Origin of the sequence: Gudongella ferriphila (assembly GCF_046224405.1) — a bacterium.
Lineage (GTDB): Bacteria > Bacillota > Clostridia > Tissierellales > Tissierellaceae > Gudongella.
This window is the reverse complement of sequence record NZ_JBJXRK010000003.1, coordinates 115,343-173,013: the sequence shown is the minus strand read 5'-3', so window position 1 is coordinate 173,013 and position 57,671 is coordinate 115,343. Positions and strand designations below refer to the sequence as shown.

Annotated in this window: 59 protein-coding genes (2 of these 59 running past the window's edge); 41 read left to right on the top strand and 18 right to left on the bottom strand. The window is 40.4% G+C overall.

Features of this window, described 5'->3' with window-relative positions; translation table 11 throughout:
- From ACKVDP_RS04145 to ACKVDP_RS03950, 40 genes are all read left to right on the top strand, one after another.
- Positions 1-67 carry the 3' end of a PilW family protein gene (locus tag ACKVDP_RS04145; RefSeq protein ID WP_409227544.1) on the top strand. It extends 479 nt beyond the left edge of the window, so only the last 67 of its 546 coding nucleotides appear in the window; the start codon falls outside the window, past its left edge; the stop codon is at positions 65-67.
- Between the two features lie 13 nt (positions 68-80).
- Complete coding sequence (locus ACKVDP_RS04140) at positions 81-1,073, top strand: hypothetical protein (RefSeq protein ID WP_409227543.1); 993 nt, start codon at positions 81-83, stop codon at positions 1,071-1,073.
- Between the two features lie 131 nt (positions 1,074-1,204).
- Positions 1,205-1,762 (top strand): elongation factor P, encoded by a 558-nt coding sequence (gene efp / locus ACKVDP_RS04135; RefSeq protein WP_409227542.1) that lies wholly within the window; start codon positions 1,205-1,207, stop codon positions 1,760-1,762.
- Positions 1,763-1,775: 13 nt separating this feature from the next.
- On the top strand, positions 1,776-2,150 hold the full coding sequence (locus ACKVDP_RS04130) for a CD1247 N-terminal domain-containing protein (RefSeq protein ID WP_409227541.1): 375 nt from the start codon (positions 1,776-1,778) through the stop codon (positions 2,148-2,150).
- 112 nt (positions 2,151-2,262) lie between these two features.
- Positions 2,263-2,649, top strand: coding sequence for an Asp23/Gls24 family envelope stress response protein (locus tag ACKVDP_RS04125; RefSeq protein WP_409227540.1), 387 nt, complete (start codon positions 2,263-2,265; stop codon positions 2,647-2,649).
- A gap of 26 nt (positions 2,650-2,675) precedes the next feature.
- On the top strand, positions 2,676-3,086 hold the full coding sequence (nusB, locus tag ACKVDP_RS04120; protein ID WP_409227539.1) for a transcription antitermination factor NusB: 411 nt from the start codon (positions 2,676-2,678) through the stop codon (positions 3,084-3,086).
- Positions 3,079-4,020 carry a Kae1-like domain-containing protein gene (locus tag ACKVDP_RS04115; RefSeq protein ID WP_409227538.1) on the top strand — a complete coding sequence of 314 codons (942 nt, stop codon included), beginning with the start codon at positions 3,079-3,081 and terminating at the stop codon, positions 4,018-4,020. Before nusB ends, ACKVDP_RS04115 begins: the two co-directional genes overlap by 8 nt.
- Position 4,021: 1 nt before the next feature.
- Positions 4,022-5,236: an exodeoxyribonuclease VII large subunit gene (gene xseA / locus ACKVDP_RS04110; RefSeq protein ID WP_409227537.1), complete on the top strand. Its 1,215-nt coding sequence runs from the start codon at positions 4,022-4,024 to the stop codon at positions 5,234-5,236.
- Positions 5,223-5,477, top strand: a complete 255-nt coding sequence (gene xseB / locus ACKVDP_RS04105) for an exodeoxyribonuclease VII small subunit (protein ID WP_409227536.1) — start codon at positions 5,223-5,225, stop codon at positions 5,475-5,477. The genes xseA and xseB overlap by 14 nt, the downstream gene beginning before the upstream one ends.
- The gene (locus ACKVDP_RS04100; RefSeq protein ID WP_409227535.1) at positions 5,464-6,318 is read left to right on the top strand and encodes a polyprenyl synthetase family protein; all 855 of its coding nucleotides are present in this window, start codon (positions 5,464-5,466) and stop codon (positions 6,316-6,318) included. Before xseB ends, ACKVDP_RS04100 begins: the two co-directional genes overlap by 14 nt.
- Positions 6,319-7,087: 769 nt before the next feature.
- A complete protein-coding gene (locus ACKVDP_RS04095; RefSeq protein WP_409227534.1) occupies positions 7,088-7,702 on the top strand; it encodes a hypothetical protein in 615 nt (204 codons plus the stop codon).
- A 1-nt stretch (position 7,703) separates the two neighbouring features.
- Positions 7,704-8,501, top strand: coding sequence for a TlyA family RNA methyltransferase (locus tag ACKVDP_RS04090; protein ID WP_409227533.1), 798 nt, complete (start codon positions 7,704-7,706; stop codon positions 8,499-8,501).
- A 14-nt stretch (positions 8,502-8,515) separates the two neighbouring features.
- Positions 8,516-10,195, top strand: coding sequence for a DNA repair protein RecN (gene recN / locus ACKVDP_RS04085; protein WP_409227532.1), 1,680 nt, complete (start codon positions 8,516-8,518; stop codon positions 10,193-10,195).
- 60 nt (positions 10,196-10,255) lie between these two features.
- Complete coding sequence (locus tag ACKVDP_RS04080; protein WP_409227531.1) at positions 10,256-10,792, top strand: NUDIX hydrolase; 537 nt, start codon at positions 10,256-10,258, stop codon at positions 10,790-10,792.
- A gap of 29 nt (positions 10,793-10,821) precedes the next feature.
- Positions 10,822-11,703 carry a tyrosine-type recombinase/integrase gene (locus ACKVDP_RS04075; RefSeq protein WP_409227530.1) on the top strand — a complete coding sequence of 294 codons (882 nt, stop codon included), beginning with the start codon at positions 10,822-10,824 and terminating at the stop codon, positions 11,701-11,703.
- Positions 11,704-11,714: 11 nt separating this feature from the next.
- The gene (locus tag ACKVDP_RS04070; protein ID WP_409227529.1) at positions 11,715-13,016 is read left to right on the top strand and encodes a pyrimidine-nucleoside phosphorylase; all 1,302 of its coding nucleotides are present in this window, start codon (positions 11,715-11,717) and stop codon (positions 13,014-13,016) included.
- A gap of 111 nt (positions 13,017-13,127) precedes the next feature.
- Positions 13,128-13,715 (top strand): site-2 protease family protein, encoded by a 588-nt coding sequence (locus ACKVDP_RS04065; RefSeq protein ID WP_409227528.1) that lies wholly within the window; start codon positions 13,128-13,130, stop codon positions 13,713-13,715.
- Positions 13,716-13,724: 9 nt separating this feature from the next.
- Positions 13,725-14,456: a segregation and condensation protein A gene (locus ACKVDP_RS04060; protein WP_409227527.1), complete on the top strand. Its 732-nt coding sequence runs from the start codon at positions 13,725-13,727 to the stop codon at positions 14,454-14,456.
- A 3-nt stretch (positions 14,457-14,459) separates the two neighbouring features.
- Positions 14,460-14,990 (top strand): SMC-Scp complex subunit ScpB, encoded by a 531-nt coding sequence (gene scpB, locus ACKVDP_RS04055; protein WP_409227526.1) that lies wholly within the window; start codon positions 14,460-14,462, stop codon positions 14,988-14,990.
- A gap of 11 nt (positions 14,991-15,001) precedes the next feature.
- Positions 15,002-15,724 carry a pseudouridine synthase gene (locus ACKVDP_RS04050; RefSeq protein ID WP_409227525.1) on the top strand — a complete coding sequence of 241 codons (723 nt, stop codon included), beginning with the start codon at positions 15,002-15,004 and terminating at the stop codon, positions 15,722-15,724.
- 53 nt (positions 15,725-15,777) lie between these two features.
- Entirely contained in the window at positions 15,778-16,188 is a 411-nt protein-coding gene (locus ACKVDP_RS04045; protein WP_409227524.1) for a GNAT family N-acetyltransferase, read from the top strand.
- Positions 16,169-16,756, top strand: coding sequence for a tRNA (mnm(5)s(2)U34)-methyltransferase (locus ACKVDP_RS04040; RefSeq protein ID WP_409227523.1), 588 nt, complete (start codon positions 16,169-16,171; stop codon positions 16,754-16,756). Before ACKVDP_RS04045 ends, ACKVDP_RS04040 begins: the two co-directional genes overlap by 20 nt.
- Positions 16,744-18,141 (top strand): oxaloacetate decarboxylase subunit alpha, encoded by a 1,398-nt coding sequence (locus ACKVDP_RS04035; RefSeq protein ID WP_409227522.1) that lies wholly within the window; start codon positions 16,744-16,746, stop codon positions 18,139-18,141. Before ACKVDP_RS04040 ends, ACKVDP_RS04035 begins: the two co-directional genes overlap by 13 nt.
- A 265-nt stretch (positions 18,142-18,406) precedes the next feature.
- Positions 18,407-19,606, top strand: a complete 1,200-nt coding sequence (locus ACKVDP_RS04030; RefSeq protein WP_409227521.1) for a 2-oxoacid:acceptor oxidoreductase subunit alpha — start codon at positions 18,407-18,409, stop codon at positions 19,604-19,606.
- Positions 19,599-20,420: a 2-oxoacid:ferredoxin oxidoreductase subunit beta gene (locus ACKVDP_RS04025; protein ID WP_409227520.1), complete on the top strand. Its 822-nt coding sequence runs from the start codon at positions 19,599-19,601 to the stop codon at positions 20,418-20,420. The genes ACKVDP_RS04030 and ACKVDP_RS04025 overlap by 8 nt, the downstream gene beginning before the upstream one ends.
- 1 nt (position 20,421) lies before the next feature.
- Positions 20,422-20,949: a 2-oxoacid:acceptor oxidoreductase family protein gene (locus tag ACKVDP_RS04020; RefSeq protein ID WP_409227519.1), complete on the top strand. Its 528-nt coding sequence runs from the start codon at positions 20,422-20,424 to the stop codon at positions 20,947-20,949.
- A gap of 15 nt (positions 20,950-20,964) precedes the next feature.
- On the top strand, positions 20,965-21,831 hold the full coding sequence (locus ACKVDP_RS04015; RefSeq protein WP_409227518.1) for a MurR/RpiR family transcriptional regulator: 867 nt from the start codon (positions 20,965-20,967) through the stop codon (positions 21,829-21,831).
- A gap of 171 nt (positions 21,832-22,002) precedes the next feature.
- The gene (locus ACKVDP_RS04010) at positions 22,003-23,223 is read left to right on the top strand and encodes a BaiN/RdsA family NAD(P)/FAD-dependent oxidoreductase (protein ID WP_409227517.1); all 1,221 of its coding nucleotides are present in this window, start codon (positions 22,003-22,005) and stop codon (positions 23,221-23,223) included.
- A 308-nt stretch (positions 23,224-23,531) separates the two neighbouring features.
- Positions 23,532-24,194, top strand: a complete 663-nt coding sequence (gene cmk, locus ACKVDP_RS04005; protein WP_409227516.1) for a (d)CMP kinase — start codon at positions 23,532-23,534, stop codon at positions 24,192-24,194.
- A gap of 2 nt (positions 24,195-24,196) precedes the next feature.
- Complete coding sequence (locus ACKVDP_RS04000) at positions 24,197-24,775, top strand: lysophospholipid acyltransferase family protein (protein WP_409227515.1); 579 nt, start codon at positions 24,197-24,199, stop codon at positions 24,773-24,775.
- A 3-nt stretch (positions 24,776-24,778) separates the two neighbouring features.
- A complete protein-coding gene (locus ACKVDP_RS03995) occupies positions 24,779-26,770 on the top strand; it encodes a bifunctional 4-hydroxy-3-methylbut-2-enyl diphosphate reductase/30S ribosomal protein S1 (RefSeq protein ID WP_409227514.1) in 1,992 nt (663 codons plus the stop codon).
- Between the two features lie 79 nt (positions 26,771-26,849).
- Complete coding sequence (locus ACKVDP_RS03990; protein WP_409227513.1) at positions 26,850-27,902, top strand: M42 family metallopeptidase; 1,053 nt, start codon at positions 26,850-26,852, stop codon at positions 27,900-27,902.
- A complete protein-coding gene (locus ACKVDP_RS03985; RefSeq protein ID WP_409227512.1) occupies positions 27,893-28,915 on the top strand; it encodes a M42 family metallopeptidase in 1,023 nt (340 codons plus the stop codon). The genes ACKVDP_RS03990 and ACKVDP_RS03985 overlap by 10 nt, the downstream gene beginning before the upstream one ends.
- Positions 28,916-29,908 (top strand): M42 family metallopeptidase, encoded by a 993-nt coding sequence (locus ACKVDP_RS03980; protein WP_409227511.1) that lies wholly within the window; start codon positions 28,916-28,918, stop codon positions 29,906-29,908.
- A 127-nt stretch (positions 29,909-30,035) separates the two neighbouring features.
- Complete coding sequence (miaB, locus tag ACKVDP_RS03975) at positions 30,036-31,355, top strand: tRNA (N6-isopentenyl adenosine(37)-C2)-methylthiotransferase MiaB (RefSeq protein ID WP_409227510.1); 1,320 nt, start codon at positions 30,036-30,038, stop codon at positions 31,353-31,355.
- Positions 31,356-31,364: 9 nt separating this feature from the next.
- Complete coding sequence (gene mutS / locus ACKVDP_RS03970) at positions 31,365-33,977, top strand: DNA mismatch repair protein MutS (protein WP_409227509.1); 2,613 nt, start codon at positions 31,365-31,367, stop codon at positions 33,975-33,977.
- Positions 33,978-33,981: 4 nt separating this feature from the next.
- Positions 33,982-35,811, top strand: a complete 1,830-nt coding sequence (gene mutL / locus ACKVDP_RS03965; protein WP_409227508.1) for a DNA mismatch repair endonuclease MutL — start codon at positions 33,982-33,984, stop codon at positions 35,809-35,811.
- A gap of 9 nt (positions 35,812-35,820) precedes the next feature.
- Positions 35,821-36,759 (top strand): tRNA (adenosine(37)-N6)-dimethylallyltransferase MiaA, encoded by a 939-nt coding sequence (gene miaA, locus ACKVDP_RS03960; protein WP_409227507.1) that lies wholly within the window; start codon positions 35,821-35,823, stop codon positions 36,757-36,759.
- A gap of 14 nt (positions 36,760-36,773) precedes the next feature.
- Positions 36,774-36,995, top strand: a complete 222-nt coding sequence (hfq, locus tag ACKVDP_RS03955) for an RNA chaperone Hfq (RefSeq protein WP_409227506.1) — start codon at positions 36,774-36,776, stop codon at positions 36,993-36,995.
- Between the two features lie 94 nt (positions 36,996-37,089).
- Positions 37,090-38,382, top strand: a complete 1,293-nt coding sequence (locus tag ACKVDP_RS03950) for a methionine gamma-lyase family protein (protein ID WP_409227505.1) — start codon at positions 37,090-37,092, stop codon at positions 38,380-38,382.
- Positions 38,383-38,429: 47 nt separating this feature from the next.
- On the opposite strand, the gene lexA is transcribed toward ACKVDP_RS03950, so the two are convergent.
- Complete coding sequence (gene lexA / locus ACKVDP_RS03945; RefSeq protein ID WP_409227504.1) at positions 38,430-39,047, bottom strand: transcriptional repressor LexA; 618 nt, start codon at positions 39,045-39,047, stop codon at positions 38,430-38,432.
- A gap of 174 nt (positions 39,048-39,221) precedes the next feature.
- Here lexA and yneA point away from each other — a divergent pair, with 174 nt between their 5' ends.
- Entirely contained in the window at positions 39,222-39,539 is a 318-nt protein-coding gene (yneA, locus tag ACKVDP_RS03940; protein WP_409227503.1) for a cell division suppressor protein YneA, read from the top strand.
- Between the two features lie 20 nt (positions 39,540-39,559).
- Here the strand turns inward: yneA and ACKVDP_RS03935 are convergent, their stop codons facing one another.
- The 17 genes from ACKVDP_RS03935 to ACKVDP_RS03855 form a co-directional block, all read right to left on the bottom strand.
- Positions 39,560-40,525, bottom strand: coding sequence for a tyrosine recombinase XerC (locus ACKVDP_RS03935; RefSeq protein WP_409227502.1), 966 nt, complete (start codon positions 40,523-40,525; stop codon positions 39,560-39,562).
- A gap of 1,141 nt (positions 40,526-41,666) precedes the next feature.
- Positions 41,667-42,869, bottom strand: coding sequence for a pyridoxal phosphate-dependent aminotransferase (locus ACKVDP_RS03930; protein WP_409227501.1), 1,203 nt, complete (start codon positions 42,867-42,869; stop codon positions 41,667-41,669).
- A gap of 106 nt (positions 42,870-42,975) precedes the next feature.
- Positions 42,976-43,353: a PadR family transcriptional regulator gene (locus ACKVDP_RS03925; RefSeq protein WP_409227500.1), complete on the bottom strand. Its 378-nt coding sequence runs from the start codon at positions 43,351-43,353 to the stop codon at positions 42,976-42,978.
- Positions 43,353-44,159 (bottom strand): PHP domain-containing protein, encoded by an 807-nt coding sequence (locus ACKVDP_RS03920; RefSeq protein ID WP_409227499.1) that lies wholly within the window; start codon positions 44,157-44,159, stop codon positions 43,353-43,355. Before ACKVDP_RS03920 ends, ACKVDP_RS03925 begins: the two co-directional genes overlap by 1 nt.
- Before the next feature lie 83 nt (positions 44,160-44,242).
- Positions 44,243-45,790 (bottom strand): ribonuclease Y, encoded by a 1,548-nt coding sequence (gene rny / locus ACKVDP_RS03915; RefSeq protein ID WP_409227498.1) that lies wholly within the window; start codon positions 45,788-45,790, stop codon positions 44,243-44,245.
- A 230-nt stretch (positions 45,791-46,020) separates the two neighbouring features.
- The gene (locus ACKVDP_RS03910) at positions 46,021-46,677 is read right to left on the bottom strand and encodes a P-loop NTPase family protein (RefSeq protein WP_409227497.1); all 657 of its coding nucleotides are present in this window, start codon (positions 46,675-46,677) and stop codon (positions 46,021-46,023) included.
- A gap of 2 nt (positions 46,678-46,679) precedes the next feature.
- A complete protein-coding gene (locus ACKVDP_RS03905) occupies positions 46,680-46,931 on the bottom strand; it encodes a coiled-coil domain-containing protein (RefSeq protein WP_409227496.1) in 252 nt (83 codons plus the stop codon).
- A gap of 2 nt (positions 46,932-46,933) precedes the next feature.
- The gene (locus ACKVDP_RS03900; protein WP_409227495.1) at positions 46,934-48,382 is read right to left on the bottom strand and encodes an AAA family ATPase; all 1,449 of its coding nucleotides are present in this window, start codon (positions 48,380-48,382) and stop codon (positions 46,934-46,936) included.
- 7 nt (positions 48,383-48,389) lie between these two features.
- A complete protein-coding gene (locus ACKVDP_RS03895; RefSeq protein ID WP_409227494.1) occupies positions 48,390-49,358 on the bottom strand; it encodes a metallophosphoesterase family protein in 969 nt (322 codons plus the stop codon).
- A gap of 90 nt (positions 49,359-49,448) precedes the next feature.
- Positions 49,449-50,480 carry a recombinase RecA gene (recA, locus tag ACKVDP_RS03890; RefSeq protein ID WP_409227493.1) on the bottom strand — a complete coding sequence of 344 codons (1,032 nt, stop codon included), beginning with the start codon at positions 50,478-50,480 and terminating at the stop codon, positions 49,449-49,451.
- A 71-nt stretch (positions 50,481-50,551) separates the two neighbouring features.
- Positions 50,552-51,796 (bottom strand): competence/damage-inducible protein A, encoded by a 1,245-nt coding sequence (locus tag ACKVDP_RS03885; protein WP_409227492.1) that lies wholly within the window; start codon positions 51,794-51,796, stop codon positions 50,552-50,554.
- 14 nt (positions 51,797-51,810) lie between these two features.
- Positions 51,811-52,356 (bottom strand): CDP-diacylglycerol--glycerol-3-phosphate 3-phosphatidyltransferase, encoded by a 546-nt coding sequence (gene pgsA / locus ACKVDP_RS03880; protein WP_409227491.1) that lies wholly within the window; start codon positions 52,354-52,356, stop codon positions 51,811-51,813.
- Positions 52,340-53,677, bottom strand: coding sequence for a 30S ribosomal protein S12 methylthiotransferase RimO (gene rimO / locus ACKVDP_RS03875; RefSeq protein ID WP_409227490.1), 1,338 nt, complete (start codon positions 53,675-53,677; stop codon positions 52,340-52,342). The genes pgsA and rimO overlap by 17 nt, the downstream gene beginning before the upstream one ends.
- Positions 53,678-53,687: 10 nt before the next feature.
- Positions 53,688-55,913 carry a DNA translocase FtsK gene (locus ACKVDP_RS03870; protein ID WP_409227489.1) on the bottom strand — a complete coding sequence of 742 codons (2,226 nt, stop codon included), beginning with the start codon at positions 55,911-55,913 and terminating at the stop codon, positions 53,688-53,690.
- 14 nt (positions 55,914-55,927) lie between these two features.
- Positions 55,928-56,752, bottom strand: a complete 825-nt coding sequence (locus ACKVDP_RS03865; RefSeq protein ID WP_409227488.1) for an undecaprenyl-diphosphate phosphatase — start codon at positions 56,750-56,752, stop codon at positions 55,928-55,930.
- A gap of 139 nt (positions 56,753-56,891) precedes the next feature.
- Positions 56,892-57,323: a dUTP diphosphatase gene (gene dut / locus ACKVDP_RS03860; RefSeq protein WP_409227487.1), complete on the bottom strand. Its 432-nt coding sequence runs from the start codon at positions 57,321-57,323 to the stop codon at positions 56,892-56,894.
- Positions 57,324-57,339: 16 nt separating this feature from the next.
- Positions 57,340-57,671: the end of a M16 family metallopeptidase gene (locus tag ACKVDP_RS03855; protein WP_409227486.1), read on the bottom strand. Its footprint extends 943 nt past the window's final position; only the last 332 of its 1,275 coding nucleotides appear in the window; the start codon falls outside the window, past its right edge; it ends in the stop codon at positions 57,340-57,342.

Genomic DNA, 57,671 nt, shown 5'->3' with positions numbered 1-57,671 from the left:
AACTAAAGACCCTGCCTATGAAAAAGAGTACAGATCCACCGAGACAAAATATCTCGGAAGTCACTGACCGGAGCTGAGGAATGAAAAGAGATGGAAGTATAATTATGCTTGTTTTGATAGTAAGTGCAGTATGTATGACAGTTTCCTGGTTTGCTCTTGAAAGCGTGATCATGCAGAACAGGATAGTCATAAACAGGTATGACAATGTTCAGGCGCGGATGTCCTTGGAGAATAAGGTGGCTGAGCTTGTTGTGACCTCAGATGATGCTGATAATCTGGTTAAGGATATAATTTACAACAATAAACCAGAGGTGTACAAGCCCTCGACCTTCCCGATTCCAATAGAGGGAATGGAGGATGCCAAGGGTATGATCAAATTTTCCTACTGTGATGAGGGCCGGTTGAATTACAGGCTGAACATAGAGGGTACAAGAAACAGCGTAGTGGATAGCATTACCGTGAAGGGGCACATTTACAGTCCCCTTGTTGACCATTGCCAGGATGGCCTTGTGACACTCCAGAACAGGTCCCTTGAATATGGAGAAGAGCTTAATCAATTACTAGACAACATCAGAAGTTCATTTAACACTGATGCCATTGACAGTACATATTTTCTTGCAATCAACTACTTGGAGAATGAGGTGAAAATAAGGGCTAAATCTTCAGGATACAGATATATTGACTTTATTCGTGAAAACCATATATCAAAATACAGCTTTTGGAATGGAAGAATTGTACTTTTCAAGGAGTATGACGGGTTTAACAGAGATGTTGTAAGACTGGAGAAGGATACCAGCAGCTACTCGACGGGATATGTGATGGGGATCATATACCTGGAAAATGGTGACCTTATCCTATCAGGAGATGTTGATTTTTACGGGATAATCATCCTCCAAAATGGTGCTTTACTAAAGGAGGGGGAGGAGGAGTCACTCATAAAGGGCAAGGTAATTGTGAACGGCTTCAATCAACCTGATGAGGGAATTAAAATTCAGTACGATCCGGAATACACAAGGCTGATGGCAAGATTTCTTCCGGGATTTATCAGCCCGACAATTGATTCCATAAGATAGGGACCTGCAGGTCCATAAAGTATGCATATGGACTAATTTTAGCTTGTTACAGTGTCCTTATACTGGTATAATAATTACTATACGGGGGATTTTGATCTTTCAATTTGAAATATGGAACAGGAGGGAATAGATTGATACAAGCGGGAGATTTTAGAAATGGAATAACATTCGTAATGGATGGACAGGTTTTTCAGATAGTCGATTTCCAGCACGTAAAGCCGGGAAAGGGAGCAGCATTTGTAAGAACCAAGCTCAGGAACGTTATAAACGGTGGCTTCAAGGAGGTTACCTTCAGTCCATCAGAGAAATTTGAGAAGGCTGTAATAGAAACAAAGGAGATGCAGTACCTGTACTCAGATGGAGAGCTGTACTACTTTATGGACAATGAAACCTATGAGCAGATTCCTTTGGAAAGGGATTCAGTTGAGGATGCAATCATGTACCTAAGGGAGAATGACATTGCTACAATAAGATTCTACCAGGGCAAGGCATTTGATGTATCTCCGCCAAACTTCGTGGAGCTTGAGGTTACTGAAACTGAGCCTGGAGTCAAGGGAGACACTGCACAGGGAGCAACAAAGGCAGCTGTATGTGAAACTGGTGTTACCATCTATGTTCCTTTGTTCGTGAACACAGGTGATGTTATAAAAATTGACACAAGGACCGGAGAGTATCTGTCCAGAGTTTAAAGGAGGGGTTAAAATGGAATATTTATTTCAAAAGGTATCTTATCTAAAGGGTCTAGCAGACGGCCTGGGAATTGATGAGTCAACCAAGGAAGGCAAGCTTCTGATGGCAATCGTTGAAACGCTTGAGGAATTTGCTGAGGTTATGGAGGAGGTAGTTGAGGACCAGATCGATCTTGAAGAGTATGTTAACTTTATCGATGAGGACCTAGCAGACGTAGAGGATGACGTCTACGGCGATGAGGAAGACTTCTACTTTGACGAGGATTTTGATTTCGATGATTTCGATGATTGTTGTGACGATGAAGGCTGCAATTGCTACAAGGGTCATGACGAGGATGAGGAATTGTTCGAGGATGAAGACAGCGACGAGAACAGTGACGAGGAATAATCAGATGCCTAAAGCTCAGCTTTAGGCTTTTTCTCTGGAATAAGGCCATATTGTAATGGGCAACCTGCTTTGTTATAATATGGTATACGTATTATTGAATAGGGGTGTTTATATGTCTGAAAAGGACCACATGGAGTATATTGAAAATGGCAGCATACAGATATCAAATGAAGTTATTGCAACCATAGCAGGGACAGCTGCCATGGAAGTTGAAGGTGTTGTCGGTATGAGCAGCAATCTTGCAGGTGGCATTTCGGAGCTTCTTGGCAAGAAAAACCCTGGAAAGGGAGTAAAGGTTGAGATTCGCGACAAGGAAGTGACTGTAGAGATGCATTTGACCCTTGAATACGGTGCCAAGCTAAACGATGTTGGCTTGAAGGTTCAGGAGGAGACAAAAAGGGCAATTGAAACCATGACAGACCTGAAGGTAAAGGAAGTAAATGTCCATATTGAAGGAATAAATCGAACCAAGAACGAAGAGACGGATTCTAGGCTATAGTAGAAATACATTCTAAGGAGTAAACAATGGGAAGAAAACAAGCAAGAGAAGGTGCCATGCAGCTGCTTTTCCAGATGTCCAGCAATGAGGATTTCACAAAGGAAACCCTTCAGACATTTCTTGACAACTTTCCCTACGACAAAGGGGAAAGTGAGTATATAAGGGCTGTCGTTGAAGGTGTTATGGACAAGAGGGAAGAAATAGACCAGTCAATAAAGGATAACCTACAGGGATGGTCACTGGACAGAATTGCAAGGGTTGACCTTGCAACCTTGAGATTGGCAATATATGAAATTCAGTATATGGAGGACATACCTGTTGAGGTTTCCATAAATGAGGCAATAGAAATTGCCAAGAAATTCAGCACAGACGATTCATATAAATATGTCAACGGGGTGTTAGGTGGATTTGTAAGGTCCATGAGTAAGGATGAATGATCTTTTCCTGGGAATAGACACAAGCAATTACACCACATCCATTGCAATAGTCGACCAGTATGGTGAAATTATTGAGGACAGAAGAAAGCCTCTTGTTGTTGAGAGGGGAAAGAAGGGGCTCCGACAGCAGGAGGCCCTGTTTCAGCATATAAAGAACCTGCCGGCTCTGATTGAGGATCTTTCAACTGACCTGTCCCATATAAAGGCCATTGGGGTAAGCACCAGACCCAGAAATGTTGAAGGATCCTACATGCCAGTCTTTCTTGCTGGAGAAAATGCTGGAAGGATACTTTCCAGATCCCTTGGGATACCCATGAAGAGATTCTCTCATCAGGAAGGACATATTGGGACCTGTCTTCTGGGAAACAAGTCCCATGAGGATTTTCTATCCATACATTTGTCTGGTGGAACCACCGAGGTGGTCCGTGTAAGGGTTGCCAAGGATAACCTTAATACCGAATTGGTTGGTGGAAGTCTTGATATCAGCATGGGTCAGCTGATAGACAGGATTGGTGTACATATTGGCTTGGAATTTCCCTGTGGCATGGAGCTGGATGAAATGTCAATGGACGGTAGGCTCATAGACAGGAGGATTCAATCTAAATTGAAGGATGGGTGGATAAACCTGTCCGGGTATGAGAATCTTTTTAAGAGGCTATTGGATGAGGGAATATATGGCAGGGAGGACATCATCTACACATTATTCCACCACCTTGGGGAGATAATTGTGGAGTTGATAAAATCAGCCAAGGAAGACCACCACGTGAACAGGGTATATGTGGTTGGTGGAGTATCGGCAAACAGCATAATAAGAACTGGATTGGCCCAGGGGAAAATGGATGTGGAGATATGTTTTCCGCACAAGAGCCTGTCCACTGATAACGGAGTTGGAGTTGCATACCTTGCAGCCTGTAAGGAAGGATGGGAGGAATAGTATGAGACCATTGATGGTTAGTGAAGTGAATCAGTACATAAAAAAGCTAATAGGAAGCGATATGCTTCTTAATTCAATCCAGATTGAAGGCGAGATATCCAATTACACCCATCACTATAGCGGGCACATGTATTTCAGCCTAAAGGATGAAAAAAGCCGAATAAGATGTGTCATGTTCAAGGGTGATAATGCAAATGTTGATTTCAGGCCCAAGGATGGAGCCAAGGTCACAGTGACTGGAAGCATTTCCGTTTATGAAAAGGACGGAAGCTATCAGGTTTATGTTAGAAAGATGGAAAAACAGGGAATCGGGGACCTTTACAAGGCATTTAATATCCTTAAGGACAAGCTTCAGGAGGAGGGACTTTTCGATCCTCAGTACAAGATGGAGCTACCAGCCTTCCCAAAAAGAATCGGAGTGGTCACATCCTCCACAGGGGCTGCAATCAGGGATATTGTAAGCATTCTTAAAAGGAGGTATCCACCGGTTAAGATAGTGGTGTTTCCAGCCCTTGTACAGGGGGATGGAGCACCTTCGAGCATAATAAAAGGCCTACAGACACTGGATGGAATGGAAGATGTTGAGCTTATAATAACAGGCCGTGGTGGAGGATCCATGGAGGAGCTTTTTGCCTTCAATGATGAAAAGCTTGCCAGATGTATCTTCAATCTCAAAACTCCTGTAATTTCTGCAGTTGGACATGAATCGGACTTCACTATTGCCGACCTGGTGGCAGATGTTCGCGCTTCAACACCTTCAGCTGCAGCGGAGCTGGCTGTTCCAGACAGGGAGACCCTACTTGATGAGCTTAAGAATGTTGGCTGGACAATCGAAAGAATAGTTCTGCGTTCAATTAGTGACAAGAGGTCCAGTCTGGTTTCCCATGGCAGAACTTTGTCATATCTTAATCCTGAACAGAGGATCATGGACAAGAGGATGGAGCTTGACAACGCCTTACGGGTTTTGCAGCACTCCATGGAGAAAAGACTGATGATGGAGGAAAGGAAGCTTTCCAAGCTTGGAAACAGACTGCAGCTTTCAAATCCTGAAGGGATACTCCAAAAGGGCTATGGTATTGTAACTGACCACCAGGGTCATATCAGAAAAAGTGTCTCTGAATTTGCAAAGGATGAACGACTATATGTCAGAATGAAGGATGGAAGGGCTGATGTTATGGTTGTTGACAAGGAGGAGGATAAGAATGGATACCAATAAGATGTCATATGAAGAAGGTATGAAGCTTCTAACGGAGCTGCTTGAGGATCTTGAAAAGGAAGACCTGAAGCTTGATGAGACAATAAAAAAGTTCAAGGAAGCCATGAAGGTCTATGACCATTGTAACGAAATACTTACCAAGGCTGATGGAGAGGTTAGGATGATTCTTGAAAAGGGTGATTCCCTTGAAGAGGTTGAGTTTCCGGGATTGATCACGGAGGAGAAAGATGACGAATTCTAAGGACATAAGGGAGTACATTGAGCTCATCGACCATTGCCTGAAAGAGGCTGTCAAGGCGGGGAATCAATACGAAAAGGAGCTTCAGGAGACCATGGAGTACAGCCTTTTTACAGGTGGAAAGAGGCTGAGACCACTTATGACACTGAAGGCATATGAAATGTATGACAGCTACATACACAATGCCATGCCATATGCTCTGGCAATAGAGATGATACATACATATTCCCTGATCCACGATGATTTGCCGGCTATGGATGATGATGACTTCAGGCGGGGCAAACCAACAAGCCACAAAAAATTTGGCGAGGCAATGGCCATATTGACAGGAGATGCACTCTTGAACCTTGCCTTTCAGACTCTATTCAAGGCTGGTATTTCCTGCAATGACAAGAGTGCTGTCAGGGCAGGATATGAAATTGCAAAAGCATCCGGTCATTCCGGAATGATAGGTGGACAGGTACTTGATATTCTGGGAGAGAAAAGGAAAATAACGGAGGAGGAGCTGTTCCAAATGTATAGGGGAAAGACAGCAGCTCTTATTCAGGCAAGCATCCTTTCAGGGGCCATTGCTGGAGGAGCTTCGGAGGAGGATGTTGAAACCTTGCGATCCTTTGGTGAGAAGCTTGGGATAGCCTATCAGCTTCAGGACGACCTTCTAGACCTGGATGAAGACAGTGAAATAGAGAAAAGCACTTATCTAAGCTTCCATGGACAGGATGAAACCAGGGAGATGATTCAAGCATTGAGTGATGAAGCCATTTCATTGTTAAATGGCCTGGAGCATCTGGACACTAAATTCTTCCAGGATCTAACCGGTGAACTTATCCACAGGGAAGTCTAGAAACATTGATATTTTAAGAAAAACATGATATAATCAGCTTAGTTGATAGTGGTACAGTATTCTAGTCAGCACAACTATTCTTGAAGGCGGGGCTAAAAATCCGTCAAAGGGCATATCGATGAAGTTCTTTATGTTTGGCTTGCGACGCCCAGTCGTGGGTCTTCATAAGGAGTAAGAAGGATGGGGCGATCTGCAATGGCATGCAGGCGTGGACCCTACCTTCGTGGAGACATTGCAGGGTGATAAATAGTACCTTGTAGTGATAAACCTGCAAGACATAAATTTTTAATTAAAAGTGCAGAGTAGCCTGCCTTGAGTGGAGTAGCGCGGATGGTAAGTTCGACTTGGCCTAACCAGGGCCCGGTTTTGCCAGGTTTTGTTATCGAAACCTAATCTGCAAAAGAGGCTAGGGAATAGAATGGCTGTTGAGGAAAACTCCTAGACTGTTCATAATGAGGTAATCGGAGGATTACAGTGCGGACTAAGTGGTAATCCAGTTCTACTTTTGGCAACAGGGTAGTGGAGAGATTAAAGGGAAACCGCTGAGCTGGCGACAGGCAGTTCTTTCCAGGGAAATCCTGCTGGACCTAAAGCCGTAAGATTTACTCAGATTACTACCACATTATTGGGCTGATAGCTAAGCTATCAGCTTTTTTATTAGGCATGGTGGATTTCTACATTCTTATATTATGAAATTTTGTTAATGAGAGTAATAAGAAGCTGACATAAACAGATTTGCAGCTTTTCTTTTATACATAGGGGGATAGAGATGGCAAAGAAGGAAGATGAGAGTTTTTACATAAAATACAATATGCGATGGGTGCTGTTTATAACCTTCTGGACGTTTGTTCTTGCCATTGGAATTTCATTGATTGCTGAAAATCTGGTGCAGAATCTCGATGTCCTTTTTGCATTTATAATACTATTGATAATCATATTCATAGGCATACTATTTGATACCATAGGAATAGCAGTTACTGCAGCCAGTGAGAAGCCCTTTCACGCCATGGCGGCCAACAAGATTGACGAGGCTAGGACAGCCATCAAGCTTGTGAGAAACTCAAGCCAGGTAAGTAACTTCTGCAATGATGTTATTGGAGATATAAGTGGAATCATATCTGGTGCAGTTGCCACCAGCATAATCTTCAGGGTTGTTGTGATAGTGGGAATTGCAGACGGTACAATCCTTACGATTCTATTGACGGCATTTACTGCATCACTTACTGTGGGAGGAAAAGGTGTTGGAAAATCAGTTGCGGAATATCATCATGAACAGATAATATACCAGGTGGCAAGAGTGGTTAATTTTACGGAAAAGGTCTTCAATGTTGAGATGTTTGCATCCAAGAAGAAGTTCAAGGACAGGAAGGGCAAGGAGAAATAGTATGGAAAAGAAAAGAGCAGATGTGATTTTATTTGAAAAGGGTCTTGTGGAATCAAGGGAAAAGGGAAAAAGAATCATTATGGAAGGCTCAGTATTCATTGGAGATTCCCGGGTTGACAAGCCCGGCGAAAAGTACTCTCTTGATGTTGACATGAGGATAAGAAGCAATCCTCTTAAGTATGTCAGCCGTGGAGGATTGAAGCTTGAAAAGGCCATGGAGGCATTTGACCTGGACCTTCAGGATACGGTTTGCATGGATATGGGAGCATCAACAGGGGGGTTTACTGACTGTATGCTTCAATCTGGTGCTAACAAGGTCTATTCAGTTGATGTTGGCTACGGACAGCTTGACTGGAAGCTTAGGAGTGATCCCCGGGTAGTTGTCCGAGAGAGGACAAATATAAGACATATGGACACTGATACGATCCCAGACCGCATGGATTTTATATCAATCGATGTCAGCTTTATAAGCCTGAGACTCATTTTACCGGTGGCCTACAGACTCCTCAAGGAGGATGGTGCGGTAGTTGCACTTGTAAAGCCCCAGTTCGAGGCTGGAAGGGAAAAGGTCGGCAAGAAGGGTATTGTAAGAGAACGGTCCACACACAGGGAAGTGGTTGACAATGTGATAGCCTTTAGCAGGGAAATTGGATTCTACCCTCATGGCCTTACGTTTTCACCAATAACGGGCACCACTGGAAACATAGAATTTCTGCTCCTTCTAAAAAAAGAAGAGGCTCATATTCATGAGGAAAAGATAGACCAGGTTATTGAAGAGGCACACGAAAACCTTAAATAGATGGAGGTAGGCTTATGCTCAAGGAGCTTAGGATTAAGAACTTCGCAATTATTGATAATCTGACAATTGATTTTACAGAGGGGTTAAATCTGCTTACAGGAGAGACAGGCTCAGGTAAATCCATAATAATTGAAGCACTGGAAATGGTCCTGGGTGGGAGGGCAAGCCGGGAAATGATCCGTTCAGGAGAAGAGAAGGCGGTAATTGAGGCAATGTTTTTCCTGGATGAACAGCTACAGAATAGTCTGGAAGCCTTGGGTTATGAAAGGAGCGAAGTGCTTGTCCTGACGAAGGAGATCTGGGAAGGGTATCCAAGTGTTTCAAGGGTCAACGGAAGACCAGTGACCCTAAACCTACTAAAGACTCTTACAAACAACCTTGTGGATATTTTCGGCCAGCATGAGCACCAATCACTATTGGATACAGCAAACCACATGCGTATCATTGACTCATTGATGCCCAAAGAGGGCAAGGAACTGCTTGCCGCCATGGGAAACACCCACAGGGAATATAAGGGTCTTGTAAAAAAGCACAAGGAACTTGAGCTTACCTCCCAGGAAAGGGAGAGGGAGCTGGACCTGCTGAAATTTCAGATTGAGGAGATTGATGAAGCCAAGCTGTCGGAGGAGGATGACGAAAATGTCGAGCAGGAGTTCAAGAGGCTTGACAATCTCAAGGAGACAATAGCTGAAACATACCAGGCGCTGTCCCTTTTGGGGGATGATTATGAAGGGCAGGGCGCCATACAGCTAATGGAAAGGGCAATCCAGATGTTCTTCCATTCAGGAAGGTATGACCATTTCATCAGGGATAAGGGCGAAGGTCTCCAGGCACTTCTATACGAGCTTCAGGAGCTTCACAGGGAAACCAGTGATTACATTGAGAATCTTGACATAGACCAGGAGAAGCTGTTTGAACTGAGGGATAGGCTTGACCTTATCAACTCCCTTAAGAAGAAGTATGGTAACAGGGTACGGGAAATCCTGATTTATCGGGATGAAATTGGAGTGAGATATGACAGGCTGTTAAACATTGACATGGAGCTTGAGAATGCTGAAAGGGAGCTATTGAAGCTTAGAGAGAAGCTTATAGAGAAATCCGTCCAATTGAGGCAAATCAGAAGGGAAGTTTCCACAAGGCTTCACAAGGACATGGAGAGGGAGCTTAGTGCTCTCAATATGGAAAATGTGAGGTTCAAGGTGGATTTCAAGGAGCTTGAGGAGCCTGGCGAAAAGGGTATGGACAAGATTGAATTTCTTATTTCGACAAACCCAGGGGAGGAACTGAAGCCTCTGTCAAGAATCATATCAGGTGGTGAAATGTCCAGAATAATGCTTGCATTTAAAGGGATCCTGGCTGATATGGACAATATGCCGACCCTTGTTTTCGACGAGATAGACACCGGTATAAGTGGAAGAACGGCTCAGGTGGTTGGAGAGAAGATAAGAAGAATTTCAGGAGCCCATCAGGTAATCTCAATTTCACATCTGCCGCAGATTGCAGCCCTTGCGGATACACACTTTGCAATTAGAAAGTCATCGGACAAAAAGGGAACCATAACCAATGTCGAGAGGTTGCATGAGGACGAGAGAATCGAGGAGCTGGCCAGACTGCTCGGTGGTGTGGAGGTAACAGAAACAACTAGAAAACACGCAACAGAAATGCTTCAAATGTCAAATAAGATGAAGAAATAGAGCTTTTATGCTATAATCTATGTATAAATAAAGCCAGTAATAATAAATAGGGGGATCTGTATGACTTACGAAGAGAAAACCATGAAGTGTGACAGAATATACGAGGGCAAGATTTTGAATCTTAGAATTGACACCGTGGAGCTACCTGACAAGAAATATTCAAAAAGGGAAATTGTTGAACATCCAGGTGGCGTCGCTATTGTTGCACTGACCAAGGAAAACAGGATACTGTTGGTAAGGCAGTACAGAAAGGCAACGGACAAGGTTCTTCTAGAACTTCCGGCGGGAAAGCTTGAGGTCAATGAGGAGCCCAAGGAAACTGCGCTTAGAGAGCTGAAGGAAGAGACGGGATATACTGCGGAGAAGCTTGAATATCTGCTTGAATGCTACACCTCACCAGGCTTTAGCAGTGAAAAGATATATCTTTTCTATGGCGAAAACGTAGAGCCAGGGGAACAGGAGCTCGAATCAGGGGAATTCATAGATGTTGAAAGCTATACAGTTGAAGAGGTAAAGAAGCTTATCGACAGGGGAGAAATCATGGATGCCAAGACAATAATCGGTATACAGCTGCTGGTTAACCGTCTTGTCAAATAGCACAAATATATAAAAAAAGGGGATATAATATGTTAAGGGGAATAAGGGATGAGTACACCAGGTATATTGAGAAGCAGAAAAAACTGAGTAAAAACACCGTTGAAGCCTATACAAGTGATATAGAAAAATTCAGTCTGTTTATGGATGCAGGAGGAATAAACAATGTGGATAAGGTAAACAATACCCATGTGATCCGTTATCTTCTGCAGCTTCAACGTGAAGGAAAATCCACATCCACTATCTCCAGACATCTTGCAAGCATAAGATGTCTATTTGAGTATCTGATTAACAATGGAAAGGTCAAGGAAGACCCCACCTTGAATCTGAAGCCGCCTAAAAAGGAGAAGAAGATGCCCCAGATTTTGACTGAGGGTGAAATAGCAACGCTTATGAGCCTTCCTGACCCCACTACCGAAAAGGGTGCAAGGGACAGAGCTCTCCTGGAGCTTCTATATTCCTCGGGACTTAGGGTGTCCGAGATAAGTTCCCTTAAAATTGGGGATGTATTGCTTTCAAAGGGTACAATAGTACTGTCAAAGGATGACGGAATTAGGAAGGTGCCTGTAGGATCCAAGGCGATAAGCAGCATATCATACTATCTTAAACATCACAGGGAGGATAGCAACCCTGATGCTCCGTTATTTGTAAATTATAGTGGCAACAAACTGACTCGGCAGGGTCTTTGGAAAATTATCGGGACGTATGCTGACAAGGTCACCGGTAGCAAAAATGTAACCCCTCAAATATTGAGAAATTCGTTTGCAGCCCATATATTGAGCCATGGTGCAGATATCAAGACTGTACAGGAGATCATGGGTCATACTGACATTGCTTCAACTCAGGTATATACAATGACCGAGAGGGAAGGAAATACTGATGAGGTATATAAGAAGGCCCACCCGAGAGCTTAGGAGGATTTAAAATGAGAGCTGTTGATATAATCGAAAAGAAGAAGCACGGAATGCATTTGACCAAGGAGGAAATTGACTTTATGGTCCTGGGTTATACCAGGGATGAAATACCTGACTATCAGATGTCAGCATTCTTGATGACCATATATTTCAATGGTATGGACAAGGACGAAATTGCGCACTTGACTGAGAGCTTTGTGCAGTCAGGTGAACAGGTGGACCTTTCTCCAATAGAGGGAATCAAGGTGGACAAGCATTCAACCGGTGGAGTTGGAGACAAGATAAGCCTGATTGTAATACCACTTGTTGCCAGTGCAGGCGTTCCGGTTGCAAAAATGAGTGGGAGGGGTCTAGGACATACAGGTGGAACCATCGATAAGCTGGAATCCATTGAGGGCTTCAAGACTGAGCTGTCATCAAAGGAGTTTATTGACAATGTAAATAAGCATAAAATGGCAATAGTTGGACAAACTGCAAACCTTACACCTGCTGACAAGAAGATTTACGCCTTAAGGGATGTGACTTCAACAATTGACAGCATTCCACTGATTGCCAGTTCCATCATGAGCAAGAAAATCGCCTCAGGTGCAGATGCGATTGTACTTGATGTCAAGGTTGGATCCGGTGCATTCATGAAGACTATAGATGAAGCTGAGAAGCTAGCCCAGACAATGGTGGGAATAGGAAAAAGTCTCAACAGGGATACCGTTGCTGTGATCACCAATATGGATCAGCCTCTTGGAAACCAGGTTGGCAACAGCAATGAGGTCAAGGAGGCAATCAAGGTTCTCAGGGGAGATGGCTCTGAGGATGAAACAACTATCGCATTGACCATAGCTTCACATATGTGTCTTCTTGGAGGAGCATTCGAGGATTTTGATACAGCCTATGACAAGCTTCAGGAAACCATCAGAACAGGTAAGGCGATTGATAAGCTCAAGGAGTTGATTTCCATTCAGGGAGGCAATCAAGAGGTTGTTGACAACACTGACCTGTTGCCTGAAGCAAAGAACTCAATAGACGTTACATCAGACAGGGACGGCTTCGTTTACCAGATAGATGCAGAAACTGTTGGCATAAGCGCAATGCTCCTTGGAGCAGGAAGAAGAACCAAAGAGGATAGGATCGATTATGGTGCAGGGATAACCCTTAGGAAGAAAATTGGTGACCCTGTTAAAAAGGGAGAGGTTCTCTACACGCTGATGACAAATCTTGATGACTTGAAGGATGCAATTGACAGAATGAAGGAAGCTTATGTGATTTCAAATGAAAAACCTGAGACAAAACCTTATATTTATAATATAATTAAGTAAGTAAGTAAGTAAGCTTATGATACCTCGACGATTCATGGTCGGGGTTCATTATTATAGTTTGGAAGTATGAATTTTTCCAAGTAAATCTGACATTGAAAGTAGAGGAAACATATGGAATATATAATCAGCCTACCAGGGCTGCTGATAGCAATCATTTTTCACGAGCTGGCACATGGCTTGACAGCCTATTGGCTGGGGGACCCAACAGCAAAGAATGCAGGGAGATTGACATTAAATCCCATCAAGCATATCGATCCGGTGGGATTTTTGTTTATGTTGATTTTCAGGTTCGGCTGGGCAAAGGCAGTCCCCATCAACCCCAGTTACTTCAAGAACAGGAAGCGTGACACAATCCTTGTGTCCATTGCAGGGGTAACCACCAATTTCATTATTGCAATCATTACAGGGGCAGTATTGGTATATGCACCAATAAGAAATGAAATTTTGGCTCAGATGCTTGTAATCACCCTTTGGTACAATATAATGCTAGGAGTGTTCAACCTGATGCCCTTTCCACCCTTGGACGGCTCCAAGGTCCTCGCAAGCCTACTGCCAGTAAAGCTTGAATACTATTTCTATCAGTATGAGAAGTATTTCTACCTTATTCTGATATTCCTTATAGCAACAAGGGGAATCAGTAGAATACTTGGACCATTGGTCGATTTCGTTTACAGACTGATTATAAATCTTCTTATTTAGGAGCATGCCATGAGCTATAATGTAAGTGTTGAGGTTTTTGAAGGTCCACTGGACCTGCTCTTGAATCTTATTGATAAAAACGAAATAGACATCTATGACATACCTATAAACACTGTCACGGAGCAGTTTATTGACCAGTTGAAGAAGTGGGAGGACATGAACCTTGAGGTTGCCAGTGACTTTATAATAATGGCATCCACACTTCTTGAAATAAAGTCAAAGTTGCTTCTACCAAATGAAACGGTTATTGTGGACGGCGAGGAGGTCCAGGTGGATCCAAGAGAGGAGCTTGTAAAACGGCTGATGGAATACAAGCTTTACAAGGAGATTTCAGAAAATCTGAAAGCCTCAGAGGAGGTTTACAGCAAGGTTTACTATAAACCCCAGGAGGGTGTAAGCGACTTCAGGGATCCTTTCCAGGAACTTAGTGCTGTGGAGCTTAAGGACCTTGTGGAAACCTTGGAAAATATCCTGCAGCGTCACCGGTACAACAATCCACAGGGAAATTTCTTTGAAATCAGAAGGGAAGAGGTGAGCCTTGAGGAATGTACCAGGGATATTGAAAGCAAGGTCAATGCCCGGGACAGCATAAGGTTTAGCGACATAATTTCCACCCAAGCTTCCAGGTCAAGGATAATAGCCTATTTCCTATCCCTTTTGGAGCTTATGAGAACCAGGTTTATATCAGTAAGACAGGATGGCAGCTTTTCTGATCTTATTATTGAGAAGCGAGGTATTTGATTTATGGACAATCGGGAAATAAAATCTATAATTGAGGGCTTGCTTTTTACCTTTGGTGAGCCAATTGAGAGCAGTGAAATCGCAAAGGTCCTGGATTTGCCAACCAAAGAGGTCCATTCCCTGTTGCTGGAAATGAAGGATGAATTTGACTATAATCGTCGTGGAATTCGCATCATCAGATTCAACAAGTCATTTCAGCTGGGTACTAGACCCGATCATCACGAATGGATTAAGCAGGTTGTACAGGGAAGGAATACAAGGTCACTGTCAAATGCAGCCTTGGAAACACTGTCAATAGTTGCCTACAAGCAGCCTGTAACAAAAGCCGACATAGACCATATAAGGGGAGTAAAAAGTGACAGGAGCCTTGAAACGCTCATTGGCAGGAGACTAGTTAAGGAAGCAGGGAAGCTTGACAAACCGGGAAGACCAAATCTGTACGGAACCACTGATGAGTTTCTGAGATATTTTGGACTTGAATCACTTGATGAATTACCACCGGTGGAGGATTTTACTATAGAAGAAGAGGAATAGAGGAGTTTATGATGAAGGATAAGAGTGTTAGACTACAGAAGTATATGGCAATGAGTGGAGTGGCCTCCAGAAGGGCTTCAGAGGAGCTTATTAAGGCAGGCAAGGTTCAGGTCAATGGCAAGGTAGTAACCGAGATGGGGATTACTGTAGTACCTGGCAAGGATAGGGTCAAGGTGGACGGGATGAACGTCAAGCCTGAAAGCAACAAGGTCTATATAGTGCTTAACAAGCCAGTTGGAATTGTAACCAGTGTCAAGGATGAAAAGGGTAGAGCCGTGGTAACCGATCTGATTGAAGAGGTCGAGGAAAGGATATACCCAGTAGGGAGGCTTGATGCGGATACAAGTGGATTGGTTCTTTTGACCAATGACGGTGAACTGGCATTTAAGCTCACACATCCCAGCAAAATGGTATATAAAAGGTATATTGCAATTGTGGAAGGAGTCCCAAACAAAGGAGAGCTGGAAAGATTCAGGAAGGGGATCCGGCTTGAAGGGAGAATGACTGCACCTGCAAAGGTTAAGATTCTCAAGAACTTTGACGAAGACTCAATTTTGGATATACAGATATATGAAGGCCGTAACAGACAGGTAAAGAAGATGTGCGAAAAGATCAACCATCCTGTGAAGAAGCTAAAGAGAATATCCTTTGGTGAAATCGAACTGGGCGGACTTGAACCAGGTAATTGGAGATATCTGAATGAAGAAGAGCTGGATTATATAAAATCTCTGTAGGAGTCGAGACGGCTCTGACAGTATTCTTATATTTTAGGTGGAGAGGTGAAAATATGCTTAGCTTCAAGGATGTATCAGATATTGATATGATAAAGAATTTTCTCAACAAAAACAGCATATGGGAAAAATTCAGTCCAAAGGGCCTGTTTTTTGGTGCATTTGACGATGGGAAGCTTTTTGGTACAACCCAAATTGTGCTGGAGGATGGTAAGGCATACATCCAATTTGTATTTATCGACAAGGAGTACAGAGGTCAGAATTTGGGAAATGCCATGGTAAGGTCCCTTCTTAACAAGCTTGAGCTGAACGGCTTCAATATGGTCTATTCCAAGGTTGAAAATGAGTATCTTGAAAAGATCGGTTTTTCAATTGACCAGGGTGAATATTTCTGTGACCTTAAGGAACTGTTTTCAGGAGGATGCTCCTGCTGTATGGGAGGTCAACATGAGCGACAGGTTGAATAATGCCTCACAGTTTAATAAAATTCTCATGGAAAGATTTGTCGCCAAGGGGAATGTTTGTGTTGATGCAACAGCAGGCAATGGGTATGATACCTGTAGGCTGGCAAACTTGGTGGGTGAAGAGGGAGAAGTATATTCCTTTGATGTCCAGGATGACGCTATTTTAAGGACCAGAGACCTATTAACCGGTGAAGGCTTGCAGGGAAGAGTTAAGCTGATTCAAGATACCCATGAGAACATTGACATCCATATTCCTGGTGAGGTTGATTTTCTTATCTACAATTTAGGGTATCTGCCTGGAGGTGACAAGCCCATAAAAACAGAATCCCACACTACCATAAGTAGTGTGGAAAAGGCTTTAAAGATAATGAAGCACGGTGCTATAATATTGGTAACGGCATACAGAGGACACCAGGGAGGACTTGAGGAGTACAGGTCAGTGAAGAAATATTTTGAAGGTCTTCCTCAAAACAGCTACAACGTGTTTGAATTTTCATTTATAAATCAGAAAAACGATCCCCCAATTACAATTGGGTTGGAAGTCAGAGGAGGTAGAACATGGCAAAGGTAAAGTTTATGGAGACAGCTTTAAGGGACGCTCATCAGTCTCTTATTGCAACGAGAATGAGTACAGAGGACATGATTCCCATAGCTGAGAAGCTGGATAAGGTTGGATATCACGCATTGGAGGTATGGGGAGGAGCTACATTTGACTCATGTCTTAGATTTCTTAATGAGGATCCTTGGGAGAGATTGAGAGTCCTTAGAAAGGCATTCAAGAACACCAAGCTTCAGATGCTCTTAAGGGGACAGAATATCTTGGGTTACAAGCATTATCCGGATGATGTTGTTGAGGAGTTTGTAAAGAAGGCAATTGAGAATGGAATAGATATTGTTAGGATCTTTGACGCCTTGAATGATCTGAGGAATCTTGAGACCTCAATCAAGGCTGTCAAGAAGTACGGAGGACATGCGCAGGGGGCAATCTCCTATACGGTGAGCCCTGTTCACAACAATGAGTACTATGTCAACCTTGCCAAGGATATGGTGAATATGGGTGTGGATTCCATCTGTATCAAGGACATGTCAGGTATCCTTTTGCCATATGTTGCCTATGACCTTGTAAAGGACCTAAAATCAGCTGTAGATGTACCAATTGAGGTTCACTCACACTTTACAAGCGGAATTGCAAACCAGACCTATATGAAGGCCATTGAGGCTGGTGCGGATATTGTTGACACTGCAATATCTCCTCTGGGGAACGGAACAAGTCAACCTGCTACAGAACCAATGATCGCTTCCCTGGAGGGTACCGAGTACTATCCAGACATTGATTTTGATATGCTTCTTGAGGTATCAGAGTACTTCAAGGGCCTGAGAGACAAGTATATGAAGGCGGGCCTTCTTGATGCCAAGGTGCTTAATGTAGATGTCAACACACTTAAGTACCAGGTTCCAGGCGGAATGCTTTCAAATCTTGTATCCCAGCTGAAGGCTCAGGGGAAGGAAGACCTGTATGATGAAGTTTTGAAGGAGATTCCAAGGGTAAGGGAAGAGCTTGGCTATCCGCCACTGGTGACACCAATGAGCCAAATGGTTGGAACTACGGCGCTGTTCAATGTAATTACAGGAGAAAGGTACAAAATGGTTCCTACAGAAACCAAGAACTATGTCAAGGGACTTTACGGAAGACCTCCAGCACCCATATCAGACGAAATAAGGAAGAAGATCATAGGGGATGACCAGGTATTTGAAGGAAGACCTGCTGATATGCTGGAACCACAGCTGGAAAATTACAGAAATGAGATCAAGGAATATCTTGAGCAGGATGAGGATGTACTAAGCTATGCATTATTCCCTCAGGTTGCCATTCCATTCTTCAAGCAAAGACTTGCTGCTAAGTATAAAATTGAGACAGATTTACTTGATCAGGAGAACCAAACCCATCCTGTATAGGTTAATAGAATAAGGTGATTCAGAAACAAGCCTCAGGGCTTGTTTTTTTGTCCCAGTTTCGATATTTTTCTGGGGAAATATTGTTGACCAATGTCCATATATTCAATCGTTTGAAAGCAAACTTGCAAAAACCATTCAATATGGGTAAATAATGAAATAAATCTTGCAAAACCAGGTATACTTTGTTATTATTTAGGTAAGAAATCAAGTTACCTGATCGATATTTTTTGGGTAAGTGAACAAGTTACCTTTAGGAGGGAAAACGATGCCAGATAAGAAGGAAAAAATTGTTACCGTATTATGCAATTTACTTAAGGGAGGAATAAAGATGACTGTAAAATTAATGCAGGGAAATGAAGCCTGCGTCGCCGGAGCACTCAAGGCGGGAATGAAGTTTTATGCTGGTTATCCTATCACACCTTCAACTGAAATAGCTGAGCTTTCAGCTGAGGCATTGCCTAAAGTGGGAGGAAAATTCATACAGATGGAAGATGAGATCGGTGGAATTGCTGCAGCTTTGGGAGGTTCACTTACAGGGCTAAAGTCTATGACCGCAACATCAGGCCCAGGATTTAGCCTTAAGCAGGAAAATATAGGCTATGGTATCATAACTGAAACACCATGTGTAATAGTGAACGTTCAGAGAAGCGGCCCAAGCACAGGTCTTCCAACCTCACCTGCTCAGGGTGACATAATGCAATCACGCTGGGGAACTCATGGTGACCACTCAATAATCACACTTTATCCATCTTCAGTAAAGGAAATATACTATACAACCATTAGAGCGTTCAATCTGGCTGAAAAATATAGAACACCTGTAATACTGTTATTGGATGAAATAATCGGTCATATGAGGGAGAAAATTGAGATACCTGAAAACGATGACGTTGAGATCATTGACAGGAAGAAACCCACATGTGATCCATCAGAGTACAAGGCCTTTAAGGTCAAGGAAGGGGACATTGTTCCAGAAATGGCTGCTTTCGGACAGGGCTACAGATATCATGTGACAGGTCTAGTACACGATGAGACAGGGTTCCCATCAGGAAATGAACTTGTTGCAGACAAATTACTTAACAGACTGATAGATAAGATTGAAGGAAACAAGGACGATATAGTAACCTATGAGGAATATTTGCTGGATGATGCTGAGATTGCAATAGTTTCCTTCGGATCAATAGCCAGATCTTCCAAGACAGCTGTTGATACCCTAAGAAGCCAAGGCTACAAGGTTGGATTGTTCAGACCAATTACCATCTGGCCATCACCTGAGGAGCAGCTGTTGGAGCTTGGCAAGAGGATGAAGAAGATATTTGTTGTTGAACTAAATGCTGGACAGTACTTCCTCGAGGTTGACAGGATTGCTGGCAAGCATGTACAGGTTAACAAGTATGGAAAAATCAATGGAGAAATAATCACTCCTGAAGAAATAGTTGCAGTTGTGAAGGAGGATCAAAATGCCTAGTGAATTAGTTAAGAATTATTTTAGAACTCAAAACTTACCTCATATTTGGTGTCCTGGATGCGGAAATGGTATTGTTACCAGAGCCTTGGTTAAGGCTGTTGATTCACTTGGCCTTGATAAGGACAAGGTATGTGTGGTATCAGGCATAGGCTGTTCTTCCAGAGCACCTGGATATCTTGATTTCAACACACTTCACACAACACATGGTAGAGCCTTGGCATTTGCTACTGGGGTCAAGATGGCAAATCCTGAATTGAAGGTGATTGTTGTAACAGGCGATGGGGACTCATCTGCGATTGGAGGGAACCACCTTATCCATGCATGCAGAAGAAATATTGACATAACGACTATTGTTTTCAATAACAACACCTACGGGATGACTGGAGGACAATTCTCACCGACAACACCTACAGGTGACAAGGGTACAACCGCTCCCTATGGAAGCGTTGATCCAAACTTTGACCTGTGCAATCTAGCAACTGCTGCTGGTGCTTCATACGTTGCAAGAGGAACGATATTTGCTGCAAATCAGCTTGAAAAGAATATTATTGCAGGAATCCAGAACAAGGGATTCTCATTTATAGAAGCCATGTCAACATGCCCAACCTACTACGGCAGAAAGAACAGAAAGGGAAGTGCAGTTGATATGACAACCTATCTGAAGGAAAATGCCATCAACAAGGTAGCCTGGGATAAGCTGCCGGAAGAGAAGAAGGAAGGAAAGTTTGTCATAGGAGAGCTTCATAGTATCGAGAGACCAGAGTATACTGAACAATATGATAAACTGATCGCATCACTTAGGAAGGAGGGCTAATATGAAACGTTGGGAATTGAGATTTTCAGGATCTGGTGGACAGGGACTAATTACTGGGGGAATAATACTGGCTGAAGCAGCGATACTGGATGGTAAAAACGCCCTTCAATCACAGTCATACGGCCCTGAGGCAAGAGGTGGAGCAAGCAAGGCTGAAGTAATTATAAGTGAGGAAGAGATATCATTTCCAAAGGTTGAAAATTGTGACCTGCTCTTATCATTGACTCAGCTTTCATGCGACAAGTATCTTGGGTCACTTAAGCCGGGAGGAATACTTGTCATAGACGAATCAGTTGAAAGTCCAGAGAGGGAAGACATAGATGTATATAGGATTCCCATTCTATCAACCGCTTCAGAGAAGCTGGGCAAGCCAATGGTTGCAAACATTGTTGCCCTGGGAGCGATCCATAGCATAACAGAAATAGTTTCCCAGGAATCACTTCAAAAAGCTGTTCTTTCAAGGGTTCCCAAGGGAACTGAAGAGTTGAACAAAGCAGCCCTTAAAGAGGGATACGAATTAGTCAAGTAGAAAGGTTGTTGCCGAATGGTTTCGAATCCGAATGTAATCAGGAATATCCAGGACAATTATTCAAGACTTAGCAAGGGCCAGAAGATCATTGCCGAGTATATGATAAATCAATATGATAAGGCAGCCTTCATGACAGCAGCCAGTCTCGGCAAAAATTTGAATATAAGCGAATCAACCGTTGTAAGGTTTGCCAACGCCCTTGGGTATTCAGGATACAAGGAGTTGCAGAGGGAGCTTCAGGAGCTTATAAGAAATAAGCTGACCACTGTTCAAAGGCTTAACCTTTCTGAGGATTATTCCAAAAACGAGCACTCAATCGCCAAGGTCATGGAAAAGGACGTTGAGAACCTTAGAAAAACTTTGTCTGAGGTTGATTTCGATAAGTTTTACAATGCTGTTGAAATGACCTTAAAGGCAAAGAACATTTATATAATGGGTTTGAGAAGTTCATCCTTCCTTTCAGGATATATGGCATTCTACATGAATTTCATATTTGAGAACGTCAGGCTGGTTCAGCCAGGAGCAAATGACATTTTCGAACAGCTGGCAAAGGTTGACAAGGAAGACATAGTAATATGCCTTACATATCCAAGGTATTCCAAACGGACATTGGAGGCACTTGAATATACGAAGAGCAAGGGTTGCAGGATCGTAAGCTTTACTGATAGCCTTATTTCACCTGCATCCGACAAGTCGGACATAACAATAATTGCAAGGAGTGACATGCTTTCCTTTGTGGATTCACTTGTGGCTCCCATGAGCTTGATAAATGCCTTTATAATAGCCCTTGGAAGTGAGAAGAAGGAGGATATTACTCCATACTTTGAGGAGCTGGAGCATGTTTGGAAAAAATATAGCATCTACGATGAAAATAGCATATAGGAAAGAAATTTTAATTATTTTGGATCCGTTGTGGTAAAACGCAACGGATTTTTTTATGTAATATATAAAGGGAAGAATAATATATCATAGTAAATATTATCATAAATGATAAGAAAATTTTTATACTTTGTGTTATTATCTAGTAGAGAGTAGATCTAAGGAGAGGATTTAATGAATTTTAACGTTGGAGTAATAGGTGGAGGACCGGCAGGAATATTGGCAGCTGGGGCTGCAGCAGAAAAGGGACACACTGTTACATTATTTGAAAAGAACAATCAGCTGGGAAAAAAGCTTTTTATAACTGGGAAGGGCAGATGCAACATCACAAACTCAGCACCTATTGAAGAGTTTTTTGATAATGTGGTAACAAATAGAAATTTTCTATACAGCAGCCTATATACCTTTGATAATAATGCTATTATTGACCTTTTAAACAAGTACGGCTTAAAAACAAAGGTGGAAAGAGGAAATAGGGTGTTTCCGGAGAGTGATAAATCCAGTGATGTCATCAAGGCATTCAAGAAGTATCTTGATCAATCTGGAGTTGGCATAAGACTTAATTCAGATGTTTCCCATATTAAATATGACGGGGAGAGCTTTACGCTATTCATTAGGGATGGTGGGGAGTTTAAATGTGATAAATTGATTGTTACAACTGGAGGCAGGAGCTATCCTGCTACCGGATCTACAGGGGATGGATATTCCTTTGCCAAATCATTGGGTCATACGGTTACTGACCTGAGACCTAGTCTTGTACCAATCGAACTTAATGATGTCTGGGTGAATGAACTGATGGGCTTATCACTTAGAAATGTTAGTTTGACAGCCTATTCTGGAAAGAAGCAGATTCACAGTGAATTTGGAGAGATGGTATTCACCCACTACGGAATTTCGGGACCTATTGTACTGTCAATGAGCAATTATGTGAACGGTATAAAATCAAATCTTAGACTAACCCTTGATCTTAAGCCCGCTTTGGACCAGGAGAAACTGGATTCCAGAATTGTAAGAGACTTTGCACAATTCAGCAACAAACAGCTGAAGAATGCCTTAAATGAACTTTTACCTCAAAGGCTCATACCATGGGTAATAGAGGCTTCTGGAATTTATCCAGACAAGGTTGTGCATCAGATTACAAAGGAGGAAAGAGATAAACTAGTAAATGCACTAAAGAGCTTCCCTCTAAGTTTCAAAGGATTCAGACCCATAGAGGAAGGAATTGTAACTTCAGGAGGAATAAACGTCAAAGAGATAAACCCATCAACAATGGAGTCGAAAATCATACCTGGATTGTTCTTTGCAGGTGAGATAATCGATGTAGATGCACTAACGGGAGGATACAATCTTCAAATAGCGTATTCAACTGGATATTTGGCTGGAATTAATGTATAAATAGCTTGTTTATGTTACGTGTTTATTATATAATTATATAGGAGAGTTTGTGAAACTGTAGTATTATACGAGGGCTATTACTGTAGATATGAATCCATGGTTTTTAAACCGAGGATCAAGAGGAAGATTGAAGACGGAAACCATCTAAAACAGATAAGGTTATCAGCATGATTTTTTCTGCTACAATACATCCGGACCGAGCCTGCTTTTGGGATTGAATCCCAGGAGATGTCAATAGTCTTTGGCCTGAAACACTACTGAATGCAAACCACCAATGGGTGGTTATTCTTTTTTTCGGAGGGCAGATTATGACCAGAAATTACTCAATAGCAATCGATGGACCTGCTGGTGCCGGCAAAAGCACAGTAGCTAAAATTGTGGCAAATGAATTGAATTTCGAATATATTGATACAGGAGCCATGTACAGAGCTTACACCCTTAAGGTGCTGCAAAACAATCTCGATCCAAAGAATCAGGATGAGGTAAATTCTCTTCTTGATTCCACTGATATAAGTTTTTCCAATAATCATATCTATCTTGATAACAAGCTGGTGGATGATGAAATCAGAGACCATCGCATAAGCGATAATGTCTCTTACATTGCAAGCAGCAAGGAAGTAAGGGAGAGAATGGTTTCACTTCAGCAGGAAATGGCATCAAGAAAATCAGTGGTAATGGATGGCCGGGATATAACAACTGTCGTTCTGCCTGATGCAGATTACAAGTTTTTTGTCACGGCCTCGGTTGAGGAAAGAGGTAGAAGAAGGTATCTGGAACTGATAGACAAAGGTGTCGATAGCATCACTCTTGAGGGTATCATTGAGGACATTAGAAGACGTGATGAAATTGACAGTACCAGAGAAGAATCTCCTTTAACCAGGACAGAGGATTCAATCCTCGTGGACACAACCGACCTCAGCATTGAAGAAACTGTTGACCTGATTATCAACCTGGTAAAGGGGGGAAAATAGGATTGTTTTATTCATTGGTAAAGGCTATAGCCTTTGTTGTCTTCAACATCACATTTAGAATAAAGGTTGAAGGCAAACAAAACATTCCAGGTGATGGCAGACTTGTACTTTGCTCAAATCACAGAAGCAATTGGGATCCTTTGATTCTGGCTGCCATGTTTCCAAGAAAAATATCCTGGATGGGGAAGAAGGAGCTCTTCCAAAACAAATTTCTTAAAGTTCCGCTCAATTGGTTGGGTGTATTTCCAGTAGACAGACAGGTCGCAGACTTATCAGCTGTAAAGACTGCATTAAGAATTTTGAAATCTGAGAAGGTATTAGGAATCTTCCCTGAAGGAACAAGGGTTAAGGAATACAACCCGGAAAATGCAAAGGCAGGCGTGGCCTTATTGGCAATGAAATCACAGGCACCCGTTTTGCCGGTTTACATCGAGGGTAGTTATAAACTGTTCAGTAGGCTTGATATCGTTATCGGTGAACCTATTGCATATCACAAGAAATATACAGGCCGGCTGGGCAATGAAGATTATAGCAATATAAGCCAGGAAATACTGGCAAAGATATACAAGTTGGGAGGCTAGAAGTTGGAGATTATATTGGCTGAAAACGCAGGATTCTGTTTCGGCGTTGACAGAGCAGTCAGGATGACTGAGGATGAATTGTCAAGGGCTGAAAGCAGAGTTTACTCCTACGGGCCGTTGATTCACAATCCACAGGCTGTAAAAGCACTTGAAGATAAAGGACTCCAGACAGTCGATGGATTTGAAGATATAAATGATGGAAGAATAATTGTCAGATCTCATGGCGTACCTGAGAATATCATCAATGAGATTGAGGAGTCTGGATTGCACCTTGTTGATTGTACTTGCCCCTATGTAGTGGCTGTTCACAAAAAGGTCCAAGACTACAATTCCAAAGGCTACAACATAGTTATCATAGGAGACAAGGATCATCCTGAAGTGATTGGAATAAATGGTTGGTGTGAAAACAAGGCCTACATTGTCAATACCTCAGAGGAAGCGACTGAATTGCCGGAAATGGAAAAGTCCTGTGTTGTATCACAGACTACAAACAGACTTGATAAGTTTCTGGAGCTTAGTAAGATTGTTGAGGGAAAATCAAATGAGACAATTTTATTCAACACAATCTGCAATGCTACAAAGCTTAGACAGGAAGCTGCCGAAGAAGTGGCCAGAAAAGCTGATGCAATGATTGTTATTGGTGGAAAACACAGCTCCAATACGATTAAATTGGCTGAAATAAGCAGTAGACACTGCAAAAATGTGTTTCATATAGAAACTATTGAAGAATTAGCTTTACAAAAGCTACAAAATTTTAATACAATAGGTATAACCGCAGGTGCTTCAACACCTGATTGGATAATTAAGGAGGCTGTTAAGGTAATGGAGAATTATAACAAAGATGAAATGATGGAAGCGATTGAGAGTTCCTTTAAAAGGATCAACAGAGGTGACGTTCTTAAGGGGACAGTGCTTTATGTAACAAACAACGAAGTAATGGTAAACATCAACTACAAGAGTGATGGAATCATCGACAGAAGCGAGATTTCAAAAGAGCAGGATGCAGATCCAAAAGACCTTTTTAAAGTGGGAGATGAAATCGACGTATATGTAATGAAACTTGATGATGGTGAGGGTAATGTCGTACTTTCAGCAAAAAGAGTTGACTTTATAAAAGATTGGGAAGTTCTGGAAGAGTCCTATAAAAACGAAGAAATCCTTGAGGTTAAGGTTCTTAATGCAGTTAAGGGTGGACTTACAGTACTGGTTCAGGGAGTAAACGGTTTTATGCCTGCATCACAGATTTCAATGAATTATGTATCAGACTTAAACCAGTTCAAGGGACAAACTCTTAGTGCGAAAATAATAGATTTCGATATTCAAAAAAGAAGAATGATCCTTTCAAGAAAAGCTGTTGAAAAGGTAGAGGTTGAAAAGCAGAGAGCAGAGCTTTGGGAGACTATAGAAGAGGGCAAAATGCTGACAGGTGTTGTACAAAGACTTACTGATTTTGGTGCATTTGTTGACCTTGGCGGAATTGACGGGCTTATTCACATATCAGATCTTGCTTGGTTTAGAGTTAAGCACCCTTCAGAGGTATTGAAGGAAGGCGACAATGTTGAAGTTAGGGTTCTTGCCTTTGATAAGGAGAAGAACAGAATTTCACTGGGTCTTAAGCAGACAACAGAAGAGCCTTGGGAAGTATTCCTTAAGGAATATAAGGTTGGAGATGTCATAGATGGCGAAGTGGTCAATATTCTTGACTTTGGTGCCTTTGTAAGGGTCATTAAAGGTGTTGACGGACTGCTACACGTTTCACAAATATCAAAGGATCACGTTGAGAAGCCTTCAGATGTTCTTAAGGTTGGCGATAAGGTGACTGTTAAGATAACTGAGATCAATGAAGCTGACAAGAAAATCAGCCTAAGCGCCAAGGATGCAGTGGAAGCTGAAGAGCCAGCTGAAGATGCACCAGCTGTTGAAGAGGATGCTGAAGAGACTTATGAGCAAGGCGATTTCAACACAAGTGTGGAAGAGCTTACAAAAGAAGACTAATATCTCAAAATATAAGAGACAAAATGGGTTAAATTTAATTTAACCCATTTTTTTGAAGAAAATACAAGGAGGTTAATACATGGAAACCAAGGAACTACTGGAGATACTGTCCAATGGGAACGGTGTCTCAGGCTTTGAATTTAACCTTAAGAACGAGATAATCAATGCATTTGAGAAGCATACGGATTCTATCCAGGTGGATAAATTGGGAAACATAATTGCCCACAGAAAAGGCTCCGGAAATGGTGATGTTAAAATACTGATGGCTGCCCACATGGATGAAATTGGATTTATGGTAAAGGATATAGACAAAAAGGGATTTATACATTTTACAAACATAGGCGGAATTGACCCAAGAACAATCCTGGCTCAGGAGGTTGTCATTCACGGAAAAGAAGAGGTTCTTGGAGTTATCGGATCCAAGCCTCCTCACTTGCAGGAGCAATCGGAGCAAGAGAAATCAATCAAGATGGAAGACATGATAATTGACACAGGGTTTAATAAGGACGAACTATCCCAGCTTGTGTCAATAGGCGATTCAATAACTGTCAACAGGAAGCTTGTCACTCTTATGAACAGTAGAGTTTCAGGAAAGGCAATGGACGACAGGGCAGGAGTTGCAGCTCTTTATGAGACCATGAAAGAGCTTGAAAAAATCAACCATTATGCGGATGTATATTTCGTCGCTACCATCCAAGAGGAAATCACAATGTCAGGAGCCTTAACTGCAACCTATGGAATTAATCCCGATATTGGAATAGCTGTTGATGTTGGCTTCGGAAGAACCCCTGAGCTGAACAATTCAAACTCAATCGAAATGGGAAAAGGACCGGGAGTCACACTTGGTGGCAATATACATCCAGGCTTGAGAAAAAGACTGGTTACTGTTGCAAATGATTATAATATACCCATTCAGACAGATGTTAGGCCAGGTCCCACTGGTACAGATGCAAGAGCGATGCAGATCACAAGGGAAGGAATACCTGCCTTGGTGCTATCCATTCCATTGAGGTATATGCATACTTCTGTTGAGGTTCTTGATCTTAAGGATGTATCACAAACTGCTAAGCTATTGGCATTTTTCAGTGCATCCATCAAAGAAGATGAAATGGAGGGGTTATTATGCTTCTAAAAAGACTAACTGAAGCCTCCGGTGTGTCAGGCAACGAAAAGGAAGTAAGGGATTTGATAATGTCCAGTCTTGAGGGCTATGTAGATGAAATAAAAACAGACAGAATTGGAAACCTTATTGTTCATAAGAAGGGTTCCAACCCAAGCGGAAAAAGACTAATGATTGCTGCGCATATGGATGAGGTCGGTCTACTTGTGAAGGACATAGATTCGTCAGGCTTGCTTAAGTTTATGCCCGTAGGGGGAATTGATAAGAGAGTGTTGGTATCAAAGGCTGTAACCATCGGCGAAAAGAAGCTGCCAGGAGTTATCGGAGCAAAACCAATTCATCTGCAAAAAAGGGATGAGTGGTCAAAGGTACTGGATATTGATGACCTTTATATTGATATAGGGGCTACCTCCAAGGAGGAGGCTGAAAGGCAAGTTTCCATCGGGGATTATGTAGCTTTTGACACTCCCTACAGCGAGATGGGAAATGGTACAATCAAGGCAAAATCCCTGGATGATAGAGTTGGCTGTTCGATTCTAATTGATATTTTGAAATCTGATATAGATGCTGATATATACGGCGCATTTACAGTTATGGAGGAGGTTGGACTTGTTGGAGCAGGACCAGCTGCCTACCAGATTAAGCCTCATATGGCTATTGTTTTGGAAGGAACCCTGTGCTATGAGATTGACGAACTGGATTCCCATCAAATGCCTACCATGCTTGGTAAGGGGCCTGCCATATCATTGATTGACAGAACAACCGTATACGACAGAAGCTTAAGGGAGCAAGTTGTTAAAATTGCCCAGGAGAACAAGATACCTTACCAGTTTAGAAAAACCTCAATGGGTGGCAATGATTCAGGGAGAATACACATATCTGGCACAGGCTGTGCAACCACTGGAATATCAGTTCCCACAAGGTATATTCACAGTCCTTTGTCCCTGATCAGCAAATCAGATTATGATAACACCTATAGACTTGTAGAGGCAATAATTAGAGAATTCGAGAAGGGGGCTATATAAATGGGTTTTAATTTTGAGTTACTGGAAAAGCTAGTGTCCGTATACGGACCTTCTGGAGATGAGTCTTTAATAAGCGCAACGATTCGTCAGGAAATCAATGAATATGTCGATGAGATAACAACTGATGCTCTCGGGAATCTAATAGCAAGGAAAAAGGGTAATGGTAAAAAGATCATGATTTCTGCCCACATGGACCAGATAGGATTTATCGTTACAGACATTGATAAGGAGGGTTTTTTGAGATTTGGCAATGTAGGTGGTATATCCCCGGACATCAGCTTAAGTCAAAGGGTTATTTTTAAAAATGGTACAATAGGGGCAATTTTTTCTGAACCACTTGAAAAGCCATCCGAGAGAAAGCTTGAAAACATGTATATTGACATTGGAGCCAAGGACAAGGAAGAAGCGGAAAAAATGGTAGGCATAGGAGATATGTGCATCTATTACAGTCCCTTTTCCCATAATGACAACGTAGTATTCACACCTTATTTGGATGACAGGGTAGGCTGCTTCGTTGCAATTGAAGCCCTTAAGAGACTTTCCAACAGTGAAAATGACCTGTATTTTGTTTTCTCGGTCCAGGAAGAGGTTGGACTTAGAGGAGCTAGAACAGCTGCTTACGGGATAGAGCCAGACTTTGGAATTGCAGTTGATGTTACTGCTCATGGTGATACTCCAAAGGCAAAGAGATTCGCGGTTGGCTTACACAAGGGAGCTGCCATAAAGGTGAAGGACAATTCAATAATAAGTCATCCTTCAGTTAGAAACTCACTGATAGATATTGCAAAGAATAAAAATATCCCTTACCAGCTGGAGGTTCTTGAATTTGGAGGAACAGACTCTGGAGCAATACATGTGACTAAAACTGGAGTACCTTCCGGAGTGATCTCAATTCCCACAAGATACGTTCACTCAACTGTTGAAATGGCTTCAAAGGAAGATATTGAGAACAGCATTGCGCTGTTGGAGGGCTATTTGTCAAAAAAACACTAAAAGCAATCTACTTAAAAAGTCTGTTCTGGAAGTTGGTTCATAGACCATCTTTCAGCAGACTTTTTATTGCGAAAATGTGTTATAATTTAAGTTGTAGCAATTAGGAGCAAAGCAAGGAGAAATGAAAATGAAGAAATATCTTATAAATACATCCGGATGTCAGGCAAATGAGTTGGACTCAGAAAAAATTTCCTGGGTTCTGGATACAATGGGTTATGAGTCAACCCAAGACAAGGAACAGGCTGATATAATACTGTTCAATACATGCGCTGTAAGGAAAAGTGCAGAAGACAAGGTGTTTGGACAGCTAGGTGAGCTGAAGGAGCTTAAGAGAAGAAAGCCAGAGGTGATTCTTGGAATTTGTGGTTGCATGATGCAAAGGGAGGACATCAGAGAATTCTTTTTGTCAAAGCACAAGCATATTGATCTTGTTTTTGGTACCAACAACATCCACAAGCTGCCCCAGTTGATTTCAAGACAGATTGAGACAGGAAAGACCATCGTGGATATCATAGAAGACACAAGAGAAATAGACGAGAATATCGATGCCCACAGAAAATATTCATACAAGGCCTTTGTAGATATAATGTATGGCTGTGATAACTTTTGCACTTATTGCATTGTTCCCTATACCAGAGGAAGGGAAAGAAGCAGGGAGCCTGAAACCATAATTATGGAAATAAGTAAGCTTGTGGAATCAGGAGTGAAGGAAGTGACATTGCTAGGTCAAAATGTGAATTCCTATGGGAAGACCCTCCATATGGATTACTCATTTCCTGACCTGCTGAAGGACATTAACGAGATTGAGGGTCTTGAACGAATAAGGTTTATGACCTCACACCCCAAGGACTTCACAGAACGCCTCATACAGGCTTATGTTGAACTAGACAAGCTAAGCCCTCACCTTCACCTTCCGGTGCAGTCAGGGAGCAACAGGGTGCTTAAAATGATGAATAGGAAGTATACACGAGAGGAGTACCTGGAAAAAATCAATGCAATTAAAGAAAGGTTGCCTAATCTTGCAATCACCACAGATATAATTGTAGGTTTTCCTGGCGAGACTGAAGAGGATTTTCAGGATACAATTGATTTGGTAAGAGATGTTGAGTTTGATTCAGCATTCACCTTTCTGTATTCCATAAGAGATGGAACAATTGCCGCCAAAATTGAGGAACAGGTTCCTGACCAAATCAAGCATGAAAGATTTCAGCGACTGCTTGACACCCTTCATCCCATCGGTCTTAAGCTAAATCAGAAGCTTTTGGGTACAATTCAGAAGGTTTTGGTTGAGGAGGTAAGCAAAAATGACAGCCGGGTTATGAGCGGCAGGACTGAAAGTGCCAAGCTGGTCCATTTTCCAGGTGGAGAAGAACTGATTGGCAAAATAGTGAATGTAAGAATTGACAATGTTAAAACATTTACTCTTGAAGGAGAAATGATTGACTAGGAGGACTAAATGGGAACACTTACTCCAATGATGCAACAGTATGTAGATACAAAGAAAAAGTATGAGGATGCCCTGCTATTTTTTAGACTAGGAGACTTTTATGAGATGTTCTTTGAGGATGCTAAAATCGCATCCCGAGAGCTGGAAATTGCTTTGACCAGCAGAGATTGTGGTCTGGATGAAAAGGCTCCCATGTGTGGTGTGCCCCATCATGTGGCTGAAACATATGTTTCCAGGCTTGTTGACAAGGGCTACAAGGTAGCCATCTGTGAGCAGGTTGAGGATCCAGCCTTAGCTAAGGGCTTGGTCAAAAGAGACGTGGTGAGGATTGTCACCCCTGGTACAATCGTGGATGGGAATCTTCTGGATGAAAAATCAAATAATTTTCTTGCAAGCATATACCTGGATGAGTACGGGGTAGGCCTCTCTTATGTTGATAACTCCACAGGCGAAATGTTCACCACTGAATTTATAGGTGAAGAGGAGAACAGTCAAAGATTTGTACTGGATGAGCTTGGAAAGATAATGCCTTCAGAAATAGTTTGCAACAAAGGATTTACAAGAGATAAGAAAATGATTGGAGTTATCAGGAACAAGATCAATCCCTATATTAACGTGCAGGAAGACACATCAGTAGATGTTGAGAGTAGTAAGGACTCCATTCTTAAGTTCCTAAAGAAAGATGACCTTGAAAATAATCGCTTGAAAGAAAAGATATATTCGGTACTTTCTTTGGGCAAGCTCATAGATTATCTGAGGGATACACAGTTCAACGCCATCGATCACATCAAGGAGCTGCAATATTACGAACCTGATCACTTTATGCTTATGGACATAAATACCAGAGCAAACCTTGAAATACATGAGACCATGAGGTCCAAGGAAAAAAGGGGGGCACTGATCGGTATTTTGGACAAGACCCAGACTGCAATGGGTGGCAGGTTGCTTCGGAAGTGGCTGGAGCAGCCATTGCTTGATAAGAAGCAAATAGAGTCCAGATTGGACATGGTGGAGTTTCTCGGCAACAATCCTTTCCTGCTTGAGGAAATCAAGGACATACTAAAGACAATATACGATATTGAAAGACTAATAAGCAAGATATCAAACGGAAACCCCAGTGGTCGAGATATGCTTGCCTTAAGTCAATCCATACAAAACATTCCCCAGCTTAAAGGGATACTGTTGGAAACCGGTTTAAAGCAATTTAACAGACTCCAGGAAGAAATGGACGATTTAAGAGATATTCACCAGCTTTTGACCAGTGCCCTTGACGAAAATCCTCCTCTATCAGTAAAGGAAGGCGGAATTATCAGACAGGGGTACAATGAGTATCTTGACGAACTTAGAGTTAGCAAAACCAAGGGTAAGGAATGGCTGGCAAGATTTGAATCGGAAGAAAAAGACCGAACAGGAATAAGGACCCTCAAAGTAGGCTACAACAGGATAATGGGCTATTATATAGATATAAGAAAATCAAGTGTTGACCAGGTTCCGGATAATTATATCAGAAAGCAGACATTGGCAAGCTCCGAAAGATACTACACCACTGAGCTTAAGGAGATTGAGGACAAGATCCTGGGGGCGGATGAAAAGGCAATTCAGCTGGAATATGAGCTTTTTCAGGAAATTCGAATTCAGATTAAGAAAGAGATCCAAAGACTTCAAAAAACAAGTAAACTCATAGCAGTGCTGGATGTAGTTATGAGCCTTGCTATTGTGTCAAATGCAAATAGCTTTACCAGACCAAGTCTTAACACTAAAGGAATCATAACCATAGAAGAGGGAAGGCATCCCGTGGTTGAAGCAACAATAAAGCATCAGCTATTCGTGCCCAATGACGCCTACATGGATACAAGAGATCATATGGTCCACATCATCACAGGACCAAACATGGCTGGTAAATCGACATTTATGAGGCAGATTGCAATTATTGTACTACTTGCTCAAATAGGTTCATTTGTACCTGCAAGAAATGCTGATATTGGGATTGTGGATAGAATTTTCACCAGAATTGGTGCCTCAGACAATCTTTCCCAGGGGGAAAGCACCTTTATGGTGGAGATGAACGAGGTGCCCAATATACTGAGATTTGCAACATCCAAAAGTCTGGTTATTTTGGATGAGGTTGGAAGGGGTACAAGCACATTTGATGGTCTTAGCATTGCTTGGGCTGTTGTTGAATATATTGCCAACAAGGTAAAGGCAAAGACACTTTTCGCAACCCATTATCACGAGCTGACCCAGCTTCAGGAGAGGCTACAGGGAGTAAAAAACTACACAATTACCGCAGAAGAACAAGGTGATGACATAATCTTCCTGAGAAAGATCATCAAGGGTAGTACCAATCAGAGTTTCGGAATACAGGTGGCAAGGCTTGCTGGAATAAGGAAGGAAGTTATTCAAAGAGCAAGTGAAGTATTAGCCACCATTGAAGGCTCCCACAACATAAATATGGATCAGCCCATAGAACAAAAAAACCAAAAACAGATGAATCTTGTTGATTACAGGAAGGATTTCTTTATTGATAGAATTAGGAATATTGATATAAATGGGCTTACGCCCATGGATGCCTTAAATACGCTCAATAACCTGGTAGAGGATGCCAAAAAGCTTAAGGAGTGACCCTATGAGTAAAATAAAAGTTCTGGATAATCTCACAATACAAAAAATTGCTGCGGGGGAAGTAATTGAGAGACCTGCTTCCATAGTTAAGGAGCTTGTGGAAAACTCAATCGATGCAGGGGGAAACCAGATTATAGTTGAAATTTCTGATGCTGGCAAGGACTTTATTAGGGTGACTGACAACGGTGAGGGTATGGATGAGGATGACCTAAGGCTTGCCTTTGCAAGACATACCACCTCGAAGCTGAACTCAGTGGAGGATCTTAATAGGATACTGACCATGGGTTTCAGAGGAGAAGCCCTCTCCAGCATCTGTGCAGTTTCCAAGATTGAGGTGTTAACAAGACGCAATGAAATGGATGCGGGTCTGATGGGATATGTTGAGGATGGTATCTTGAAATCCATTTCTCCAACTGGTTCACCAATTGGAACCACCATGATAATACGAAAACTTTTTTATAATCTACCTGTTAGAAAGAGGTTCATGAAGAGCAAGACCTGGGAGGAAAATGCTATTACTGAAACAGTTACAAGGCTTGCAGTGGGCAATCCTGAGCTTTCCTTTAAGTACATCAAGGACAATAAGGTTGTTTTTGTCACAACAGGTACAGGAGATGTCAAGAACACAGTATTTCAACTTTTGGGCAAGGACCTTGCGTCCGGTCTTAAAAAACTGTCCATAAGGACAGAGGATTTCAATATTGATGGCTATGTTTCTGACAATACTTTGTATAGAAGCAACAGACACCACCAGTATCTGTATGTTAACGGTAGGTATGTGGTTGACTATAGACTCTCAAGAATCATTGAAAAACAGTACCAAACTCTGATCCCAATAAACAGATACCCTGTTTTTATTCTATTTGTCAATATTGACCCATCAGATGTGGATGTAAATATTCATCCAACAAAGCAGGAGATTAAATTTACAAATGATACTAATATTTATCAGAAGCTTGAGGCTGCCCTCAGGAACAATATCGATACGGTAATGCGTGTTCCAAGAGCTGACCTGGAACCTAAGGTTAGGAAAAACATGGAGGAATATCCTTCAATTTGGGATATGGCAAAGGATGGTGCAGCAGGTTTAACCGGTAACAGCGTAGACAATGAGGATATTGATGAAAAAAGCATTGTATTTATAGATTATTCAGGTGATGAAAAGAGGTCTGAAGAAAGCTTGACCTATGAAAATCATGAAAGCTATGATACAGAAGTGACAATTGAAGCTGAGAGAAAGGCCAAAATCAGCTTCAGCTCATTGAGAATTCTGGGAACGGCATTCAGAACCTATATATTTGCTGAAAATCCTCTAAATTCTATACTGTATATAATTGATCAGCATGCAGCCCATGAGAGGATTATGTATGAGAAGCTCCTAAAGGAATTCAAGAGTGAAAGCATTCATGTTCAGCAGCTTCTTCAGCCCGTGGTTCTGGATCTGAGCCAAACCGACTATAATATTGCCAATGAGAATCTGGAGCACTTTGAGAATCTTGGCTTTCTAGTGGAGCCTTTTGGAGATAAGAGCATGATCCTAAGAGGAGTACCATTTATTTTCGGTGCTCCTGACAGCAAGAGGCTATTCCTGGATATATTGGATCAGCTTGAAGAAAATACACTGACAAGCTACGAGACCAGATTGGATAAAATAATGAAAATGGCATGTACAAGCGCGATAAAAGCAGGTGATAATGTTGACGAAATGGAAGCCCAGGCACTTCTAAAGCAATTAGAGGAATGTGACAATCCTTATACATGCCCTCACGGTAGACCTACAATAATCGAGATGACAAGGAAGGAACTTGAAAAGAAGTTCCTCCGTATAGTATAGGTGAAAATTATGAAGGAAAAACTAATAATAATTACAGGGCCAACAGCAGTTGGTAAGACTTCCATTTCAATTTCCCTTGCCAAGAGAATGAATGGTGAAATAATTTCAGCTGATTCTATGCAGATATATAAATATATGGATATAGGGACAGCCAAGGTTACAGAAACAGAAATGGAGGGTGTGCCCCACCATTTGGTGGACTTTGTTAAGCCTGATCAACAATTTACAGTTGCTGATTATAAAGATAATGCAACAAAGATAATACAATATCTTAATAAAGAAGGCAAGTTGCCCATTGTAACAGGTGGAACCGGGTTATATATAAACTCTCTAGTATATGAACTGAATTTCGTGGACGTTCCTCCAAACCAGGAATTAAGGGATGAGCTTGAATCATTTGCAGTTGAGTATGGGAATAGTGCATTGCTTGACAAGCTCAGGGGGATTGATCCAATAGCAGCTGGTAAATACACTGAAAATGACATCCAAAGGATTGTAAGAGCAATAGAAATCACAACGCTCTCTGGTAAGACATACGATGAATACGGGAGTAATTTTAGAGTTCCCAATGAAAGATATGACCTCTTGATGTACTGTTTGACTATGGATAGGCAAAAGCTCTATGAAAGAATAAACAAAAGGGTTGATGTGATGCTTCAATTGGGCTTGGTTCGGGAGGTAGAGATGCTTATGGACATGGGTTATGGAAAAGATCTGGTGTCCATGAAAGCAATTGGGTATAAAGAGGTTATGGAGTACCTTGAAGGAAATGAGAACTATGAGGATACTGTAGAAAAAATCAAGAAGCTTTCAAGGAACTATGCAAAGAGGCAGCTGACATGGTTCAGACGGGATAAGAGAATTAATTGGATCGATGTTGAGGAATATGAGAGTAAGGATGACATTGTTGAATATTTGGTGAATGATATCAACAAACATATATATTAAAGGGGGATTTTTTCATGAAACAAGGAGTGAATTTGCAGGACCAGTTCCTTAATACTGCCAGAAGGGAGGGAATATTGATCACAGTCTTTCTAGTGAACGGATATCAGATTAAAGGCTATGTCAAAGGCTTTGACAGCTATACGTTGGTTCTTGACGCTGATGAAAAACAACAGTTGGTGTATAAGCATGCCATATCTACAATAATCCCAAGCAGTGTAATTGATTTTGAATATTAGCAAGCATATCATATGGCAATATCAGTAAAGAGCATCAATCAAGTCTCTGGTGACAGAGACTATTCTTTTGCAAAATTAAAATTAAGGAGAAAACATGAACGAGTTAACAATAAAATATTTATGTAAACAATATGATTTAAGAAGCGAAGTGGTTGCTTTTGTGAACAGGATGGAGGACATTGTAGGGGAGAAATTTAAAAATCTAGATGAAATAAGAGAATATAACCAGTACAAAGTGATAGGTGCCATGCAGGACAACAGGCTTAGCTCCACAGATTTTCACTGGACAACTGGCTATGGCTACGGAGATATCGGTAGAGAGAAGGTAGAGTCAATATTTGCCAATATTTTCAAAGCCGAGGCTGCTTTGGTAAGACCTGCCATAGCTTCCGGTACCCACGCTCTCAATCTTGCCCTGTCAGGCATACTAAGACCTGGGGACCAGCTGCTTTACATTACAGGTGCCCCATATGACACACTTCAGAAGGTGATAGGTGTGAAGGGGAATGCTGGTGGAAGTTTGCTGGATTATGGAGTCCTGTATGATGAGGTTCCACTTAAGAACAATGGGATCGATATAGTGGGGGCATTAGACTCGATCAACGAAAAAACAAAGCTTGTAGCCATTCAGCGCTCCACCGGCTACAGTGATAGAAGAGCCATTACTATTGATGAGATTGAAGAAGTCATACAGAATATTAAATCACAGCATCCAAATGTTCTAATAATGGTTGATAATTGCTATGGAGAGTTCCTTGATACCCGAGAGCCCATTGAGGTTGGAGCAGACATTATTGCCGGATCCCTAATAAAGAACCCAGGTGGTGGCATCGCCCTTTCAGGCGGTTATGTAGCCGGTAAGGAGGAGCTGATTAATATGGTCGCCAACAGGCTTACAGCTCCAGGTTTAGGGAAGGATACTGGTTTGACCTTTGGAACCAGTAGAACAACACTTCAGGGCCTATTTCTGGCTCCACATGTGGTCTCTGAAGCTGTTAAGGGTGCTTTCCTGGTTGCCATGACCTACAAGACTCTAGGATTCAATATAGTACCTGAGTTGGATGATGAGAGAAGTGATATAATCCAAGGTGTGGAGCTATTGACCGAAGAGAGGGTCAGTGAGTTTTGCAAGGGAATCCAGGCTGCCTCCACAGTAGACTCCTACGTTGTTCCTGAGGCATGGGACATGCCAGGGTATGCCGATAGGATCATAATGGCTGCTGGTGGCTTTATAGAAGGCTCATCAATAGAACTAAGTGCAGACGGTCCAATGAGAGAACCCTATTATGCATATTACCAGGGTGGCTTGACCTATGATCATTGCAAGCTTGGAGTCATGAAGTCACTCAATAACCTGTACAGCAAAAATCTGGTTAATCTAGTATAGAAAATTAGGAAAGGCATTGGCGTAAATAATTCGCCAATGCCTTTATTTTAGTATTTTCTATACAATCCCTTAATCTTGCCCAATATTTTTACATCTCTTGCATAGATTGGCTCCATAAACTGATTTTCCGGCTGTAGTCTGATACGATCCTTTTCCTTGTAGAAACGCTTGACGGTAGCTTCTTCTCCCAGCAGTGCAACCACGATATCTCCATCTCTGGCATGGGACTGTTCCTTCACAAGCACCAGGTCTCCATCCATGATTCCGGCATCAATCATACTTTCTCCCTGAATTTTAAGCATAAAGACGTCATCGCCTTCGGCTTCCTCCTGAGGGATGGGGTAGGTATCCTCAATGTTCTCCACAGCAAGAATTGGAGCACCAGCAGTAACTCGCCCCAGAATCGGGACGTCGACTGTTTTCTTCTTTGTCATAATCATACCATCTGAAAAGTCGATTATTTCAATAGCCCTTGGTTTTGTTGGGTCCTTGCGAATATAACCCTTGCCTTCAAGGGTATTAAGATGGGCGTGAACGGAGGAGGGGGATCTTAAATTCACTCCATCACATATTTCCCTTACAGTTGGTGGATACCCCTTGTTTGAAGTTTCTCTTTTGATGTATAGTAAAATTTCTGTTTGCTTCTTGGACAAATCATCGTACATTGAATTCACCTCACTGATTTTATAATGCACCTTTTAAATGATTATACCATAGTTAAAAGGGGAAATCAAACATGGGTTCGATTATTTTGCTCAAAACTATTGACACAGTACACACGTTCGTGTAGAATATAGATAATCGAACAGATGTACTATACTAATGGTGAGGTGTATTTTATGAAAAGTAAGAGATATGTAATAGTTGATAGTAAAAGATTCTTCCTGTTTATGACCTTTTTAATTACAATAATTGCTTTGGTGATGTTTTCTATAATGTCCATGACTGGCGCTTATTCAATGGCATCAGTAGAAGATTTTGAGGAGTATTGGATCAAGCAGGGTGACACTCTTTGGGAAATCGCTGATAGATATGCACCTGAAGGCTATGATACGAGAAAATTCATCTACGATATAAAGGAGCACAATGAAATGGAAACCAGCATGATTTTTCAAGGCGAAAAGCTGCTGATTCCCATAGTGGCAGTGGTTGATTAAGGGCTTAGAGGCCCTTTTTCCTATTTATTCTTTTTTCTGTTTGCTAAAGGGTTGCTTTTTACTGCATCACGAAGTCTGTCATCATCAAGGTGTGTATATATCTGAGTGGTTGAAACCGATTCGTGCCCGAGTATTTCCTGTAAAGCCCTTATGTCTACATTGCCATATTTATACATAAGGGTCGCTGCAGTATGTCTAAGCTTGTGAGTGGAGTATACCTGAGGATCAAGTCCTGATTTTTCAAGATATTTGTCAATCATATGTTGGATTGCCCGATTGCTCAACCGCTGCTTTCTTTTGCTTAAGAATAGGGCTTTTTCACCTGGAACCACTGGTCGGAGGGATAAATAATCGTTGATTGACTGTACACATGCTTCATTTAAAAATATTGTCCGTTCCTTGTTACCTTTACCAATTACTGTTAGGGTGTCCTCGCCGTTGATTTTGTCCAAATCAATGCTTGAAAGCTCTGAAAGACGCAATCCACAGTTGAGAAATAGCATTATTATGGAATAATCTCTGGAGCGGTACAACTCATTGGGGTTTGAAAGCACTGTGTTAAGGAGCTTTTCAGACTGATCAAGAGTAAGGTAAACCGGATGTCTTGCATCGGTTTTTGGAAATTCAAGGTACAGTGCTGGATTTTCATCAAGTAGGTTAACGCGTGAATGCAAATATTTGAAGAAGGACCTTACAGAGGCGACTTTTCGAGCTCTGGTGGAGCTTGAATTTGCTCGTTTCTTGTCAGTGTAGGAAATATAGGCATGCAAATCCTGGATTGATACCTTTTTAATGGTATCAAGATCAATATCATCAATTTCAATCTCATCAAACTCAACATTGGAGTCTACCAATTTAAATCTTATTTTTAGAAATCTAAGAAAAGTACGCAGGTCAAAAAAATATTCCTTAACAGTATTGGAAGAGGTACCTTTGATGGTTTCCATATAATCCAGATAATCTTCCAGCAGTAGCGGTATTTTCATAAAAAACCCCTCTTTTTGGCATATTTTTGGTATATTAGTCACAAAATAACTATTTTGTGACTAATAATATTTTACCATATCGCAAGTTTTTATGCAATTAAATCAGTGAATTCAATTTCAGATCTTTTCTACTCTGCGCCAAGATTTTACTTTCAAGCAAAACATTTTCGCACTTTATGTACGAAAAAATTTAAAATTGAATATTACGGTCCTTCAGAACCACCTGTCCGGTGTGGTAAGAGCCAACATTCCGGTTGCAAGAGCCACTAGCTTTTATGCCGCGAAAGCCACTTTATATGGGGTGATACTCTTTGGTATAATCTTGGAGGCGATAGCCAATAATTAAGTATTGTTTTCGCCTGCTTTAAGGAGTCCAGAGGGTATAGGGGACCCATGTCAAGTGGACCGTGGAATAAATGCGGTCTTGAAATTAGTACTGTCAGATCAATTGGTTCATGCACCGGATTGGTGGCTCAGCTTTGTCGGACAGATGGCTCAATAGTGTCCGGAATACTCAAAATCAAAATGTTCAACCTTTTAATTGAATTACATTCTCAACAACCACTTCCACCACAGACATTTCTTTAGAATGCCAGAAAAAAATAATCATGCACTAAAATTGGATCAAACACGACTAAAATCTATAAATATTGCCTAAAGAAGCTCCCAGCATGCTATCAACACGTCACGAGCCCCTACGTGGTCTTATAAGGCGTTTAGGACGTCGGTTCATGCAATTCCATTAATTATTTTGTTTAAAGGCCTTAAATCGCATTTCAGAGCCTCGCAAAATATACAAATCTTGATAAATTTATTTTTCAATAGCTTGTGAGCTAATTTCCGTCATAAAACAACAATAATCCATACATTAAGACTCTAATTGTATTTTAATCTTTCTAACAGCGGAATATCTATTGATAAAAGTCAAATTTCACAAAATAATTTTAAATAAAAGAAGCTTGGTAAACATAAATATATTATGTTTACCAAGCTTCTTTTCAAATAACATCTATTCATCTTAAAGTTCTTTTTGCAGTAATTAATCTTTCTATTTGTTCGTTGTTTACCTAAACAAAAAACAAATCATCTGCCAAGCAACTTTTAAAGTAAATTAATCTTTATCCAGATTTCAAAACAAGGTTTATTTCGATCCAAGAAGTTCTTTAACTCGATTTAAACCTTCATTAATATTCTCAGCTGATGTTGCATATGATAATCTTACATACTTGTCATCTCCAAAAGCTACTCCGGGTACAACAGCGACTTTACATTTTTCAAGAAGTAGATTGGCAAAGTCCACTGAGGAATCGATCTTCATCCCTTCTATCTCACTTCCGTATAATTGTGAAGAATTTAACATAATGTAGAAAGCTCCCTTCGGTACAACACAACTAATACCTTTAATACTATTTATCAGGTCAGCCATGATCTTTCTTCTTTTATCAAATTCTTCCTTCATAGCCATTATGCTATCCTGGCTTCCGGTTAGCCCTTCAATACTGGCGTACTGAGCAATTGAATTAGGGTTTGATGTGGTATGACTTTGAATGTTACTCATAATCTTTATTATATTTTCATCTGCAGCAGTGTAACCTATTCTCCATCCAGTCATGGCATATGCTTTTGCCATTCCATTTACAGTGATTGTAAGCTTTTTTATATTTACATTTAGGGACGCAATGCTTGTGTGCTTAAGACCATCGTATACAAGCTTCTCATACAACTCATCTGAAATGACAAATACATTGTTTTCCACTGCCCAATCTGCAATATCCTGCAACTCTTCATCTGTATATACTGACCCAGTTGGGTTGTTAGGGCTATTAAGTATTACAGCCTTGGTCTTGTCAGTCTTAACTGTATCAAGATCCTTTGAACTAAATTTGAACTCCTTATCCTCACTTGTTTGCAGCATAACAGGCTCTCCACCAGCTATCATAATCAATTCTGGATAACTTACCCAATAAGGTATACTAAAAATAACTTCATCCCCTGGATTAAGGATAGCCATAAGAGCATTGTATAAAGAATGTTTTCCACCGTTTGAGACAATTATTTCTGATGGTTTGTAATCAAGGTTGTTATCTGCCTTTAATTTCTTACAAATTGCCTCCTTTAATTCTGGTGTTCCCGATGCTGGCGTGTACTTTGTAAAGCCTGATTTTATGGCTTCAATTCCTGAATTTTGAATATTCTCGGGAGTATTGAAATCAGGTTCACCTGCACTGAAGCTAATTACATTTTCCCCAGCTTTTTTCATTGCATTTGCTTTGGCAGTGATAGCTAATGTCACTGATGGTTCAATTGATTTTCCTTTTCTTGATAATTCCAAGACCATTTTCATAACCTCCTATATTTTTATTGGGAATGGTAAATTTCTAGTTTTAAACTTTGAAATTTTCATTCATGAGTATCATAAAAAGCTTTTTATTGCTTCTTTAGATGCTTTTTTATACGGATACATCGTAAATATCTTTTAATACCTTTTTAATTATATACAACGAATCATCAAATGAGGACATGTTCATCCTTCTGATTGCTTCGTAATGTTTACGTCCTTCATCTGTTATGCTGTAAATTCTTTTGGTTCTTTTTGTAGGTTCTTCCCAATGACCAACTATATAGCCTTCCTGTTCTAAATTGTTCAGCATTGGATATATCATTCCTGGACTGGGGGTCCATTTCCCACCAAGCCTTCTGCTTATTTCATCCTTAAGACGATTGCCATAATAATTCCTCTGATTCAGCAAATGAAGGACGTACAGCTTAACAAAGGATGTTGTGCTTATGGTAGTAGGAAATTGTCTTTGTCTTTCACCTTTATACATCACAATCTCTCCCTGAATTTAGGTATAGTGCTGACATCAGTGGAATAATCTCCCAAAATATCCTTTTCTCCATGAAAATCGGATCCTCCAGTAATGATTAGTCCGTTCCTATTTGCAAAGGATCTTATAAGTTTTTCATCATTTCTAGAATGCTTAGAGTGATAACATTCTACACCCATTATACCCTTTTCAACACAGTATGTCATGATATCTTTCTTCTTTAGAATTCCTGGATGGGCAAGTATTGATATGCCTCCGCATTCATGAATTAGATTGATTGTATTTTCAACTGATAATTTATATCTTTCAACATATGCAGGTTTGCCAAGATCAAGATATTTGTCAAAGGCTTCATTAATGTCTCTTACATAGCCATAATTTATAAGCTCCCTTGCAATGGTAGCTCGGCCAATAAAACCTGTTTCCTTTGATTTTCTCAATATCTCTTCTTTTGGAAGTGCCATTCCCAATTCGTTAAGCTTGTCCAGCATTGAAATTCCTCTACTCCACCTTGAATTAATCAAGGCTGAGAGTGTCTTCTTAAGTTTAATATTCTTATAATCAATGAAGTAACCAAGTATATGTACCTCTTCATCTTCATGATCACATCCCAGTTCTACACCTGGGATAAGAAGAAACTCTGGGTAATCCTTAGCTTTCATAATAGCTTCATCCAAAGCGTCAACTGAATCATGGTCTGTAATCGCAATCCCATCAAGTCTTTTCTCAAAGGCTTTTTTAACTAATTCTGCTGGAGTAAGCAATCCATCTGAAGCAGTTGTATGGGTGTGCATATCAATTCTCATCGCTAACCTCCTTGTGCCTATAGTTAAAGCCTGCCGAAATCGGCAGGCTTTATTTAGCATCAATACTAGTCTGTTAGGAAGTTCTACTTTGCATATTCTACAGCTCTAGTTTCCCTAATAATATTGACCTTAATCTGTCCTGGGTAATCCAGTTCTGACTCTATTTTCTTAACAATATCACGCGCTGTGTGAATCATTTGTGCTTCACTTATATCCTCAGGTCTTACCATTATTCTAATTTCTCTACCTGCCTGAATAGCAAATGATCTTTCAACTCCTGTAAAGGAATTCGCTATTTCTTCTAGCTTTTCAAGTCTCTTGATATATGACTCCAAGGTTTCTCTTCTAGCTCCTGGTCTTGCAGCTGAGATAGCATCAGCAGCCTGAACCAATACAGCTTCCACAGTTTGAGGCTCAACATCACCATGATGAGCTTCCATGGCGTGCAGCACTTCTTTGCTTTCCTTATACTTCCTAGCAATATCTACACCAATTTCTACATGCGGTCCTTCAACCTCATGGTCAATTGATTTACCTAGGTCATGAAGCAATCCCGCTCTCCTGGCAATCTTAACATCTGCACCAAGCTCTGTGGCCATTACACCTGCAAGGTGAGAAACTTCAACAGCGTGCTTGAGCACATTTTGACCATAACTGGTTCTGTACTTAAGTCTTCCCAATAATCTTATGATTTCTGGATGCAATCCGTGAACTCCAGCATCAAAGGATGCCTGTTCTCCTGCTTCACGAATGGTGTTTTCAACTTCTTTCTGAGCTTTTTCAACCATTTCTTCAATTCTTGCAGGATGGATTCTACCATCAACAATAAGTTTCTCAAGAGCTATTCTAGCTACTTCTCTTCGAATTGGATCGAAACCTGATAGAACTACAGCTTCTGGTGTGTCATCAATTATCAGGTCAATACCGGTTAAAGTTTCCAAAGTTCGAATATTTCTACCTTCTCTTCCGATAATTCTACCCTTCATTTCATCGTTGGGCAAAGCGACAACTGTTACGGTTGTTTCAGCAACGTGATCAGCTGCAACCCTTTGGATTGTAGTAGAGATAATCTCTCTTGCTTTCTTGTCAGCTTCTTCCTTCGCTTTGGATTCCATTTCCTTGATCATCATAGCAGATTCCTGAATGATTTCCTTACGAGTCTCATTTAACAATAGTTCCTTTGCTTCATCTGAGGTTAAACCTGATAATTTCTCAAGTTCATGAGTTTGTTTCTCATATAACTCGTTGATAGCTTCTTCTTTTTCCTCAAGGTTTCTGAGCTTTTTCGCAAGTGATTCTTCTTTACGTTCAATTGACTCATTCCTTCGATCAATTGTTTCTTCCTTGTTTTGAAGTCTTCTCTCCATTTTCTGGATTTCATTTCTTCTCTCTTTGATTTCCTTGTCAAGATCACTTCTTGTTTTGTGGATTTCTTCTTTGGCTTCTAATAGAAGCTCCTTCTTTCGAGCTTCACCATCTTTAACTGCATCTTCAGTGATTTTTTTTGCCAACTCTTCAGCGTTCTTTATTTTCCCTTCGCCTATATATCTTCTGATAAAATATCCAGCGATAATTCCAATAACTAAGCCAAGAATCGCATAAATTAAAGATTCAATAGGAAACACCTCCATCTTATTAAATTTTCAAGTTCCATATCATAATTATACTTAATCAACTAAGACCATCCAATTTTTAGGTCTGGTCATCCCATTCCACCAATCTGTAACAACAGATATAACTAGTGGAATACAACTCCCGAAAGGGATTAGATAGGGTTGTATATTTTGTATGGGTACATACAACCTAATTTTATTACTTTTGGCTATTTCTGTCAAGTTGTTTGTACTCAAACCAATTACAGCTAGAGGCTTTTTACTGGACTCACATTGCTTTCTGTGCCTGATAATTCCACCCTGTACGCATCTTCAGACAAGGCTGCCAGATGTGAGTTGTGAGTAACCATGATTATTTGCCTGTTAAACATGGATGAAGATTGTCTCAGAAATTCGCCAACATTGTAGATATATTCCTCACTTACATGCTTGGCAGGCTCATCAAGTATCAATGGACCCTCAATTGAAGGTTTATGGGTTTGCATAAATGAAATCCTCAATGCGAGAGAGACAATATCAACTACTCCTCCCCCTCTTGATTGTTCTGGCTTTGTTTTGAGGAAAAAATCCGGAGTATCATTAATAACATAAAATTCAGCGTTTGCTTTGTTTCTCAATTCCTCAATTTCTATTATAAATTCAATATTCGATTCAAAAATATATTGGAGGCACTTTGTAACAAGATTTTCTATTTGGTTCTTTGCCTGACTTCTAGCATATTCTGATGTCTTTTGAAATAATATCATGACATGTTCCAAAAGGTCTGCTTCATCTATAATATTTGTCAATTCATTTTCATAGCTGGATTTTAGTTCAATTAATTGATCTCTCTTTCCTTCCTGTCTGCTTATAAAGTTAGCCAGATTATTTAATCTATCATCAAACTGCTTTATATTATCATTCATGACTATTCCTGCTTATTTAGTAGATCTTTTGGTAGTAACTGGTTAACTTCCTTTAACATGCTTTCGATTTCATGCTTTAGCTTTGCAATTTCATCATCCAATGCATCTGGTTTTACCCCAAGCTTATCAAGTTCTGAGATGATTTCATCCTCCTGTTTCTTTAGCTGCTCCATTCTAGCCTCTGCCCTATACTTGAGATTTTTTGCCTTTTCCATACTTTCTTTCAGTTCTTTGAGTTCTTTTTCGTAATCCATGATCAACCTCCTAGGTGGTGAGTTACTATATGTTCAATTGTGTTTTCATCAATATCTCCGAGGCAATAAGGACACTTCTCTATTTTTTGTAAAAGATTCTTGTATTTATCCAATATGACTTTCAATGTGCTATCATTTTTTGAGATGGTCCCATCTGATTCAATGATATCATTTCTAATTGAATTGTATTTCTCTTTCTTAATATTTAAATCCTTTAAAAGTAATGCCTTATTCTCCAACTCAACTAGTACATTTTTAGAATCAAGTAGAGGCTTAAGCTCCCCAATGTACATAATGCCTCTTTCCTTGCTCTTTTGAGTGCTTATTCGCTTTTCTCTCATAGAGTTCAACTTCACATACTTTATGCTCTTAATCTCAGCTGAATTGATAAGATTAGATGTGTAGTCAAGTTTGTCTAGCTTTCGTAAGAGGACCTTAATCCTCTCCGCTTCCTTCTTCGTGTTTTGTGCCGAAGCATTAATTCTTTGGAGATTTATTTGATGATAAATCTTTAGTTCTATATCGGAAATCATTGGACTAGCCTTAACAAAGTTTGATATTCTATCTAAAATATTATCAATTCTATCCTTATGGACCTTGGTTTCATTGTATAAATCGTATAATTTGCTGTAAATTACCAATCTATCCAGCTTGGATTCTATCTTGGTTAAATCTGATTCTACTTCATCTAGTTTATTCAGACCATTTAATACATCCTCATTTTTTGAGATATCACCTGACAGGCTTTTAAGATTTTTGCTCATTTGTTCCAGCTTCTCTGCTCTAAGATTGATATTATGAATCTTTCCCATGATGGATGAAGCTCTTAAATGGCTTCTTTTAATGTCATCTATATAATCAAACTCTGAGAGCTTGTCATTTGTGGTCTGAAGAGCTTCTTCCTTCTGTTTTCGTAATTGATTTAGTGCTCGTACATCCCTTAGAACATCTCTCAAGGCATCATCAACTATATCTACACCCACTAGTCTGCCAATTGCATTTGCTCTTGTTGATGCCTTTTCTGTCAGTAGAAATGCTCCTTCAAGCTGTTCTCCAAGATTGATTGCGTTTTCTGAATCAGTGTCCAATTTGATCTTTCTTATACCGGTTATGTCAATTACTTCCTGCGGGACTGATAAACCGATCCCCTCAAAAATATTTTCATTCCCATTACTATCAATTAATTTATATCCATTTTTACTCCTGGTTCTATATCTCTGAAGGATAGTTCCATCACTGAGACTCAATGTTACCTTACATTCCTTTTCGCCTTCTCTAATGAAAAAATCACCTGATGGCTCATTGTACATGACCCATTTTAAAGCTCTTATGATTGCAGATTTACCAGAATCTGAAGGCCCGATTATCACATTAAGCTCCGGTCCAAACTCCAGTTCTGTATATTTGTGACTTTGAAAGTTTTCAAGAATTATCCCTTTAATGTATTTCATATCGCACCTAATATCCTTTCATCTGTGAATTTGCAATTCGCCTTAATGCTTCCTCCTTTACTTCATCAGAAACACCTTCTGATAGAGTAACCTCAAGTAGAATGTCATTAAGGTCCATTTTTTCAAAACTCATTGCAGAATCAATGGATTGTTTAAATTGCACAATTCTTTCACTTCTAAACATGCAATTTTCCATTTCAGTTCTATCCAGCACTTCTATGCCTGGTTTCGCTGATGTCAATTGCAGCATTTCGACCTTTATATCTGAATCAAGATCAATTATGGCGACTTGGGGTATTCTCTCAATCTCCTTCAAACTATTTGTTACTCTTACAAGACTTCCCGGATTTACAAAATATTTTCCATTTTTTTCAATTGTCTTGAATCCAGCGTGATAATGCCCTGACAATGTTATATCTGCTGCTGTTTCCAATATATCATCAATCAAAGTATAGGGTATACCCTTGACAAAGGGTCTGTCTAAAAGCATTCCATGGACTACATGTATTGAATAATCCATATTTTCCGGTACTTCTTTGAGTATATACCCCTCAGGTGTGGAATCAATATCATAAGTATAGGGTAGACTTGTTAAGCTGACTCTTATTCCATTTTTTTCTATAACTATGGGCTTGTCTCTTGAAATAACCTTTATGAAATCCATACTTTTCAAAAGACCCAGCATTGTCCTGTCAATAGTGGCTGGATTGTGTCCAAAAATGTCATGGTTACCACTGACAATAAAAATTGGTTTTTCAATGTTTTTTAATATTGTAGTAAATCTGCTAACCACTGATGTGGAGATATCCGGCCTGTCAAAGAGATCACCTCCATGTATTACAAAATCAACATTGTTCTCCCTTACAATGGACACAATTTCTCTAAATTTTTCTTGCAGACTTTCCAGGAAGTCATCTTTTCTGTTTTTGGGATTGGTTCCCTTTATATGTGTATCGGTGAAATAAAGTATGCGCATACAAACCTCCATATACTTCAAGCCTCCTGTTTAGGAGGCTTGAAGTTATAACGAATAGGATCTTTTAACAATTCAATATTAGATTATTTTTTATTGTTTATCAGATGTTATTTCTCTTTCATCATTTGTTTCAAGACCAAACTCTTTCTTTATTTTTTGTTCAAGCTCCATTGCCAACTCTGGATTCTCTCTTAAAAACTCCTTTGAATTTTCTCTGCCCTGTCCAAGTTTCTGGTCATTGTAACTGAACCAGGATCCAGCCTTGTTTACTATACCACAGGTAACTCCAGTATCGATTATGCTACCTTCTCTGGATATCCCCTTACCATACATAATATCAAATTCTGCCTGTTTAAAAGGTGGGGCAATCTTATTTTTTACGACCTTTACCCTAGTTCTGTTTCCAAGTATCTGGTCACCTTGCTTGATTGATTCAATACGTCTTACGTCCATTCTAACACTCGCATAGAATTTTAGAGCTCTTCCACCGGATGTGGTTTCTGGATTTCCAAACATTATTCCAACCTTTTCACGTAGCTGATTAATGAAGATACAGGTTGTATGTGACTTGTTTATCGCTCCCGCAAGCTTTCTGAGTGCCTGTGACATTAGCCTTGCCTGCAAACCCACGTGGCTGTCTCCCATTTCACCTTCTATTTCCGCCTTAGGTACAAGGGCAGCAACAGAGTCAATAACTGCAACATCAACAGCTCCGCTTCTTACTAGCGCCTCTGTTATCTCAAGGGCCTGCTCACCTGTATCTGGCTGTGAAATTATAAGGTTTTCTATGTCAACGCCTAGCTTCTTTGCATAGCCAGGATCAAGTGCATGTTCAGCATCAATAAATGCAGCGATTCCGCCCTTTTTCTGTGCTTCTGCTATGATATGAAGAGCTATTGTTGTCTTTCCTGAAGACTCTGGCCCATAAATTTCTACAATTCTTCCTCTTGGAACTCCACCAATACCGAGAGCTATGTCGAGATCCATTGATCCTGTGGGTATATAATCCAGGTCCAATTTAGCGTCTTCTCCAAGTCTCATAATCGATCCTTTGCCGAATTGTTTTTCTATCTGACTGAGCGCCAGGTCCAATGCTTTCTTTCTATCGTTGTTCTCCGCCATAATATCTCCAGTTATACTGGATTCACCCCTTTCACGTATTCGAACGTTAGTTCTTTTATATATATGTTACACTACAGAGTTGTTGAAGTCAACTTTTTATTTATAAAATTGTAAACATTCCAAAGGGCAAAGTTTGTAGCTCTCTCCTGGATGGTATCTCTGTCTCCAGAAAATATCCTTTCATGAATCTCATGACTGTCTTTCGTTAGGATACAAATAAATATGAGTCCAGTTTTAACATTGGGATCCTCATCCGGACCGGCATAGCCAGTGGTTGCAACCACAATATCTGTATTGCTCTTTTCAATCAGTCCATTTGCCATCTGGTAAGCTACTTCACGACTGACTACTCCAAATTTTTCTAATGCTTCTTCTGAAACTCCCAACTCTTGAATCTTGGAATTATTGCTATATGTTACAAGGCCTCTGTCAAATGATTTTGAAGCACCTGGTATACTGGTTAGCTTTTTGGATAGATTCCCACCTGTAACTGATTCGCATACTGCCATTTTCATGTCATTATGAATCAGCATTTCAATAATTGCACCCTCAATGGAAGAAACTCCATATCCATAGATATGTTCTCCAATTTCCATTCTAATTCTTTCAACTATTTCCTCTGAATCCTTTTCAAGTCTATGCTTATCCTTCCCTCTTCCAATAACCTTTATTTCCACACTACCAGAACCCGCATATGTGGTAATTGTAAAATCAGGATATGATAGGTCTAAATGTTTTAATTGTGTTCCCAGTGTAGATTCACCCAAGCCAGATGTATTTATTGACTTAACAATTATGATATGATCATCTTTGATTAAATTTACAACATTATCCTCAAACATTGGCTTCATTTCTCGTGGTGGCCCTGGCATCATTACAATCTTCCTGTTGTTCCATTCCATATAAATCCCTGGAGCAGTTCCCCGAGGATTATCTATAAAATCAGCCCCTTCCGGCTTCATAGCTTGCTTGAGATTGTTCAACGTCATATCTCTTTTGGAATATGCAAAATAGTGTTTTATATGCTCTTCCATATTAATATCGGCTACAAGTGCTCTACCTGTAACATTTGTCAAAGCTTCCTTTGTCAGGTCATCATCCGTAGGTCCAAGTCCACCAGTGGTTATTATGATGTCAGCTCTTTCAATGGCCAAGGTTAATACATTCTCCAATCTTTCATAGTCATCATCAACCGAGGTGTGATAAAGGGTTTCGATGCCAAGCTCCATCAGACGTCTAGAAAGGTATGTCACATTTGTATTAAGGATACTTCCAAGCATTATTTCAGTTCCTATGGTAATTATTTCAGCTCTCATCAATCAGTCTCCAATCAAATGTCTTTCATGTTCAATGTTCCGATATTTCGTACTATGTAGTCAACACCGGATATAACAGTCAATATCAAAGCAATGTAGAGCATTATCTGATCCATGGGTATTGATAGATAATTAAATGGAAAATTTCCAAGTAAAAGCAAAACTATTGCAATAAGCTGGCTTATTGTCTTAAGTTTTCCCCATGGGCTGGCCGCTATTGTAACTCCCTCTGAAGCAGCTATTATCCTGAATCCAGATATTGTGAATTCCCTAGTTACAATCAGGATAACAACCCACGATGGGATGGCTCCAGCACCGACCAACAGGATCAAGGCAGCAGATGTCAAAACCTTGTCTGCCAATGGGTCAACGAACTTCCCAAAATTGGTTACAAGATTTCTGCTTCGAGCAATATATCCATCCAATGTATCCGTAAGTGATGCAAACACGAATATAATTGCAGAAATATAGGTAGTTCCGGGACTTTCGAGTATAAATGATACCACGAAAATCGGAACCAAAAAGACTCTGAATAAAGTAATCTTATTGGCAAGATTCATCTGTTAACTCCCCCATTAGATCATATTCGAGATACTCATCTGTTTTAACAAATACCACATCACCAGCATCATGTTCCTCAACGGATCTAAAATATATTACCCCATCTATTTCAGGACTGTCCATATAGCTACGACCGATGTAAAGTCCTTCTTCAGCCAGGTCTTCAACCAGAACCTTGTATATTTTCCCTACCTTCTCACTCATAAGACTTTCAGAAATTGTTCTTTGCAGCTCCATTAGTCTATCCCTGCGTATTTCCTTGGTACTTTCTTCAATTTGCCCTGGCATATTGAACGCTGGAGTGTTCTCCTCCTTTGAGTATGTGAATACACCCAATTTGTCAAATCTAACATCCTTTATAAAATCATATAGCTCCTGGAAATCATCTTCAGTTTCCCCAGGGAATCCAACAATAAATGTTGTTCTAAGAACGATGTCAGGAATCTCTTTCCTCAACTTTTCAATTGTCTTCCTAATGCTCTTCTTTGTAGTTCTTCTGTTCATTTTTTTCAATACATTGTCACTTGCATGCTGAAGTGGCATGTCAAGGTAATGAGCGACCTTCGAATTTCGCTTTATGCTGTTAATAAGCTTGTCATCAATATTATCCGGATACAGATAAAGGAGTCTTATAAACTCCAATCCCTCTATCTCATTCAATTTATCAAGTAAAAGATGTAAGGTGTAATCCCCATAGATATCTATTCCATAGTCTGAAGTGTTCTGAGCGATTAGGATTACCTCCTTCACGTCCTGTTCAGCAAGATACACAACCTCAGCAATTACATCCTCCATTTTTCTGCTTCTATGTTTACCACGCAATGCCGGAATTATGCAGTATGTGCAAAGGTTATCGCAGCCTTCGGATATTCTAACATATGCTGTGGGGGAAGAAACAATTCTATTAACTCCCTCCAGGTACGAACTATCCACATCGTTTGATTGGATAATTTTTTTATCTTCCTTTAAACCATCAAGAATACTATTCAGATCCTTGATATTACCGGTGCCCATTATTGCATCAACTTCAGGCATCTCATCCATCAGCTCAGATGAATATCTTTGAGCCAAACAGCCTGCGAGAATTAGATGCTTACATTTTCCTTCTATTTTATATTTGGACATTTCCAATATAGTATCTATTGATTCTTCTTTTGCCGCTTCAATAAAACCACAGGTATTAACAATTATGACTTCTGAATCCAAAGGGTTATCAGAATAGATGAAGTTTTCCTTGTCAAGTATGCTCTGCATTAGCTCAGAGTCCACTTCGTTCTTTGAACATCCCAATGTAACTATGTTTACTGTTTTCCTATTCATTTAATCTCTCCTAATCCTCTTCAAAATCTTCTTCACTGACAAGTACTTTTCTGGGCTTACTCCCTTCGAAGCCTCCGACTATTCCTCGAACCTCCATCTCATCTATCAATCTAGCGGCTCTGGCATAGCCTATGCGCAGTTTTCTCTGTAGCAGTGATATGGAGGCTACCCCCTCATTAACAACAAGGTTTACAGCCTCTGAGAGCAGCTCATCTGTTTCATGCATATCAATATTCTTGGAGTTCTGCACAATCTCTATGACATCCTCATCGTACATTGTTTCATTTTGCTTTTGCAGAAATGATACCACGTCTTCAACCTCCTTGTTTGAGATGAAAGCACCCTGTAGTCTAACAGGCTTCGAATAACTTGAAGGATAGAAGAGCATATCACCCTGCCCAAGAAGCTTTTCAGCCCCTGCCATGTCAAGGATTGTTCTGGAATCCACTTGGGATGACACTGCAAAGCTTATTCTTGAAGGTATATTTGCCTTGATTGTGCCTGTTATGACATCTACAGACGGCCTCTGAGTCGCTACAATCAGATACATTCCAGCTGCCCTTGCCATTTGTGCCAATCTGGCAATATAGTCCTCAATTTCCTGTGCTGCCACCATCATAAGATCGGCAAGTTCATCGATAACTATTACTATTTTAGGTAGCTTCTCACCATCTTCTCCATGCTTCTCATTGTATGATTTGATGTCCCTTACGTTATTCTTTGCAAAAAGCTTGTATCGTTTTTCCATTTCTCCAACAGCCCAGTTAAGTGCAAATGCTGCTTTTTTTGCATCCGTAACAACTGGAATCAAAAGGTGTGGGATTCCATTGTAAACGCTTAATTCAACAACCTTTGGGTCAATTAGTAGCAGTTTTACATCGTCTGGGGAACTCTTATAGGCAAGACTCATTATTATCGTATTGATGCAAACACTCTTGCCTGAACCTGTAGCACCTGCTATGAGAAGATGAGGCATTTTATCTATTGAAGACACAACAACCTTCCCATTTATGTCCTTGCCCAATGCCAGAGGAATATCCGTATTTATATCAGCAAATTCTCTAGACTGGATTAGTTCCTTGAAGAGAACCATATCCTTTACCTTATTGGGCACCTCTATTCCCACTGCAGCTTTCCCAGGAATAGGAGCTTCAATTCTAATGTCTGAGGACGCCAGACTCAATGCTATATTATCAGAAAGTGAAACAATTCTGCTTAGCTTTATTCCAGGTGCAGGTGAAAGTTCATAGCATGTTATGGTTGGTCCAACATTGATATGGGATACCGAAGCCTCAATTCCAAAGTTCTTCATTGTCTCCTCGATCATTCTGGCATTATCCAGTATCAGTTTTCTATCATTTGACTCACTTTTCTTCCCAGGTGAAGTCAAGAGGGACATTGGAGGTACCCTATATACTATTTTTTGTGCCTGTACTTGTTTTTCCTTCACCTGTGAATCTATGTGAACGGCTTCCTTCTGGACAGTCTCCTCATCCAGCTTGATTGGTTTTTTCTTTGGTGTCTTTTGTTGTAATCCCTCATGTTCCTCAGCTTGAAACTGCGAGGAATAGTCTGTTATTCTTATTTGCTCAACATCTTCACTAAGTTCTTTTGCGTTATTATTGGTCCTTTCACTAGATACTGCTTTCGTTTTTTTTCTTGTAGTGACAGTATTCATTTGAGGTTTGATTTTTTTTGCTTTTAAAATTACTTCTTTCACAGTCAGGTTTGTTATTATCAATAAACTGACTGTAATTGCAAATGCAACAACCACATATGTACCTATTGATCCAAACAATTTATAGAAGAAAAATCCAAAAAAGCTTCCTAACAATCCTCCGCCTCTGTTGGCCTTTGAAATTTCTACTCCCTGCCTTATCCTTTCAAGAAATGACAGATCTAGAGGGTTTATTCCATCTAGTACAATTAAAAACCCAATAAATATTATAGAAAGGGAAAGGATGATTCTTAGCTGAATTTTGTCAAACCTCTCCAGCAATAGTACAATACCGGCACCTATTATAAATAGCGGAAAAAAATATCCCCCAAAGCCCATCATAGAAAAGGTTGTCCCATTTATGACATTACCAATTATCCCCATCCTTGTGCTGAATAGACTTATGAGCACTATAACACCAACAGCCAGAATAATCATTCCCAAAATATCAGTGTTCATTTTGTTAGGAGTTTTCCCATTGCTTTTTCTGCCGTTTTTTGTTGCTGTCTTTTTTTTCATCTATTTCACCTCTGTCATATCAACTGACTGATTATTGTAATGGCTCCAACTATCCATAGATAGTATGAAAAATAGTGGAGTTTGTTTCTGTTAAGAATTTTTATAAGTGCTTTTATGGATACTATTCCTACACCAGTTGACAATATAACCCCAACTACAAGTGGCGTGTTTACAATTACTCCGTCCCCACCTTTAAATACCTTTATGATTCCCATTAGAAACGCTCCAAAGGTTGCAGGTAGTGCCAACAGGAATGAAAACTCAGTTGTGAGTGGCTTCTTTAATCCTCTAAGCAATCCCGCTACTATGGTAGAACCTGATCTTGAGATTCCAGGGATTATCGCCAATCCCTGAAAGGTTCCGATTATCAATGAATCAACTAAAGACATCTTCTGAATGTCCTTGTTCTCAGTTCCTTTTTTCTCTGCAAACCATAATAAAAATCCTGTTACCAATAGGGCAATTCCTATTGGAATCAAAGAAGTATAAAGTGATTCGAAAAAATCCTCAAATGTTATTCCAATTATGGCTGTAGGAACTGAACCTGCAATAATAAGAAGACCAAGTCTTTGATGATCAGTCAGATCTCCAATCTTTCTACCTGTCAATAGATTACCCAGTAAACTTAGAAACTCTATTACAATCCTCTTAACATCCTCAAAATAAACTATAACTATTGATATCAGAGTACCAAAATGAAGCATTTCTGTAAAAAACAGGTTTCCCTCAGTTATTCCGAACATGTGCTGTAACAACGCCAGGTGGCCGGAACTACTAATTGGGAGAAATTCTGCCACACCTTGAAATATACCTAAAACTATTGCTTCTATCCAATTCAAAAGTTTACCTCCTCGTACACAAATCCCATATATGAAAATATTGATTCATAGTAGATTTCATCTTAGTGATAAATACATAACTTGATTATAACACATTTAATGTTGTTTCTCATCCTGTAGCTCCAGGTAATTAATGGAACTACAAACCAGTGTGACCAAACCCTCCTGAGCCTCTGTCTGTCTCTTCAAGATAATCCACCAGGTTGAATTCTATTTTCTCGTATTTTGCAAGTATCATCTGCGCAATTCTATCTCCATGCTTAATCTCGAAGGGCTCATTCCCTAGGTTTATGAGAATTACCTTTATTTCACCTCTATAATCACTATCAATCGTTCCTACTCCATTGGCAAGAGTGATACCATTCTTTGCTGCCAATCCACTCCTACCTCTTATCTGAGCTTCATAACCCTCTGGGATTTCCACAAAAAGACCAGTGGGTACCATGAATCTTTCCATAGGATTAAGTACTATGGCATTTTTAAGATTTGCCATCAGATCAATTCCTGATGCTCCTTCTGTCTTGTATTCAGGTAAAGATAGACTACCCTTATTAACAATATTTACTTTCATTTGATAATTCCTCCCATCATTCAAAAATTGATTTCAGTTCTTCATTTAATTTATCGACATTCTTAACAGGACCTACATATGCAATATTCATTTGATTCCACAAAAGATACTTCTGAACCACTCTCTCAATATCATCCATCCTGATATTGTTGATGTGTTCAAGTACAATTTCTGGAGTCTCTATTGGTCTGCCATGCAAAAGGTTTTTCCCCATTTCGTACATTTTGCTAAAAGTGCCTTCCAGACTCAGAATGTAGCTTCCTTTAAGGTGCTCCTTGGATTTCTCAAGCTCTTTAGCAGATATAAGATTTTTCTTGAGCTGATTAATCTCATACTTGATAAGTTCTG

Coding starts and splice junctions, on each gene's coding strand:
- ACKVDP_RS04140 (WP_409227543.1), top strand. CDS start 81: ATGAAAAGAGATGGAAGTATAATTATGCTTGTTTTGATAGTAAGTGCA.
- ACKVDP_RS04130 (WP_409227541.1), top strand. CDS start 1,776: ATGGAATATTTATTTCAAAAGGTATCTTATCTAAAGGGTCTAGCAGAC.
- ACKVDP_RS04125 (WP_409227540.1), top strand. CDS start 2,263: ATGTCTGAAAAGGACCACATGGAGTATATTGAAAATGGCAGCATACAG.
- nusB (WP_409227539.1), top strand. CDS start 2,676: ATGGGAAGAAAACAAGCAAGAGAAGGTGCCATGCAGCTGCTTTTCCAG.
- ACKVDP_RS04115 (WP_409227538.1), top strand. CDS start 3,079: ATGAATGATCTTTTCCTGGGAATAGACACAAGCAATTACACCACATCC.
- xseA (WP_409227537.1), top strand. CDS start 4,022: ATGAGACCATTGATGGTTAGTGAAGTGAATCAGTACATAAAAAAGCTA.
- xseB (WP_409227536.1), top strand. CDS start 5,223: ATGGATACCAATAAGATGTCATATGAAGAAGGTATGAAGCTTCTAACG.
- ACKVDP_RS04100 (WP_409227535.1), top strand. CDS start 5,464: ATGACGAATTCTAAGGACATAAGGGAGTACATTGAGCTCATCGACCAT.
- ACKVDP_RS04095 (WP_409227534.1), top strand. CDS start 7,088: ATGGCAAAGAAGGAAGATGAGAGTTTTTACATAAAATACAATATGCGA.
- ACKVDP_RS04090 (WP_409227533.1), top strand. CDS start 7,704: ATGGAAAAGAAAAGAGCAGATGTGATTTTATTTGAAAAGGGTCTTGTG.
- recN (WP_409227532.1), top strand. CDS start 8,516: ATGCTCAAGGAGCTTAGGATTAAGAACTTCGCAATTATTGATAATCTG.
- ACKVDP_RS04080 (WP_409227531.1), top strand. CDS start 10,256: ATGACTTACGAAGAGAAAACCATGAAGTGTGACAGAATATACGAGGGC.
- ACKVDP_RS04075 (WP_409227530.1), top strand. CDS start 10,822: ATGTTAAGGGGAATAAGGGATGAGTACACCAGGTATATTGAGAAGCAG.
- ACKVDP_RS04070 (WP_409227529.1), top strand. CDS start 11,715: ATGAGAGCTGTTGATATAATCGAAAAGAAGAAGCACGGAATGCATTTG.
- ACKVDP_RS04065 (WP_409227528.1), top strand. CDS start 13,128: ATGGAATATATAATCAGCCTACCAGGGCTGCTGATAGCAATCATTTTT.
- ACKVDP_RS04060 (WP_409227527.1), top strand. CDS start 13,725: ATGAGCTATAATGTAAGTGTTGAGGTTTTTGAAGGTCCACTGGACCTG.
- scpB (WP_409227526.1), top strand. CDS start 14,460: ATGGACAATCGGGAAATAAAATCTATAATTGAGGGCTTGCTTTTTACC.
- ACKVDP_RS04050 (WP_409227525.1), top strand. CDS start 15,002: ATGAAGGATAAGAGTGTTAGACTACAGAAGTATATGGCAATGAGTGGA.
- ACKVDP_RS04045 (WP_409227524.1), top strand. CDS start 15,778: ATGCTTAGCTTCAAGGATGTATCAGATATTGATATGATAAAGAATTTT.
- ACKVDP_RS04040 (WP_409227523.1), top strand. CDS start 16,169: ATGAGCGACAGGTTGAATAATGCCTCACAGTTTAATAAAATTCTCATG.
- ACKVDP_RS04035 (WP_409227522.1), top strand. CDS start 16,744: ATGGCAAAGGTAAAGTTTATGGAGACAGCTTTAAGGGACGCTCATCAG.
- ACKVDP_RS04030 (WP_409227521.1), top strand. CDS start 18,407: ATGCCAGATAAGAAGGAAAAAATTGTTACCGTATTATGCAATTTACTT.
- ACKVDP_RS04025 (WP_409227520.1), top strand. CDS start 19,599: ATGCCTAGTGAATTAGTTAAGAATTATTTTAGAACTCAAAACTTACCT.
- ACKVDP_RS04020 (WP_409227519.1), top strand. CDS start 20,422: ATGAAACGTTGGGAATTGAGATTTTCAGGATCTGGTGGACAGGGACTA.
- ACKVDP_RS04015 (WP_409227518.1), top strand. CDS start 20,965: ATGGTTTCGAATCCGAATGTAATCAGGAATATCCAGGACAATTATTCA.
- ACKVDP_RS04010 (WP_409227517.1), top strand. CDS start 22,003: ATGAATTTTAACGTTGGAGTAATAGGTGGAGGACCGGCAGGAATATTG.
- cmk (WP_409227516.1), top strand. CDS start 23,532: ATGACCAGAAATTACTCAATAGCAATCGATGGACCTGCTGGTGCCGGC.
- ACKVDP_RS03990 (WP_409227513.1), top strand. CDS start 26,850: ATGGAAACCAAGGAACTACTGGAGATACTGTCCAATGGGAACGGTGTC.
- ACKVDP_RS03985 (WP_409227512.1), top strand. CDS start 27,893: ATGCTTCTAAAAAGACTAACTGAAGCCTCCGGTGTGTCAGGCAACGAA.
- ACKVDP_RS03980 (WP_409227511.1), top strand. CDS start 28,916: ATGGGTTTTAATTTTGAGTTACTGGAAAAGCTAGTGTCCGTATACGGA.
- miaB (WP_409227510.1), top strand. CDS start 30,036: ATGAAGAAATATCTTATAAATACATCCGGATGTCAGGCAAATGAGTTG.
- mutS (WP_409227509.1), top strand. CDS start 31,365: ATGGGAACACTTACTCCAATGATGCAACAGTATGTAGATACAAAGAAA.
- mutL (WP_409227508.1), top strand. CDS start 33,982: ATGAGTAAAATAAAAGTTCTGGATAATCTCACAATACAAAAAATTGCT.
- miaA (WP_409227507.1), top strand. CDS start 35,821: ATGAAGGAAAAACTAATAATAATTACAGGGCCAACAGCAGTTGGTAAG.
- hfq (WP_409227506.1), top strand. CDS start 36,774: ATGAAACAAGGAGTGAATTTGCAGGACCAGTTCCTTAATACTGCCAGA.
- ACKVDP_RS03950 (WP_409227505.1), top strand. CDS start 37,090: ATGAACGAGTTAACAATAAAATATTTATGTAAACAATATGATTTAAGA.
- lexA (WP_409227504.1), bottom strand. CDS start 39,047: ATGTACGATGATTTGTCCAAGAAGCAAACAGAAATTTTACTATACATC.
- yneA (WP_409227503.1), top strand. CDS start 39,222: ATGAAAAGTAAGAGATATGTAATAGTTGATAGTAAAAGATTCTTCCTG.
- ACKVDP_RS03935 (WP_409227502.1), bottom strand. CDS start 40,525: ATGAAAATACCGCTACTGCTGGAAGATTATCTGGATTATATGGAAACC.
- ACKVDP_RS03930 (WP_409227501.1), bottom strand. CDS start 42,869: ATGAAAATGGTCTTGGAATTATCAAGAAAAGGAAAATCAATTGAACCA.
- ACKVDP_RS03925 (WP_409227500.1), bottom strand. CDS start 43,353: ATGTATAAAGGTGAAAGACAAAGACAATTTCCTACTACCATAAGCACA.
- ACKVDP_RS03920 (WP_409227499.1), bottom strand. CDS start 44,159: ATGAGAATTGATATGCACACCCATACAACTGCTTCAGATGGATTGCTT.
- rny (WP_409227498.1), bottom strand. CDS start 45,790: ATGGAGGTGTTTCCTATTGAATCTTTAATTTATGCGATTCTTGGCTTA.
- ACKVDP_RS03910 (WP_409227497.1), bottom strand. CDS start 46,677: ATGAATGATAATATAAAGCAGTTTGATGATAGATTAAATAATCTGGCT.
- ACKVDP_RS03905 (WP_409227496.1), bottom strand. CDS start 46,931: ATGGATTACGAAAAAGAACTCAAAGAACTGAAAGAAAGTATGGAAAAG.
- ACKVDP_RS03900 (WP_409227495.1), bottom strand. CDS start 48,382: ATGAAATACATTAAAGGGATAATTCTTGAAAACTTTCAAAGTCACAAA.
- ACKVDP_RS03895 (WP_409227494.1), bottom strand. CDS start 49,358: ATGCGCATACTTTATTTCACCGATACACATATAAAGGGAACCAATCCC.
- recA (WP_409227493.1), bottom strand. CDS start 50,480: ATGGCGGAGAACAACGATAGAAAGAAAGCATTGGACCTGGCGCTCAGT.
- ACKVDP_RS03885 (WP_409227492.1), bottom strand. CDS start 51,796: ATGAGAGCTGAAATAATTACCATAGGAACTGAAATAATGCTTGGAAGT.
- pgsA (WP_409227491.1), bottom strand. CDS start 52,356: ATGAATCTTGCCAATAAGATTACTTTATTCAGAGTCTTTTTGGTTCCG.
- rimO (WP_409227490.1), bottom strand. CDS start 53,677: ATGAATAGGAAAACAGTAAACATAGTTACATTGGGATGTTCAAAGAAC.
- ACKVDP_RS03870 (WP_409227489.1), bottom strand. CDS start 55,913: ATGAAAAAAAAGACAGCAACAAAAAACGGCAGAAAAAGCAATGGGAAA.
- dut (WP_409227487.1), bottom strand. CDS start 57,323: ATGAAAGTAAATATTGTTAATAAGGGTAGTCTATCTTTACCTGAATAC.